Here is a 55,310-nt window from a genome sequence, read left to right as displayed (position 1 = left end):
ATGATTGGGTTGGAATTTGGGATCCTAATAAACCTTATATAGGGCATATTAAGTATTTAGCTCAAAATATTGACGAAAAAGATCAACTTGATTTTAATTCTAAAATAGGACTTTTAGGGACTCCATGCTGTGAAATGATGGGGATTGCTTTAAATAATAGCTCTTTTATAGGCAATCGCTATTTAAAACATTTTATAAAATATAACGATGTTTATTGGGGAGATATTGGCGTTGATTTTGTTGTTCGAGAAAATAAAATTTATGTTAACAATGTAAGAAAAAATCCACAATTTTTAATCAATGATCAAGTTATAAGTGTTGATGGCTTACCCGCCAATGATTTAAGAAAACTCAATGAAAAAATTCTTTTTGCAGATCGCGGAAGCACTCTTTATTTTCAAGTGTTGCGTGATAATATGGATTTAAATATTTCTACTGAAGTTTTTGCAAAAGATTTGAGCAAATTTAACCTTCCTGATTCTAAACCAAAACCAAAAATTACAAATTTCACAAGCAATCTTGGTTTAACGGTTAATACTAGTCTTGTTGTAACCAAAATAGATCCAAAATCAAAAGCATCAAATGCAGGATTTATGGTAGGAGATAAAATTTTACGCGTTAATAATATTATTTTAAATAATTTTAAAGAATTACAAAATATTTTAAGTGCTGGTAATGACTTTAGCATCTTAATTGAACGCAAAAGTACTAAATTACCTTTATCAAATTTCAACAATGAACTAGGCGGAAATGCCAACTCAGGTGGCGATGGTAAATTTCAATTTTTCATAAGGCTTACTAAGTGAATTTAAAAGAACTTTTTATCCATCACTTAGAAAAAAATCTACCTAAAGTTGAAAGCTTTCATCCTTTTTTTAATGAAGCTTTAGCACTTATGTTAAAAGCGGGGGGAAAGCATTTTCGCGCACAATTGCTTTTAAGCGTAGTACAAAGCAATAAACCTGAACTTTTAAATCAAGCTTTAGATGTGGCTTTAGCTTTGGAGTTTATCCATACTTATTCACTCATACACGATGATTTACCCGCTATGGATAATGCGGACTTTAGACGAGGAATTCCAACCTTACACAAAAGCTACGATGAAACTACAGCCATCTTAGTGGGCGATGCTTTAAATACTGAAGCTTTTTTAGTTCTAAGTCATGCTCATTTAAAAGATGAAATCAAAATCAAACTCATCAAAACCCTTGCTTTTAATGCAGGACTTAATGGAATGGTTATAGGACAAGCTATTGATTGTTTTTTTGAAGACAAAAGACTGAGTTTAAATGAACTTGAGTTGTTGCATACACATAAAACCGCAAGATTAATCGCCGCAGCTTTAAAAATGGGTTGTGAAATTTGCGAACTTAATAACGAAGAAAGCAATCAAATTTACAAACTTGGTTTGAAATTAGGACTGATTTTTCAAATCAATGATGATATTATCGATGTAACTACAAGTCAAGAACAAAGCGGAAAGCCTGCTAATAACGATACTCATAAAAATTCTTTTGTCAATTTGCTTGGACTTGAACAAGCTATAAAAACAAAAGAAAATCTTCTTAGTGAATGCGAACAAGACTTAGAAAAACTCAATGAAAAACTCGCACAAATGATACAAAATTTAATAATTCAATACTTATAAAGGCAAAAAATGGACATTCAAATTTTACAAGAACAGGCAAATACTCTAAGATTTTTAAGTGCTGATATGGTGCAAAAAGCAAACTCAGGACACCCAGGTGCACCTTTGGGTTTAGCAGATATTTTAAGTGTTTTAAGTTATCATTTAAAACACAATCCTAAAAATCCCACTTGGCTAAACCGTGATAGACTTGTATTTTCAGGCGGACATGCAAGTGCTTTGCTTTATAGTTTTTTACATTTAAGCGGCTATGACTTAAGCTTAGAAGATCTTAAAAATTTCCGCCAACTTCATTCTAAAACCCCTGGACACCCTGAAATTTCAACTCTTGGAGTAGAAATCGCTACAGGCCCTTTAGGACAAGGCGTTGCCAATGCTGTAGGCTTTGCTATGGCAGCAAAAAAAGCACAAAATTTGCTAGGCAGTGATTTAATCGATCATAAAATTTATTGTCTTTGCGGAGATGGGGATTTACAAGAAGGCATTTCTTATGAAGCTTGTTCTTTAGCAGGACTTCACAAACTTGATAACTTCATACTCATTTATGATAGCAACAATATCTCCATAGAAGGCGATGTAGGTTTAGCCTTTAACGAAAATGTAAAAATGCGTTTTGAAGCACAAGGATTTGAAGTTTTAAGTATAAATGGACACGATTATGAAGAAATCAATAAAGCCTTAGAACAAGCTAAAAAATCCACAAAACCTTGTCTTATCATCGCAAAAACAACTATAGCAAAAGGTGCAGGAGAGCTTGAAGGCAGTCATAAAAGCCATGGCGCACCTTTGGGCGAAGAAGTGATTAAAAAAGCCAAAGAACAAGCAGGTTTTGATCCAAATATCAGTTTTCATATCCCACAAGCAAGTAAAATCCGCTTTGAAAGTGCTGTAGAACTTGGGGATTTAGAAGAAGCAAAATGGAAAGATAAGCTTGAAAAAAGTGCTAAAAAAGAACTTTTAGAAAGGTTATTAAATCCTGATTTTAACAAAATAGCTTATCCTGATTTTAAAGGAAAAGATCTTGCTACAAGAGATAGTAATGGTGAAATTTTAAATGTTTTAGCTAAAAATTTAGAAGGATTTTTAGGTGGAAGTGCGGACTTAGGCCCTTCGAATAAAACAGAACTTCACAGTATGGGAGACTTTGTAGAAGGTAAAAATATTCATTTTGGTATCAGAGAACACGCTATGGCAGCGATTAACAATGCTTTTGCAAGATATGGAATTTTCTTACCATTTTCGGCAACTTTTTTCATCTTTAGCGAGTACTTAAAACCTGCCGCAAGAATAGCAGCTCTAATGAAAATCAAACATTTTTTCATTTTCACACACGATAGCATAGGCGTGGGTGAAGATGGGCCAACACACCAACCTATAGAACAACTTAGCACTTTTAGAGCTATGCCAAATTTTTTAACCTTTAGACCTGCTGATGGGGTGGAAAATGTCAAAGCTTGGCAAATAGCCCTAAATGCTGATATTCCAAGTGCTTTTGTGCTTTCACGCCAAAAACTCAAAGCTCTAAATGAACCTATTTTTGGAGATGTAAAAAACGGAGCGTATTTACTCAAAGAAAGCAAAGAGGCTAAATTTACACTTCTAGCAAGTGGAAGTGAAGTTTGGCTTTGTCTAGAAAGTGCAAACGAACTTGAAAAACAAGGTTTTGCTTGTAATGTTGTTTCCATGCCTTGTTTTGAACTTTTTGAAAAACAAGATAAAGCTTATCAAGAAAGATTGTTAAAAGGTGAAGTTATAGGTGTTGAAGCAGCACATTCTAATGAACTTTATAAATTTTGCCATAAAGTATATGGCATAGAAAGTTTTGGAGAAAGTGGTAAAGACAAAGATGTGTTTGAATGCTTTGGATTTAGCGTTTCAAAGCTTGTAAATTTTATCCTTAGCAAATAAAATGAATACAAATTTCAAATTTCAAAATAACACTCTTTTTATCTTTGGAATTTGGGATAAAACAAGTATTTATAAGTTAAAAATAAAAGATTTTTTAGCTTTGATCCAAAGCAAGGAAGTGATTTTTGATTTTAAAGATCTAAAAGCAATCGATACCGCTGGAGTGAGATTTTTCCTTGCTTTAGAAAATGATCTTAAAGATAAAAATATTAAAATCACCAAAGAAAGCTTAAATTCACGCTTTCAAATCCTGTTTGAACTTTGTGAAAAAAACTACCAAAGACTAGGCAAAACAAAAAAATCACATAAAGATTTCAGTGAATACTTTATCGATCTTGGAAAATTAAGTTTAGAACTTTTAAAAATTTTAATAAAATTCATCAATTTCACAGGAGCTTTTTTCACAAGTCTTTTTTTATGCCTTAAAAATCCTAAAAATTTTCGCTTTATTGCTTTTTTATATCATATAGAAAATTCTGCTTTTAAAGCCTTACCTATAGTTATTTTAACCGCTCTTTTAGTAGGAGTGGTTTTAGCCTATCAGGCTGCTTACCAACTCGCACAATTTGGAGCCAATATTTTCATAGTGGATTTGATGGGAATTTCAGCCACTAGAGAACTTGCACCTTTAATCGCTGCCATAGTGATCGCAGGAAGAAGTGCAAGCTCTTATACCGCACAAATTGGGGTGATGAAAATTACTGATGAAATTGCAGCTATGAATACTATGGGTTTTCGTTCTTTTGAATTTATTGTTATTCCACGTGTCATGGCTTTGGTAGTAGCTATGCCTTTAATCGTTGCCATTAGCGATGCAATCAGTATTATAGGTGGAATGATGGTTGCAAAATTAAATCTTGATATTTCTTTTGCCGAATTTTTAAGACGCTTTAGAGAAGCTGTAGATATAAAACATATCTTTATAGGACTTGCAAAAGCACCTATTTTTGGATTTTTGATAGGACTTATTGCTTGTTTTCGTGGTTTTGAGGTAAAAAACACTACACAAAGTATAGGAATTTATACAACAAAAAGCGTTGTAAATGCTATTTTTTGGGTGATAGCCTTTGATGCTTTATTCTCCGTTATTTTAACCTCTACAGGAATTTAAATGGTTATTAAAGCGCAAAATATCATTACAAAATTTGGAGAAAAAATCGTCCATGATGGCGTAAGTTTTGAAATCAAAAAAAACGAAATTTTTGGTATTTTAGGAGGTAGTGGAAGTGGAAAATCTGTCCTTTTAAAACAAATGCTTATGCTTGAACATTTTAATGGTGGAGAATATGAAATTTTAGGCTATAAGCTTAAAAATATCAATGAAGAAGATGCGCTTGCTTTGCGTAAAAAATGGGGTGTGGTTTTTCAGTTTGCTGCACTTTTTAGCTTTTTTAATATTTATGAAAATATCGCTATTCCTTTAAAAGAATACACTCATTTAGATGAAAATAGCATACAAGAACTGGTTTTAATGAAACTAAAAATGGTAGGTTTAAACGAAAGTGTTTTAAAACAATTTCCAAGTGAACTTAGTGGCGGCATGCAAAAAAGAGTTGCAATTGCTAGAGCTTTAGCACTTGATAGTAAATTGCTTTTTTTAGATGAACCTACCTCAGGACTTGACCCTCATAGTAGTCGTGAATTTGACGATTTGGTTTTAGAGTTAAAAAAAAGTTTTGATTTAAATATCATTTTGGTTACACATGATAAAGAAAGTATGAAAAATTTACTCGATCGCTTTATCATTTTAGAAAATAAAAAAGTTGGATTTTGCGGTACTTATGAAGAATTACGCCTGCAAAATGAACGACTTTTTAAAAGATTTATGGAGTAAAAGTGGAAAATAGAGCAAATTATTTTTTTGTAGGACTTTTTGTTTTTGGAGTATTTTTTGCAAGCCTTGGTTTCATACTTTGGCTTGGTGGATACTCTAAAGAAGAAAGTTTTAAGTATTATGAAATTCACACACAAGAATCCGTTGCAGGACTTGGCGTAAAAGCACCCGTAAGGCTTTTGGGCGTGGAAGTAGGTAGTGTAGAAGAAATTGGCATTTACAATCAAGATGAACTCGGCGTTAACATACGCATCAAGGTCAAAAACAATACCCCTATAAAAGAAGATACTTTTGCTACTTTACAACTTCAAGGTATTACAGGACTTAAATTTGTCCAACTTCAAGGCGGAAGTAAAAATAGCAAAGATCTAGTATCTATCCACGGAAAACTTCCAGTCATTCCTTTTAAAGAAAGTTTTTTAGCGACCATAGACAGACAAAGTGAACATATTTTTTCTTTGGTTAAAACGGCCGATGATAAATCAAAAGAACTTTTAAGCGAAAAAAATCTTAAAAATCTAGAAATCCTTTTGCAAAATCTAGCAGAACTAAGTGCAAATTTAAACGCTAATTCTAAAAATTTAAGCCTTAATCTTTCAAACGCAAGTTTAAAAATAGGAAAAATGGCTGATAATATAAGCCTTAGTGCGCAAAATTTCAACTCCAGTCTTAAAGACATAAAAGAAAGCACAATGATTTTAAAAAATTTCATAAAAAAAGCTGATGAAAAATTAAACACTTATGATGATATTAAAGCATCTTTGATTCAAAATTTAGAGCTTTTTAAACGAGTTTTAATTGAAAGCAATATTCTAATAGAAAATTTACAAAATAGCCCTGCTGATTTGATTTTTAAAGAAACCAAACCTAAACTTGGACCAGGAGAAAAATAATGCTAAAGCAATTATTCTATATTTTGACTTTTATTTTTATATTATGCGGATGCTCTTTAAGACACGAAACCATCAACAAAAATGAAAATATCATATTAAAAGATGAAGGAATAGACTCAAATATTTTTTTTAAAAAAACTGGTAAAATTCTTAAAATTCGCAATGCAAATGCACCTTTGTATTTAAACTCAAGAGCTATTGTTTATATAGATAATGGTTTTAGCAACAAATACGCACATTATTTCTGGGGAGATTTACCAAGCAATCTTTATTCTTTTTTAATTTTGTCAAAATTTGAACAAAGCAATATTTTTACAACCTTGCTTTCTTCAACAAGCTCTTTAAGTGCGGATTATGCTCTTGAAAGCAGGATTAACTCTTTTGAGCAAATTCTTAATAACAATGAAAACTACGCTCAAATTTCTGTAAGTGTAAATTTCATAAATCTTGAAAACAATCAAATAATAGCTCATAAAATTTTCAATACTAAAGAAAAAATAGAAAAAAAAGATATCCGCTCTACCTATAATGCTTTTCAAAAAGCCTTGAATAAAATTGGCAATGAGATTATTTTTTGGGTAAATTCTAACTTATCCTAATTTAGGAACACTTTTTGCTTTTTAAATATTTAGCAATATTTTTGAAAGGTAAACAATGAAAAGTGATTTAGAAATATTTAAAAAACACTTAGGCGAAATTCAAGGTGTGAATGAATTTAAAGCAAATCAAATTTGCTCTCAAATCAATGATGCAAATGATTTTATAGGAGCACTTCAAGTGCTTGATATGTCTTTAAAAAAAATAGAAAAAAGCATTCTAGAAAGAATAGATGAAAATTCAGATGATATGCAAAAAAGAACTCTTGATGCCACAGCATCACAACTTATACAAAACTGCTCTTTCATGGGAACAGCCCTTTTTGGAAATATTTTCAATGTTTATGTTGGTAAAAAACTTTTTGAATTTGAAATTGCTAATCCGCTTTTAATTCTTCAAACAAGTAATTACGAAGGTGTATTGGCCTATATACAAGATAAAAGAGATGAAATAAAAATCATTCTATCGGAGTTAGCAACCGCAATTACCATGGGCGAAACTATGGATAATACTGGAATTTATAACTCTACAATGGATTTTAAAAATTTATTTAAATAAGAATAGTAATCGTTTGTTCTCTTTAAGCAAATATAATATATTTTAGCTTAAAGAGATTTTCCAAACTCTAAAAGAGAGTTAGGCTACGAATAAAAAGGGGGAGGGAAATAGCCTAACCCAAACGAGATCTTAAAAGATCTCTTTAAACTAAAATAAATATTTAGATAATTTAATAATTTTTATTAAATTATCTAAACCATATTTATGTTTTAGTTTAATAAGATGTGACATTTTATTCTAACAACACTTAAACTGCTATAAAAATATCATTTAGTAACTTAAATTATTAAAGAATATTACTACAATATTATTTAAAAAATTTTAAATTTTTAGGATTTTAAGAAAAAAATATTATTTTTATAATTTAATATCATATCATAGAAAGAATTTCAGCACGCCCATTAATCACAGCAACACAATGTTCATAATGAGCCGCATTAAGTCCATCAATACTTCCAGCATCCCATTTTCCATTATAATGCTTTGGTGTTCCATCTTTTTGGCATATCATAGGCTCTATGCAAAACACCATTCCATTTTTAATTTTAGGGCCACTTTTTGCACTCGCACCTTTTTCTAAATAGTTTAAAATTTCAGGCTCTCCATGGGGCTTTCGTCCTATACCATGCCCGCAATATCCACGAAGCGGGACAAAACCTCTTGCATGGATAAATTCGCCTAAAGCAGCTGAAAGTTCCTTAAAACGCATTCCATCATGAATAATATCTATAGCATGGTATAACGCATCTTTAGCACAAGAGATTAAAGCTTTATCAGTGGGTGAAACTTCTCCTATAGCAATAGTTATTGCTGCATCCCCATAATACCCGTCAATCAAACTTCCCACATCAAGACCTAAAATATCACCCTCTTTGATAATTTTATCATCTGGAATTCCATGGATGCAAACTTGATTTAAAGATGTACAAATGGCACCCGGAAAACCATAAAGTCCCTTAAATGATGGCTTGGCGCCAAGGCTTAAAATATAATCTTCTGCCATTTTATCAATTTGTTTTAAGCTCATTCCTATTTTAATTTCATTCTCTAAAAAATTTAAAGTTTTTGCTACAATTTGATTTGCTATTCTTAATTTTTCTATTTCATCTGGTTTTTTCAATTCTATCATTTTATTTCCTTATAAATTTAGCCAAATTTTAGCAGTATTTTTTAAAGATTCAACATCGCTTGAAGCATAAAAATGTAATTTTACTTTATGATTTTTCAAATCTATATTTTCTCTTTCTTTAAGAAATTCAACTATAGCATCTCCTGAATGAATTAATTTTGTTTTATCACCAAAATACTTACTTAAAGAACGTCCTAGTAAAGGGAAATGAGTGCAAGCGAGTATCAAAGCATCTGGAGTTGTGATATTTTTAAAATAATATTCCATAGCACTTTGCAAAAAATCTCCTTCAAAAATACCTTCTTCAACCATAGGCACAAAAAGCCCTGTAGCTAAAGCATTTATATTTGTATATCCTTGAGATAATAAACGCTTTTGGTATTCTTCTGATTTAATGGTTGCTTTTGTCGCAATGACTAAAATTTCTTTATTTTTATCATGCAAAGCTTTTATCGTTGCTTCAACCCCTGCATCAATTACGCCATATACTGGAAAATGTGCTTTTGCTCTTAAAGCATCTAAAGCATAAGCACTAGCAGTATTACATGCAATGATAAGCATATCAATTTGAAATTGTTCAAAAAAATCCAATGCTTCAAGACAGAACTTTATAATAGTATCTTTATCTTTCACTCCATAAGGAACTCTTGCGGTATCTCCATAATAGATAATTTCATCAAAAAGCCTAGCTTCATAGAGAGATTTTAAAACACTAAGCCCTCCTACTCCGCTATCAAATACACCTATTTTCACTTTAATACCTTCTTGCTCCTATATAACGAGCCTTCCAATAAGAACTATTTAGCTCGACTTCTTTTACTCCACCTTTAGTAGATAAATGTATAAATTTTCCCTTGCTCATATAAATACCAACATGCATACCATTTGGCCCTCTACCTGTCTTAAAAAACACCAAATCTCCTGTTTGCAATTTTGATTTAGAAACTTTTCTTCCAGAACCTAATTGAGTTTTTGTAGTGCGAGGTATGCGTATATTAAGCTGAGCTAATGCGCTCTGTGTAAATCCTGAACAATCAGCACCTTTTTTACTAGTTCCACCTAAAACATAAGGGGTTTTTTTCCATTCATTTGCAATAACCTTGAGCCTTGCTTCTTTATTTGTGTTGTAACTAGGACGATAGTTTAGATTCTGATAAAAACTACATCCACTTATAAAAAATATAATCGTAATAATAAAAAAAATATGCCTCATCAATCCCCTTAAGATCGAGTAGTAAAGAATTTAAGATAAATAAAACCCCAAATCCCAGAACAAAATGAGGCTATAAGAATAGCTAAGTTATCTGCATAATTAAAAATATCACTAACTTCATACGCCAATCCATCAATAAACAAACTCATTGTAAAACCAATTCCTGTAAGTATGCAAACCCCATAAAGTTGTTTCAAATTTGAACCTTGGGGCAAAGCTGCAAATTTAAAGCGGATTGCCAAATAAGAAAATAAAAATACACCCACTTGTTTACCCACAAAAAGCCCTAAGAAAATACCTATACTTACACCTGAAAAAATTGCTCCTATATCGATATTGGATAAATTTACTCCAGCGTTAGCAAAAGCAAATAAAGGTAAAATAATAAAAGCAATCCAAAATTTTAAGCTTTCATAAATTTCTTCTAAAAATGCTTCCCCATTTTTAGTTTGCATCGGTATAAAAAATGCTGTTACAATTCCAGCTAAAGTTGCATGTACTCCACTTTTTAAAACACTAATCCAAAGAATAACTGAGCAAATAAAATAAAAAGACTTTCTTGTTATCCCTAAAAGATTTAAAATAAGCATTACCAAAATAGCAAGTCCTGCAATTACAAAAGCAGCTATTGATAATTTTGTCGTATAAAAAATAGCTATAATTAAAATAGCACCCACATCATCAAAAATAGCCAAAGAAAGTAAGAAAATTTTTAAACTTGATGGAATGTGCTTGCCACACATCATTAAAATCGCTAAGGCAAACGCTGTATCTGTAGCTGTAGGTATTGCCCAACCTTTTAAAATATAAGCATCTCCTATATTCACCAAAGCAAACAACATTGCTGGTATAAGTATACCTCCTAAAGCAGCCATAAAAGGCAAAACAATATTTTTAGGATTTTTAAAATCTCCGTGCAAAAATTCCTTCTTAAGCTCAAGCCCTATAGCAAAGAAAAATATAGATATAAGCCCATCATTTATCCAAAGTAAAAAAGGCTTGTTAAGCTCAAATTCACCTACACTAAATCCGACTTTTAAATTTAGAAATTCTCGATAATGTTCGCTAAAAGACCCGTTTTGCACAAGCAAAGCAAGCAAAGTGCAAACTATAAGTAAAACGCCGCCAAAAGCCTCATTTAAAACTAAAGTTTTTAATTTATGTACTATATTATTCATTTAATAATCTTAAGATAAATAAAACCAACAATGGCACTTAAAAAACTAGCTACTAAAATAGCAAGTTTATCCGCATATTCAAAAATATCACTATTTTTATAAGCCAAACCATCAATAAACAAGCTCATCGTAAAACCGATGCCTGTTAAAATACATATACCATAAAATTTTCCATATTTAATATTTTCAGGTAATTTTGCAAGTTTAAGTTTGATAGCAATAAAACAAAAAGTGAAAACACCTAATTGTTTTCCTAAAAATAGTCCTAAAATAATCCCAAGACTTACAGGAGAAAATACTGAACCAAGATGCATATCTCTAATATCAATTCCAGCATTGGCAAAAGCAAATAAAGGTAAAATAAAATAAACTACCCAAGGATTTAAATCCTTAAGAACTTCATGTAAATAAGGTTTTTTATTTTTTGTATCAAGAGGTATAAACAAAGAAATGATCACACCAGCCAAAGTTGCATGCACTCCACTTTTAAGCATAGCTATCCACAACACAACACCTACCAACACGTACAAAGAAAGATGGGTGATGTGATAATAATTTAACAAAAGCAGAGCAAATATACAAAACAAACAAATAATAATTGCTAAAGCTGAAAGCTGATCTGTATAAAACAAAGCAATAATAACAATAGCACCCAAATCATCAAAAATAGCTAAAGAGAGTAAAAAAAGTTTTAAACTTGTAGGAATTTTATTTCCCAAAAGCATTAAAATACCCACTGCAAAAGCTATATCAGTTGCTGTAGGTATTGCCCAACCTTTCATAGCAAAATCATGGGAATAATTAATAGCAATAAAAATTAAAGCCGGAGTAATCATACCCCCTAAAGCTCCAAATATAGGTAAAGATACAGCTCTTATATTTTTAAGTTGCCCACGTAAAATTTCATATTTTAACTCAAGCCCTATACATAGAAAAAATATAGCTATCAAACCATCATTTATCCATAAATCCAACGACTTTGAAATTTGAAAATGATCAAATCCTACTGTAAAATTAGCATGAAAAAAATCTGTATAAATAACACTTAAAGAAGAATTTTTACATAATAAAGCTAAAAATGTAAAAAATATAAGCAAAATACCAGGGAAAGTTTCACTTAAAACCATCTTCTTTATCATTTGCATCATTGCTCCTAAGTAAATATTTGTAAAAATTTAATACGATAAATAAAATGGCAAAATTATAACGAAAAAATACTAAAGAAATAATTATTTAAAAAAACAAGCCCAAGATACCAAGAAGCTCTTAAGCTTGTTCTTAAGATATTTAAGCGTAAATATCCAAACCACTAGAGCTAGAAGCTTGTGGAGCGGAGGCTTGAGAGACACCTTCCATACCTTCGATGAGTTCATTCATCAATGCCTCGTTTGTGTCCATAGATTTTTTCAAAACTGAAGTATTAACAGCAGTCATTAAATTAGCATTACCCATAGAAACATCTGAAACCATACATCCTCCTTTTAGATTGAGTCTTAAGACTTTATTTAAATCGGATGATATTTTTAAAACTTAATATTTTTTACTAAACTTTTTAAAATTTTTCAAGGGAACCAATATCTGAAATTAAAAATCATAAATTTTTTAAGATAAAATCCTATTTTAAAAATTTTTACACTATGAAACAATAAGTAAAATATAAATGATTGATGCTTTTAAAAGCGAATTAAATGGATAAAATTTTATTTCAATAAATTTAAGTTTTATCTTATTTTATACAATTTATAATATAATCTAAAATTATAATTTTAAATGAGAAACTAGGAGCTTGCTAATGTTACTTAACACGCCTTGTAGGGGGATAGTAGATACAAATTTTGAAAGCAAAAGAATTAGCATAACTTCAACTTTAAAATTTCAAGAAAAAAAAGAAAAAGTAGAAGCTAAGGCTGAGAAAGAAGAAGCAAATAAAGACAATAGCGATTCTACGAACACAAATACCAATAAAAAAGATAAACTTTTGGATATATCTGCTTAATCTAAAATATACTATAGCTATATCTCCTTAAAGAAAAATGATTTTTGATTTTATTAAGCTTTTAAAACATCGAAAAAAGGAAAAATTAAAAAATACAAAAACAATATCCCAAAGTCCATAGCTTAGAAGAAGACCTTGCGATACTTAAAAACAACCCATATTAAATCACAAAAATAAAATACATTTAAATATTTATTAAAATACATTTTATAATTTAATAAAAAATATTATCAACATAAAAGCTTATTTTTTAGTTCTATTTAAGATTTTTAGTATTATACTAGCCATTATTTATTTTGATAATAAATATTATTTTTATCAAAAATCAAGGGTAATGATAATGAAAATTTTTAAAATTATATTTTTAATTATAAGTATTTTTTTATCAAGCTCAGCTTTTGCTAGGGTAGATGATTATATTAATGAAGCAAATCTTATCAAAGATATGCTAAAACAAAGCATAGAAACTTATAAAAAGGGCGATAATCTAGGTGCCAAAAAGCTTAGCGAAGATGCGTATTTTCAACATTTTGAAAATATGGAAGGCCCAATAGGAAGAAACATAGGAAGAAAAGCTATCACTATGGAACGTAAATTTGTAAATTTGCGTCGCATGTATAAAGATGAAGCTCCTTTGACACAAATTAATGCTTTAATTGATAGTCTTTATTATGATCTTGATGAAGTAGCTCCGATTTTACAAAATGGATATCGTTTAAAAGCAGAAGCAAGCGATATAAACTATGATAAGGCTAAAGCTGAAAAATCAAGCCTAGAAGCCAATGCCAAACGCGAAGCTGATGCAGAAGCTTTAATCGCACAAATGATGGGTGTGGATAAAAAAGATTTAGTACAAAGCTCTTTAACCACCCAAGCTCCTATACCTATAAATAATGATACAAGCAAACTTACAGATAATAATGCAAGCGCTGATTTACAAGCTGCCGCTGCAATGGACGCAAGATTGCAATTTATACTAGATAATATCTCTACCAAATTTTCACAGGCAGCTAATGCTTTTAAAGAAAAAAACTACCAAACTAGTAAAGATTTTTTAAATGATGCCTTATTTAGTGATTATCGCAATACCAAAGTAGAAATTTTAGTAAATAAATTTACCAAAGCAGGAAACGATCAAAAAATTCAACAAGCCATACGCACCCTTATACGCCAAATCAACGATGCAAAAATAGATGAAAAAGGCTTAAGAGATGGCTTAGATAACATAGAAGAACAAATTTTTGATGTTTTCTTACAAATTCCAAATTCAGAACTTTCAAGTTTGCAAATTTCAGGCTTTAATGATGAAACAAAAGGCAAAGATTATGCCAAAGTTTCTAATGATATCAAACTTGCTTTAGATGAAATTTTAAAAAATTATGATGGCTTTAGCACTTCTATGGTAGATGATTTACAAGGAATTTATCTAGATATTTTTGAAGCAAGCGGTATGGAAAATAAAATCGGTGCTGTAGATAGTGGCTTAAAACTTAAAATAGAAAGTTTATTTTCCAAAGGCGTGGCACTGATTAAAGCAAGTGCAGATAAAAAAGAGCTTGAAGCTACTTTTAATGACTTAGAACAACTCATAGCCAGCAGCGTGGATAAAATTCAAGATTCTACTCCTTATTCGCTGTTTATATGGGCTTTAGGTATTATTTTGCGTGAAGGCTTGGAAGCTTTGATTATCATTGTAGCCATTGTTTCTTATCTTGTGCAAAGTGGCAACAAAAATCGTCTAAATATCGCCTATAGTGCTCTTTTCACAGGAGTGATTTTAAGTTTCATTACCGCTTTTGGAGTTTCTTGGCTATTTAAAGAAAATGCAGGTCAAAGTAGAGAGCTTATAGAAGGTATTACCATGCTTATAGCCGTATTACTACTCTTTTATGTGGGCTTTTGGCTACTTTCAAACGCACAAAATAAAAAATGGACAAGCTTTATCAAACAAGGTGCTATAGATGCTATATCAAATAATAGCGCAAAAACCCTTTGGATCACCGTATTTTTAGCTGTTTATAGAGAAGGTGCAGAAACTGTGCTTTTTTATCAAGCCTTGCTTTTTGATGCTAAAACAAGCACTGATTTTGGTGCTGTTTTTGGCGGACTTGGACTTGGAATTTTAATACTTATTGTTTTATATTTTCTTTTAAAAGCAGGAGCCATTCGCATACCTGTAAAACAATTTTTCTATATCACTTCTTGCATTATTTTTTACATGGTTTTTGTTTTTACAGGCAAAGGCATAGCCGAACTCATAGAAGGAAAAGTCATCATTCCTAGTCTTATACCTATGAATTTTGAACCGATTTTATGGCTTGGAATTTATCCTTACTATGAAACTTTAATCCCTCAATTTATAGTTTTAATTATGCTAATTATTGGCATTTTAATAACAAAACAAATTTCAAAAAAAGGAGTAAAATCATGATAAAAAAAGTTTTATCAGTAGTTGCTGCAGCTGCGGTTATTAGTACAAATTTATTTGCAGGCGAAGTGCCAATCGGCGATCCAAAAGAACTTAATGGCATGGAAATAGCCGCTGTTTATTTACAACCTATTGAAATGGAGCCAAGAGGTATTGATTTAGCTGCATCTTTAGCAGATATTCACCTAGAAGCTGACATTCACGCACTTAAAAACAATCCAAATGGTTTTCCAGAAGGTTTTTGGATGCCTTATTTAACTATAGCTTATGAACTTAAAAATACCGATACAGGTGCAATTAAACGTGGAACTTTGATGCCTATGGTGGCTGATGATGGTCCTCACTATGGTGCAAATATTGCTATGGAAAAAGATAAAAAAGGTGGCTTTGGCGTAGGAAATTATGAACTTACTTTTTATATCTCAAATCCAGAAAAACAAGGTTTTGGACGCCATGTTGATGAAGAAACAGGTGTGGGTAAGTGGTTTGAACCTTTTAAAGTAGATTATAAATTCAAATACACAGGCACGCCAAAATAATTTTACGCTCGGATTTTCCGAGTGTTTAAATATTTTTATTTTTATTTGAAAAATTAAAATAACAATGTTTAAAGAGTAAATTATGAGTATATATTTTGTGCATTTTCTTATCAGTGTTTTACCGCTAAGTATTTTAATGGCCTTTATCACTCCTGATAAAAAATATATTTTTAAAAGTTTTTTAGTAGTTTTTTTGGGCTTTTTATTTGGATATTTTGCTTTTTTTATCGCAGCACAATTTTTAAAAACCGAAAATTTAATCTTTAATTTTGATTTTGTTTTTATAGGTTTATTGCTAGCAAGCTTTATATTTTATTTTTGGAAAAAAATTGAAATTTTAAATTTTATTTTATTGGGAATTTTAAGTTTTTGCACCGCTTTGCATTATTATTTTTTAAGTCAAGATTTCCCTATTTTTACTAGCTCTTTAATCGATAGCGAAGGTATAAGTTCTTTAGGTTTTATTGCTTTAGCCTTGCTTGTTTGTATTTTGATTTTCTTCTTTTTAAAATGGCAAAAAAATTTTAATCAAAAAACAAGCTTTATGCTGTTTTTACTGCTTATCCTTATAGAAAGCGATAAAGCTCTAGCCAATATCTTGCTTACTTTAATGCGAAATTCCATCATAGAAACTCATACTTTTTTGGTGAGTTTTGTAGGAAAAAGTAATTATTTTGGTGTTTTTGGAATTTATGTTTATTTAATTTTCATCACTTTTTTGGCATTCTTAAGCTTAAAAATTCGCAAAAAAAATATAAGCAAAAAACAAATTTTAGATATAAATTATCGCAAAAACGAAGCTAAAAAAAGTCTTATTAATCGCTATTTTTCCAGTGTTTTTATCTCCTGTGTTATAAGTTTTTGCATTGTTTTATACTTTTTTATGGTAAGCTCTAAGCCTTTAACCATAGATGAGCCTAAAGAAATTTTACCCGATAAGAATGGCAAATTTATCTTTGATATAGCTCTTTTAAGGGACAACAAACTCCACCGCTTTGCTTATATCAGTGCTGAAGGCAAAGTGATAAGGTTTTTTCTTATCAACAAAAGAGAAGATAAGGATTCTCCTGTAGCTGTTTTTGATGCTTGTATGATTTGTGGAGATATGGGCTATATCAAAAAAGATGGACAACTCATTTGCATTTCTTGCAATGTGCGTATTTTCTTGCCAAGTGTAGGTAAAAGCGGGGGTTGCAATCCTATCCCACTCAAATACGAATACGATGGTAAAAAAATCACCATAGATGTTAAAGATGTAATAGCAGGATCTAATTATTTTAGTCAAATCAAAGAAATTGAAGTGCAAGATCCTGTATCAAAAACAAAGGTTATAAACACCCAAGCTCCTTTTTCTTATAGCTATAAAGGGATTACTTATTATTTTTCAAATCAAAACAACTATGAAGAATTTAAAAAAGATCCTACAAAATATGTAGAAGAAAACGAAGCCCAATTTTTAATCCAAAGGAGAAATGATGTTGGCTAAAATGATTTTTAACTCTATATTTAAAAACAAAATTCAAAAATTTTTAGCCTTTCTTACTTGTTTTTTAGCCACGCTTTTGCTCTCTACTATGCTAAATATTACCCTAAGTATAGGTGATGAAGTAACTAAACAACTCAAAAGCTATGGCTCTAATATCCTTGTTTTACCCAAAGGCTCAAGCCTTAGTATAGAAATAGGTAATGAACTTTATGAACCCTTAAAAAACAAAAACTACCTAGAAGAAAAAAATTTATATATGATTAAAGATATTTATTGGCGTAACAACATCACCGCACTTGCTCCTTTTTTGGAAGGTAAAATCACAATTGAAAACTCCCAACAAAAAGCACTTATTTATAGTACTTATTTTCAAAAAGCCATAAAAATTAAAGATGATGATGATTTTATCACAGGTATAAAAAGTCTTTATCCTTATTTAGCAGTGCAAGGAGAATGGGCAAAAGATGATAGCAATGAAATCATGCTAGGCGAAGACTTTGCTAAAAACAATAAATTAAAATTAGGAGATACTATCAAACTCATAGGAGAAAACAATCAAAGCAAAGAAGCAAAAATCGTAGGCATTTTACTTCATACCAATCCTAAAATGTCAAATAAAATCATCGCTCCTTTAAATTTAGCTCAAGATTTACTCAACAAACAAGGGCTTTACTCAAGTGCAGAAGTAAGAGCTTTTACCATACCTGAATCAGCCCTTTCTGAAAAAGTACGTCGCATGGGAGAAGAAAAATTAGATCAGTTAGAATATGACAAATGGTATTGCTCAGCCTATGTAGGCTCAATCGCTAGTCAAATTAGCGATGGCTTACCAGGTGCTGATGCAAAAGCTCTAAATGCTATAAGCGATGCTCAAAGCTTGGTGGTTAAAAAGATCCAATCCTTGATGGGCGTTACTTGCATTATTTGTCTTATTGTTGCAAGTATTGCAATTTCAAGTCTAATGAGTTCTGAAATTCATCGCAGAAAGAAAGAAATAGGACTTTTAAAAGTACTTGGTGCTAATACTTTTCAAATTTATCTCATCTTTGCTAGTGAAAATTTAATCGTAGCTTTATTTGCTGCTTTATTTGGCTTTATTTTTGGCACAGCACTTTCTCAAATCATCAGTCTTAGTATTTTTGGATATTTTATTGATATAGCCTTTATAGCTTTACCTTTAAGCTTTATTTTTGCAGGACTTATTGCCTTACTAGGTTGCTTGCTTCCTATCAAAAATATCACACAACTTTCAGCTGCAGGAGTGCTTTATGGTAGATAAGTTTTTCCTTAATGAGCTTTTTAAAAGCATTAGCTTTTCTTATCAAAGACTTTTTATAATAGTTTTAAGTGTTTTTATAGGAGCACTTACTTGCTCAGCTTTTTTAAATATTTATTTTGATATTGACACCAAACTTTCTAAAGAATTAAAAGCTTATGGAGCAAATGTAATGATAAGTCCTAAGCAGGATGAAAATTTTATCTCCAATGCTGAGTATGAAAAAATAAAAGAAAATTTAAAGGCTAGGGCTTTAACTCCTTTTTTGTATGATTTTTTAAATTTAGGCAGTACAAGCGGAGTGGTTTTAGGCACTGATTTTAGGGCTTTAAAAATCACCAAACCTTTTTTAGAAGTTAAAGAAGGAAGCTTTTCCCTAAATGATTTTGATGAAAATTCAGCCTTTTTAGGGGTTAATTTAGCCAAGCAACTGGGCCTAAAAACAGGCAATGAACTTCAAATTTACAATCCAAACAATGGAAAAAGCATAAAACTTACCATAAAAGGCATACTTTCAAGCAATGATGAATTTGATAGCATTGTTTTAGCTCCTTTAAGCGTGGTGCAAAATTTAAGCGATAGAGCCGGTATTAACTATGCTAATGCTGTAGTTTATGGAAATTTTGATGAAGTTAAAGCCAAAACACAAGCAATCAGCAATGAATTCATCGATGCAAAACCTATATCTTCAGTATCCTTAAGTGAAGGTTTAGTGCTTGGAAAAATCAAAGCTTTAATGTTTTTAATCATACTTGTAGTATTGATCATAGTCACTACTAGCGTTAATACGACCTTAAGCTCTATTATATTTTCTCGCAAAAAAGAAATCGCACTGCGTTTAGCCTTGGGTGCGAAAAAAAGTGAAATTTTTAAACTTTTTGCTAGTGAATGCTTTATAGTAAGTTTTTTTGCTAGTTTAATCGGAGCTTTTTGTGGGATATTTTTAGCCAATGTCTTTGGTTATTTGATTTTTAATTCTAGTATTGATTTTAGATTTATAGCTGTTTTTATAGCCTTAATCATTTCTTTGATTTTTGCCTTTTTGGCTGCATTTTTTCCTATAAAAAGAGCATTAAAAATCAATGTGTGTGAAAATTTGAAAGGTGAATAATGAAAAAAGAACTTATTAAAATAAACAACTTAAATAAAGAATTTGGCAAAGTTAAAGCCTTAAACAATATCAACTTAAGCGTCTATGAAGGAGAATGGCTTGCCATCATGGGTCCATCAGGAAGTGGAAAATCAACGCTTTTAAACATACTATCACTCATGGACACTCCAAGCTCTGGGGAGTATATCTTAGACAATGAAAACCTAGAGCAAATGGATGAGGAGCAAAAAATCACCTTACGTCGTGAAAAAATAGGGCTTGTCTTTCAACAATTTCATCTTATCCCCTATCTTAACGCCTTAGAAAATGTTATGCTCTCTCAGTATTATCACTCAAGCGTAGATGAAGAAGATGCTAAAATGGTTCTTGAAAAAGTAGGACTTTCGCACAGACTCACTCATTTACCTAGCCAATTAAGTGGTGGAGAACAACAAAGAGTTTGCATAGCAAGAGCTTTGATCAACAACCCAGAGCTTTTACTCGCAGATGAACCCACAGGGAATTTAGATGAAGCCAATGAACAAATCGTTCTTCAAACCTTGCAAAAATTAAAAAATGAAGGCAAAACCATAGTTTTAATCACACACAATCCTGATTTAGCCAAATTCGCAGATCGAACCCTTATCTTACAACATGGGGTGTTAAAATGAAAAAAAGCCTTTTAATCTTAAGCATTTTGTTCTTGCTCAATGCTTGTTCTTTTGAAAATTCAAAAGATACTGGAAAAGTTGGAGAAAAAAGCGCTGAAATTTCAGCTAAAGATACCTTAGGAAAAGCTGTAAAACTTGCTGATGATAATACAAGTTTAAAAGTTTTGGTCTTTTTTCAAAATGGCTGCCCTTCTTGCTTAAAAGAACTCCCTTCTTTAGATGAATTCATACAAAATCACCCCAATAAAATCAGTGTTTATGCTATAAATTCCATCGATAATGCCAATGTGGTTAAGGTTTTAGCCGAACAATTTGACTTTAAAAATGTAAAAGTTTTAAAAGACGATCTTAAAATCACCAATGATCGTTATGCTGTGTTTGCAACCCCTACTACCATCATCATTAAAGATGGGATGATAAAAGATAGAATTTTAGGAGAAAAACCATGGGAATTTTTCGAATCCAAGCTTATTTCTTTGCTTTAATTATAGCTTTATTTTTTGTAGCTTGTGATAGTGGAGAAAATTTTAAAGCTTTAAATAGTGATAAAACCTATAATTTTGCCTACAATGGTTTTGAAAAAAGCCTAAAACTAAATGATAAAGCACAAAATTTTGCCTTAGTATTTTTCACAAAAGATTGCGGAGTTTGCAAAGAACAAATTCCTATTTTACAGAATTTGGCTAAAAATTATGATTTTAATATCTTTGTGGTTTTAGGCGATGCAAATGATGCAAATGATGCAAAAGCTTGGGCTGATGAAAAAGGTTTATCTAATTTAGCAATGTTTTATGAAAAAAGAGCAGCTAAATACCTTTCAAGTGCCATTGGGGAAATATATGGAGTACCTGTGCTTAGTTTTTTCAAAGAAGGAAAAATGGATGAAAAATTCATAGGCTTAACTCCTTATAGCATACTTGAAAAAGAAATCAAAAAAGTAAAAAGCTAAAAATTTACTTTAAAGCTTTTTATCCCCTATAAAATATCCATAAAGCTCATAGCTTCCATCTTTTTTCATTAAAATTACAGGATATTTTTCACTATAACCTTGTTCCATTCCTGGGCTTCCTTGTGGCATGCCAGGAGCTGAAATTCCTATAACATCTTTAGGTTTGTTTTCAAGCAACCATGCTATAGCACTTTCAGGAACATGCCCTTCAATAGCATAGCCTTCGATCACACCTGTATGGCAACTTTGATACTCATCTTTTATACCCATTTTTTCTTTAATCTTAAGAAAATCATTAGTTTTATGAACGCTAACCTCATAACCCTTAGCTTTCATATAATCAGCCCAAAGATCACAACAGCCACAAGTAGGACTTTCATAAACTTGTATTTCCTTAGCCTGCGTAAGAGTGAGTAAAAAAAGAATGGTTAAAATTGTTTTTTTCATAATCGCTATCCTAAGTAAAAAATATATAATAATACTTTTATAAAGTTAATATCATCACATTTTTAACACTAAAAATGAATTTACAAAAATTTAATCAAGAAAAGATTTTAATGAGTGTTGATTTTGTCTTTGCAGTAAAGATATAAAAGATAAAACGATTTAAAAAACTAGAAATTTTTAACTTAAAAAGCTTAAAATTTAGATATATTTTATACTTACTATGTTTTTTATAGTTAAAACCTTTATGGTGTGAAAGCTCTATTATTTTAGAGCTTTCAAGTATTATTTGAAATTATAGCGCTTTGAAGAGATACCAGAACGACAATTAACATTATTGCTTAATTTTATAGGTCTATCAAGATGATCACATTCAATATCCCATTCAGAAGCCCAATTTGTTTTTCTATCTACAACTAAGAATCTATTATAATAAACAGTCTTTCCTTTTGCTATTTCTTGTTTCATTACTTTAAAACTTCCCCTTTGAATAACATCATATTCATGCGGATCATCTTTTTTGATACTTTCTATAGCATAAATTTCTAAGTTATCAGTATTGAATTCATCTTTCATTTCTTCTTTAGCGTTATCTAAAGCTATTTTTGCATAGGCATCATCTCCTCCTGATACTTTAACTAAATTAGAATCATGTATAGTGATAACCCCTGCAAATGCTGACACATTTAAAGCAACTAAAGCTGCTAAAGCTAAACCTAATTTTTTCATTTTAATCTCCTTGAATTGAATTTTGTATATTTTAATTATTTTTCAAATCTTTTGCAAGATAATTTTTGAATTTATCTAAATTAAATTTGCATTTTATCTAACAATCATAAGAAATTTTAAAATGAAATAAAAATTTATGAGAAATCAACTCTTATTTGAAAATGATAAAAGTAAGTGGTGCGGATGAAAGGACTTGAACCTTCACGCATTGCTGCACCAGATCCTAAGTCTGGCGTGTCTGCCAATTTCACCACATCCGCAAAGTGGTACGCCCAAGAGGATTCGAACCTCTGACCTACGGCTTAGAAGGCCGTTGCTCTATCCAGCTGAGCTATGAACGCATATAAAATCTTGGTGGTGCGCCCGATAGGAATCGAACCCATAACCTACAGATCCGAAGTCTGTCGCTCTATCCAGTTGAGCTACGAGCGCTAGTGGGGTGAGTGATGGGAATTGAACCCACGACCCTCAGGACCACAATCTGATGCTCTAACCGACTGAGCTACACTCACCATTTTGTATAAATTTATAAAAAATGGTCGGGGTGAAAGGATTCGAACCTTCGGCCCCTTGGTCCCAAACCAAGTGCGCTAACCAGACTGCGCTACACCCCGAATAAATAAAAGGAAATATTTTATCACAAAATAATTTTAAAGTCAAGGATTTTCATCTCTTATTCTTAAAAACACCGGAAAGCGAGGTAAGAAATTTTTGGTCAATCCATTAAATTTATAAGTCACAATACTACCAATTTTTGGAGGATTTTTTCTATCTTCATCTTTTAAACCACTGCCTATTTTAATGATTTGTCCATTAGGCATTTTACAAAGTAAGGCACCTACTTGATTTTCAAATTTACCCTTGCCCTTGCGAAATCCTACTAACTCACACTCTGCATCATCATAGGGTTTTAATTTCATAGCATTTTTACTTCTGCCTTTTTCATAAGGACTTAAATTTTTGCGTATGACAATACCTTCACCTCGATTTTTTATAATGCTTTCGTAAAATTGATTTAAATTATTTTGATTTTCAACTGGAATTTGAGGAATAATTTTTATATAGGCACTAGGATATTTTTGCAAATACTCTTCTAAAACAGCCAAACGATTTTTAAGAGTGCAAGTAGAAATTTGAAATTCTTCGCAAGCATTTGGCACATCAAAAATATTATAAGTTACTTCCTTCCATAAAGTCAAATTACTATCGCCACTACGAATTAAAGCTGAAATTTCATCAAATTTATTTCTTGCTATCCAAAGCTCACCATCAACAGCAAAAGGAGGGAAATTTTTTGTAAAAAAGTCAGGAGTTTTTATTTTGTAATTTTGGCGAGTTTTTAGATATTTCCCATCCCAAATTCCACGCACTCCATCAAGTTTTTCGCTCATCAAATAAGCATTAAAATCTTTAGAGTTAAAATCTTGCTTATCGAATTTGCTAAGAAGTAAAATTTCATTAGCAAAAACTAAACAAGCACAACATATTAAAAAAACAAATCTCATCAAAGCAGATTAATCATATATCCAGTTGCATCTTTTTGAATACTATAATTATAAGTTCCATCAAGATATATTACAAGTCGATAATATCCTTTATGAGATCCAAAGTCTATGCGTTTAAAAATAGAATTGCTAAGGCGTATGTTTTTTGTAGGGCTAATCATTTTAGATCTAAAATCTATAACGATTTTACTTGGATTCCCTACTGAAAAATCTGTAATCATTTCATCACTAGTGTTAAGTTTTATTTTATTTTTATAAACCGCATAAGAAATAAAATCATAAATCTTTGCAACCTGTAAAGGTATTTCAACATTGGCTGTTGAGTTTGATTCTTGTTTAGAACTATTTTTTTCAGGTATAGTAACTGAAACATCAAGTACTTTTGAAGGATCAGGGCTTTTAAATCTTGATATAGTATAAGTATCGTGCCAATCAATACTTTTATTGACATCTAAATCGATCTTATCTTCACTTCCGTCTAAATTGATATAATTAAAAGTGATGCTTTTTAAAATTCTTGCACTAGAATTAAATTTAACTTCCTCTTTTTGAAATTCAGGTGGAGCAACCAAGGTTATATTTTGATCTGTCTTAAAAGGATTTTCATCAGCATATAAAAGAGAGGTAAAAATAAAAAATATTGCCAAAATTCTAGTTTTCATTTGGGTATAATCCTTTTAATTCAAAATAATCTTTTTGTGCTTTAGCATTTTGTTCTTTGAGCAAAATAATCTTTTTATTAAGCTCTTCTTTGGTATTTTCTAAGCTTAATAAAGTATCTAAAGAATACTGCCCAAAAAACATATTGCCAAAATAAATCGCTCCAATTACAACAAGAAAAGCCCAAAAAATCATTTTTATAACATGGGTATAAAAACTTTTTTTTCTTGTGCTTTCGTCGTATTCTTTAAGTAAATCGCTCAGAGCTTTTCTCCTAAATATTCATCGCTTTCAAGTTCAATTTCAAGCAAGCGATTGTATTTTGCAGTTCTTTCACCTCTTGCTAGAGCTCCTGTTTTGATTTGTCCTGTATTTAAAGCTACAGCAAAATCCGCTATAAAAGCATCTTCGCTTTCGCCGCTTCTATGACTCATCACGCATTTATAGTTATTTCTTTGCGCTAAACGCACAGTTCTCATAGTTTGGGTAATAGTTCCGATTTGATTTGGTTTAATAAGCACAGCATTTGCCATTTTTTTGATGATACCTTCTCTTAAAATATCTTCATTGGTTACAAACAAATCATCGCCTACAAGCTGAATTTTATTGCCCAATTTTTCAGTAAGCTTAATCCAACCTTCAAAGTCATTTTCAGCTAAGCCATCTTCAATACTGCAAATTGGATATTTTGCACAAAGTTCTACATAGCGTTCGATCAAATCTTCACTTGAAAAAGCCTTGCCTTCCATGTGGTATTTGCCATCTTTGAAAAATTCTGTACTTGCTACATCAAGAGCGATTTTTACACGATTTTCATAACCTGCTTTTTTGATACAAGTCATTAAAAGATCGATAGGTTCTGTGTTGTTAGCTAAATTTGGAGCAAAACCGCCTTCATCACCTAAAGCCGTAGAATGTCCGGAATTTGCGAGTTCTTTTTTTAATATCGCATAAATTTCACAAACTGAACGCAAAGCCTCTTTAAAGCTAGTAAAACCAAAAGGCATGATCATAAATTCTTGAAAATCTACATTGTTGTTTGCATGAGCACCGCCATTTATGATATTACACATTGGTACGGGCAAAATGCTCGCATTTGCACCACCTAAGTAGCGATACAAAGGCATTCCCAAAGCAGCCGCAGCCGCACGAGCTGTTGCCATAGATACGCCTAAAGTCGCATTTGCACCTAAATTTGAGTAATTATTTGTTCCATCAAGCTCACGCAAAGTATCATCAAGTTGAGTTTGATTAAAAGCATCTAGTCCTAAAATTTCATCTGCAATGGTTTCATTGACATTTGCAACAGCTTTTAAAACACCTTTTCCGCCAAATCTTTCATCATTATCACGCAATTCTAAAGCTTCTTTTGAACCTGTACTCGCACCACTTGGAACTATAGCTGCACCTACACTTCCATCGCTTAGCGTAACTTCGGCTTTTACGGTTGGATTTCCTCTACTATCAAGAACTTCATAGGCTCTAACATCTTCAATTACTAACATTATTCTTCTCCTTCGTCATCTTCGCTACCGCTGATCATGCCTTCTATTCCCATAGAATTTTGAATCGCTTTTGTGATTTCATCTGCAATTTCAGGGTTTTCTTTTAAGAAAGCCTTTGAGTTTTCTCTACCTTGTCCAAGTTTTTTATCTTTATAAGAAAACCACGCACCACTTTTATCTATGATATCAAGTTTTACACCATAATCAATCAATTCACCTTCACGGCTTAAACCCTCTCCAAACATCACATCAAATTCAGCTTGTCTAAATGGAGGAGCAACTTTATTTTTAACTACTTTTACTTTAACGCGGTTTCCTATAGGTTCTTCGTTTTGTTTTAAGGTTGCTACTTTTCTAACATCTAAACGCACAGAAGCATAGAATTTTAATGCATTTCCACCTGTTGTAGTTTCAGGAGTGCCATAACCCATAGCACCAATTTTCATACGAATTTGGTTGATGAAAATTACTGTGGTATTCATTTTATGAACTATACCTGTAAGTTTTCTTAGAGCTTGAGACATAAGTCTTGCTTGAAGTCCTACATGTTGATCGCCCATATCGCCTTCAATTTCTGCTTTTGGAGTAAGTGCTGCAACGCTATCTACTACGATAAGATCTACTGCGCCACTTCTTGCTATAGTTTCTACAATTTCTAAGGCTTGTTCTCCAAAATCAGGCTGAGAAACATACAAATCATCTGTATTTACACCCAAATTTTTAGCATATTTTACATCAAGCGCATGTTCTGCATCGATAAAAGCACAAACTCCACCTGCTTTTTGGCATTCTGCGATAATATGTAAAGTTAGAGTGGTTTTACCTGAACTTTCAGGTCCATAAATTTCTATAATTCTTCCTTTTGGAACACCGCCTATACCTAAAGCAAGATCAAGCCCAACTGAACCTGTGCCTATGCTATCGATTTGCTCGACTTCTTTATCCCCTAGTCTTAAAATAGTGCCTTTTCCAAAGGTTTTATCTAAACTTTTTAGGGCAGCGTCTAGAGATTTTCTTTTATTATCATCCATAACTTTCCTTAAAAATTCTAAATTTTTAGTTAGAATTCTAACAAAATAAAATTAAATAATGATTTATTTTGCTAGAATTAAAGCAAAGATTTACAAGGAAGCATAGATGAAAAAAATTACTATTGCACATTCTCCTGATGCTGATGATATTTTTATGTATATGGCAATTAAATTTGGGTGGATAGGGAATGATTTTGCTTATGAAAATACAGCTTTAGATATACAAACTTTAAATGAATTTGCCTTGAAAAATGAATTTGATGCTACGGCTATTTCTTTTGGGCTTTATCCTTTAATCGCTTCTGAGTATGCACTTTTACGCACAGCAGTGAGTTTTGGTGAAGGTTATGGGCCAAAACTCATCAAGAAAAAAGACACGCATTTAAAAAGAAATTTTAAAGTCGCTTTGAGTGGAGCAAATACCACCAATGCTTTGATTTTTCGCATGAAATATCCTGAAGCAAGAATTATTTATAAGAATTTTTTAGACATTGAAAATGCGGTTTTAAGTGGCGAAGTAGATGCGGGAGTTTTGATCCATGAAAGCATTTTAGATTTTGATCAAAGTCTTTACGTGGAAGCAGAACTTTGGGATATATGGCTTGAATTTGCTAAAGAAAATTTGCCTTTGCCTTTAGGTGGAATGGCTTTGCGTCGTTCTTTACCTTTAAGCGACGCGATTAAGATCGAAAGAGATTTAACCAATGCTGTAAAAATTGCCGATGCAAATCGTAAAATTTTAGCCCCTATGCTTATGGAAAGAAAACTTATCCGTGTTGATGAAGAAAAACTTGATACTTATCTTAATTTATATGCCAATAAAAACTCTATTAGCATGAATCAAACTCAACTTTTAGCTGTAGATACGCTTTTTAAACTAGGATATGATTATAAATTTTATGATAAAATCATACATGTAAATGATTTTCTTATCCCTAGCGAATACGAAGAAGCTAGAAATTCTTAAAAAGGATAAAAATGGATGAAAGTACCTTAGTTGCTCTTGGAGTGCAAACCTTTAAAATCACACTTTTACTTTCCTTGCCTATGCTTTTAGCAGGGCTTATTGCAGGGCTTGTGATCAGTATTTTTCAAGCAACTACACAGATTAACGAAATGACACTTTCTTTTGTTCCTAAAATCATCTTGGTTGTAGTTATTTTAATCTTTTTAATGCCTTGGATGACTACAACTATGATTGATTTTACTGAGAATATACTAAATCAAATTCCAACTTTTATCAAATGATCATTGATTTTAAAAAATACTCTTCTGTGCGTATAGGAAATGAATTTGAAGTTTTAGTTTTGGATCAAATTTGTGATTTTGATGGTTTTTTAATAGGTGGTGCAAACAACCTTTTAGTTAGCCCAAAACCTAAAAATATAGGAATTTTAGGAGATGGTTTTGATTTTATACAAATTTTAGATCGAAATAAAGATTTTATACATCTTCGCATAGGCTGCAAAACAAAATCAAGTAAAATATATCGCTTTGCTAAAGAAAATAATCTTAAGGGTTTTGAGTATTTAAGCAAAATTCCTGGCACACTTGGTGGTCTTTTGAAAATGAATGCAGGGCTTAAAGGAGAGTGTATCAGTCAAAATTTAATCAAAATTGCTACTTCTCAAGGCGAAATTCCAAGAGAAAATATAAATTTTGATTATCGTTTTTGTCCTTTAAATATGCCTTTTTTTTGGGCTGAATTTAAACTAAATTTTGGCTTTGATACCCTTAAAGATGAAGCTTTAAAAAATGCAAGAAGCAACCAACCTAATGGAGCAAGCTTTGGCTCTATCTTTAAAAATCCAAAAAACGACTTTGCAGGACGTTTAATCGAAGCTGTAGGACTTAAAGGATTTAACAAGGGAGATGCTATGTTAAGCGATAAACACGCAAATTTTTTAATCAATAAAAAAAATGCAAGTTTTGAAGATGCGTTTTTTCTTATCGAATTGGCTAGAAAAAAAGTCTTTGAAGAATTTGGCATAAACTTAGAAAATGAAGTGATTATTATCTAAAAATTTTTCAATATATCTTTAAATTAATTGATAGTTAATTTTAATTTTTTTATTTCATTATCTATAACACTAGCTAACATTTTTGGCATTTGATTTACAATATCTTGATAATTTTGTTTTGTATCTTGATCTTTTAATATCAAATTTAATTTTGCATTTTTTGCTGCAAGAATTTTTCCATTGCTTGTAGAAATAATTTTAAAATTAACACTAGCCACACCCTCTTTACTAGTTGTGATAAAATAATTTGTAATATTTACATAAAAATCTTGCAAATTTACCACCACAACATAATCTGTAAATTTGGCATACATTTTAGCCTTATCTTTTTCTTGTGTTAAAAAAGGACTTACATTTATAAGTTTTGCATCCTTAGGGCTAAAATATGACAAAGTTTTAGGATTTTGATAAATACCATTTGCAGCAGAATTAACCCAATCAAGCCTTAAACTTTGAATCAAATTTTTAGCAAATAATGTAGAAAATTCCTTATCACTCACCCTAAAACCATCTAAAAAATAACCAAAATTTTTCGTAGAAGTTAATACAATGGCAAAATCAATATCTTTATCTTTGGTGATTTGCGATTTTTTTTCAATCAAGGTAGAACTATCAAACAATGCTTTTTGTTGATTTAGATTTGGATTTGCAACATTTTGATTTAGATCTATTACTTCAAAACTATCTGCGCTTTTTTCAATTTTAATAACTTTTTTCTGAGAAAAATTATTCGCTAAAAGATTAGAACTTAAAACTAAACTTAAAAACAAAATGAAACAATACCTCATCTTCATCCTTATAAACTATTTAAATATAAAATTATACTCTTTATTTTATAAAAAATCTTGTAAAAAATTCCTAGATGAAACACAAATAAAAGGACTGGATTTATAATTTAAAGGGCTATATAAAATGTATTTTTTAGAAAAATCTCCCATAAATCCTCCATTTTGATTAATCAAAAAATCTCCTGCTACAATATCCCAAATATTAAGCTTTTCAAATCTTTTATAAACTCCTGCCCTAGCCTCTAAAATAGCACAAAATTTCAATCCAGAGCCTATATTAATAGCTTCTAATTGATGCTCTTTTGCAAAGTCTTCATCTTCTTTGCTAAGATGATTAACACTCAATAAGGCTTTATATTTATTTTTCTCGTATTCTTGCTGGTCAATTTGTAAAGGTTTATCGTTTTTATAAACCTTGGTTTTTGCATGAGCATAGAATATATCACCTTTTGATGGATTTTGTATGAGTGATAAAACAGGGCGATTGTCATGAACCAAACTTATCATAACGCAAAATTCATCACTGCCTTTTAAAAAACCACTTGTTCCATCAAGAGGATCGATAAGCCAAAAAGTTTTTAATTCTTCACACTCTTCTTTGCTGAGTAATTTTTCTTCTGATAGAATTTTAATATCCGTAGAACCCAAAATATCATTTAGAATTTTATTAGAAGCAAGATCTGCTGATGTAAGCGGGCTTTTATCTTCTTTTTCCCAAGTTTTGAAATTTTTTCTCTCTTCTAAAATAGCTTTAGAAGCTTGATTGCTAGCATTTATAGCAATTTCTAAAAATTTATCAAGATTAAGCATGATTATAAACTTTCTATAAGATTTTTTAAAATTATACAAGAAGATTTTGTGGAATTTTTAATTTCCACAAAAATTTTAATTATATTTTACTAGTTTCACCCAAATAAAGTTGTCTTGGACGGACTATTTTAAGATTTTCTTGCTCTTTTTGTTCTATCCACTGAGCTATCCATCCTGGGGTGCGTCCTATAACAAATAAAGTAGCAAACATTTCATTTGGAATACCTAAGGCTTTTAAAATAAGTCCACTATGAAAATCAACATTCGGATATAGCCCTCTTTGAACAAAATAATCATCACTTAAAGCAATCTCTTCTATACGCGTTGCTACTTTAATAAGATTGGTATCAATACCCAACTCATCAATAAGTTGATCACGAAGTTTTTTAAGTACTTTTGCTCTAGGATCAAAATTTTTATAAACCCTATGCCCAAAGCCCATCAAGCGGAAAGGATCGTTTTTATCCTTAGCTCTTTTGATGAATTCATCTACCCTATCAACACTACCTATTTGCTCAAGCATTCTAATAACACCTTCATTAGCTCCACCATGTGCATGACCCCAAAGCGCACCAATACCTGCTGCTATACAGGCATAAGGATGAGCGTGAGTTGAACCCACAGCACGAACTGTTGAAGTTGAAGCATTTTGCTCATGATCTGCATGAAGCATAAAAACTGTATCAAGTGCTTTTACTTCTATAGGTTTAAGCTCTACATGATCGTAAGGATAGGTTCTTAACATATATAAGAAATTTTCTGTAAAACCACGATCTAAATTTGGATAAGCCATAGGAAAGCCGTGTTTATATCTATAAGCAGTAGCCACTATAGTAGGGATTTTAGCTACTATTCTAGCTGCCATTTCCATATATTCTTCTTTTACATTCATGTTTAAATGATCAGGATAAAAAGCACTAAGCGATGAAACAGCACCTTGTAAAACTGCCATAGGATGAGCATTATCAGGGAAAGAATCAAAAAGACGATGCATACCTTCATGGATAAAAGAACGCTTTTTCATTTCATAACGAAATGCTTCAAGACGCGTAGCATCAGGTAATTCTTTATAAAGTAAAAGATGAACCACATCTAAATAAAGTTTGTTTTCAGCAAGCCACTCTATAGGATAGCCACGGTGCATTAAAATTCCGTTTTCTCCATCAATATAAGTGATTTTTGATTTACAAGTAGCTGTAGAAGTCAAGCCCTCATCATAAGAAAACATTCCTGTTTGTTTATAAAAACTTGACATATCTACAACGCTTGGCCCAGTTGTACCGTCATATATAGGAAATTCATAACTTTTTCCATTTCTATTATCGGTTATAGTAACGGAATTTGACATTTTCGCTCCTTTTATTGTTACTTTTATTAATTCTAACAAAAAAGGACGATTATGAGTTTTTTTATTATTAAATTTTTAAGATTTTGTTTGCTTTTTTGAGTAAAAAAGTAACTTTCATTTTTTAGAATTAGAAAGAAATTTAATCATACTCATAACAATAACAGCCTCAAATAACGCTGTTAAAATAAGTGCTGAATAAAGTTTCTCATCAATAACCTTGCCCGAATAACCCAGAGTAGCTGTTGCTATAAGCAAGGTTAAAGGCATAGAATGACTAAGACCAAATAAAATCATATTTTTAAAACCAATTCTTTTTAAAAAAACACTTGCACATAAAATTCTTAAACCCACCATAACAAACATAAGTAAAAATGCTTGTAAAACGATTTTATAATCTAAAATCATTTTAAGATCAAAGGTTGAACCTATATGGATAAAAAAAATAGGGATCAAAAACCCGTGTCCAAAAGTAGAAAGCTTGTGCTCAAGATCTTTTTTATGATCAAAAAAAGTAGCTATAAATGAACCTGCTATAAAAGAACCAAGAACGATTTCAAGTTTTGTAATAACCATAGCAACAATGATCAGTATAAAAATGGCCATACAAAATCTTATATCTTTTTCATTTTTATCTTCCCATGGCATAAGCACAACTTTAAGCTGAGGATACCACCAAAAAAGCACACCAAGCATTTTAAATCCAAGCAAACAAAGCCCCAAAAAGATATTAAGATATAAAATACTTTGCGCTACATCAATAATACCTGTTCCTTCGCGCAAAAAAGCTCCCGCTATAGTCAAAAGCACAATAGAAATCACCTCAGCTAAAGTAGCTACTATCATAGCAATATTTAGCCAATAACACTCTTTTCCAAAATCCTTAAAAAGTAAAGATAAAAGCCCTACACTCATCACAGGTATAATGATAACAAATACTAAAGAAAGTCCAAAAATCCATACTATAAAAGAAGATAAAGTATAAAGTAAAAAAATATAAAAAAAACTTTTTTTGGCGACTTCTTTATCCATATTAAAAAAGGCTCTTAAATTTACCTCCATACCCGCTATAAACATTAGATAATAAAAACCTACATTGGCTAAAAGTGCAAAATTTTCACTTTTTCCTATGAAACCAAAATACGCTATTATTGCCCCTAAAATAATTTCAGTAGCTGAAAGAGGCAAGCGTAAAATTCTCGCAATATGCGGAGAAAAAAGCAAACACAAGGCTATAACAATGAGAATTTTTAAATCGATTAAAGCCTGTGTATCAATGACACTCTGATGCAAAAGTAAATCCCATTTCTTTTAATTTTATTATATCTTGACTTGGTTCTTCACCTTTAGTGGTTAAATAATCCCCTATAACAATAGCCCCGGCACCTGCTTGAAAAATTTCATACTGCCTTTCTTGCAATACCACTTCACGTCCACCTGCAACCATGATTACAGTTTGAGGCAAAGCCTCTTTGGTGTCACGCACGATTTTTAAAGCTTCATCAGCACTAAGTCTTGGAACTTGTAGTTTTAAATTTTCATTTGCTATAAAAAAATTAATAGGCGTTGAAAAAGGTTGTAATTCTTGCAAAGATTTTCTAAAACTTAGCCTATCTTCTTCGCTCTCACCCATACCATAAATTCCACCACAACAAAGCATAAGCCCTGCTTCTTTAGCGTTTAAATTGGTTTGAAATCTACTTTCCCAAGTATGTGTGGTGCAAATTTGTGGAAAAAATTCCTTAGAACTTTCAAGATTGTGATTATAAGAAAAAATTCCTGCTTTTTTAAGTTCTTTGAGTTGTTCCACGCTTGCCATACCATTACAGGCAATTAAAAGCAAATTGGGCACTTCTTTTTGCACAGCCTTGGCAGCTTCGCAAACATACTCAAGCTTTTCATCATCAAGCCCAAGTCCTGCCGTAACCAAACAAAAACCCAAGGCTTCATTTTTCTTTGCCATTTTTGCTTCTAAAACGATTTGTGAAAGTTCTTTACGACGATATTTTTGAATATCTGTTTTTACATGAGCGCTTTGGGTGCAGTATTTACAGTCTTCTGAACAATTTCCACTCGCTATATTTGAAATAGCACAAAGCATGATTTGCATTCTAATCCTTCATTTCTTTTTTGATTTTACACTTTAAACATTCTAAGAATGTACCTTTTTTAAGCTCTTTTATCACTAAAGTTTCGCCACACTCTTCGCATTTTTCTTCACTTGGTTTGTATTTGCTTATAAAATTGCATTTTGGATAAGCACTACAGCCATAAAATTTACCACGTTTTGAAAAGCGTTCTACAATTTCACCTTTTTGACAACTTGGACAAGTAATGCCTGTACCATTAGCTTTAGCTTTTGTGGCTGTATTTTCGCTTTCGTTTTTGCTTTCACTTTTTAAATTTCTTGAATACTTGCATTTTGGGAAATTTAAACACGCTACAAATTCTCCAAAACGCCCTTTTCTAATAGCAAGCTCTCCGCCACAATCAGGACAACTTTCGCCTAGTTTTGTGACAGTTTTTTGACTAGCTATTTTTGTTTTTCCTTCTTCGATTTTTCTCATAAAAGGATAGTAAAATTCTTTTAAAGTTTCTTGCCAATCTGCCTTATCTTCTGCGATTTCATCTAGCGTATTTTCAAGGTTTGAAGTAAATTTACTATCTACTATATCGCTAAAATTTTTCTCAAGCACTTCGGTTACATTAAAAGCAACATCGCTAGGAATGAGTTGTTTTTTATCTATTGTTACATAATCACGGCTTGTAAGTATAGAAATGGTTGGTGCATAAGTAGAAGGGCGACCTATGCCTAAACTTTCAAGTTTTTTTACAAGTCCTGCTTCTGAATACCTTGAAGGTGGTTCGGTAAAATGTGAGTTCATTTCTAAATTTTGCACTTTTAAATTTTGGCCTATTTTAAAATTTGGCAAAATTTTATCCTTATCCATATCACCATAAACTTTATAATATCCATCAAAAAGGATTTTTCTACCGCTTATTTTAAAAACTGCTCTATCATTTTTTACAAATACATTTTGAGTTTGAGAGATAGCAGGACTCATCTGACAAGCTAAAAAGCGATTGTAAATAAGTGTGTAAAGTTTTAACTCATCTTTGTCTAAAAATTTAGCCGAAATTTCTGGAGTAAAACTTAAATTTGTAGGGCGTATAGCTTCATGAGCTTCTTGAGCGCCTTTAGTCTTTGTAGTATATACATTTGCTTTGCTTGGAAGATAGTCTTTGCCAAAATTTGCTTGTATGAATTTTCTTGCATTTTCTACTGCTTCTTTGGCTAAATTTAAACTATCGGTTCTCATATAAGTAATAACCCCCATCACGCCTTCATGGGTATTTACTCCTTCATAGAGCTTTTGAGCTATCATCATGGTTTTTTTAGGGTTAAAACCAAGGCGATTGCTGGCACTTTGTTGTAAAGTTGAAGTCATAAAAGGAGGCGGCGGAGCGATTTTTCTTTCTTTGCTTTCAATGTCACTTATACTATAAACTTCATTTTTACAAGCTTCTAGTATAAGTTTAGCACGATCTTTGTTGGTAATGGTAAGTTTTTCTATCTTGGCTTTATCAAACTCAACTAGTTCTGCATCTAAATCTTTTTGAAAAATCATATCAATACTAAAGTATTCTAGGGGTACAAAGGCACGAATTTCTTTTTCACGATCGACTATGATCTTTAAAGCCGCACTTTGAACACGCCCAGCACTAAGTCCTCTTTGAATTTTTTGTCCTAATAAAGGGCTGAGCTTATACCCTACAATGCGATCTAAAAGGCGTCTGGTTTGCTGAGCATTTACAGAATGCATGTTTAATTTTCTTGGATTTTTTAAAGCATTTTCTATAGCGCTTTTAGTGATTTCATGAAAAACAATGCGTGGTAAGGTGTTTTCATCTTTTCCTATAGCTTTTGCAATATGATAGGCTATAGCCTCTCCTTCTCTATCTTCATCCGTTGCAAGATAGACTTCTTTGGCATCTTTGGCTTTGCTTCTAAGTTCTTTAACTAAGGCGCTATGATCACTTGTGATTCTATACTCAGGGATAAATTCATCATCTTCTATTTTAATCCCAAAGCTTGATTTAGGCAAATCTCTAATATGTCCTTTAGAAGCGATAACTTCATAATCTTTTCCCAAAAAATTTCCTATGGTTTTAGCTTTTGCAGGAGATTCTACTATGATTAAATTTTTCTTCATTTTGCACCCTTGTTAAATAAAAAGCTGAATTTAGCTAAAAATATTTAAAATTCTACTTATAAAATATATTTTAATCAAGCTAAAATATTTTAAAAACAAAACTATCATAACAAAATAAATAAAATATAATTTTAAGTAATTTTAAATACAAACCATAATTTTTGGAGTATAATAAAATAAAAAAGGTAAAAATTATGAATGACAAAACTTATAAATTTCATCCAAATGACACAAAAATGGATAAAAAAATAATTCAAATTACTGAAAAGTCCGGATTTAAAGCAGCTGTGTTTTCTATGGCTGCTATGACTATGCTAGGAAGCGTGGTCATTTCATCTGCTCTGCCTGCTATCAACAGACATTTTGAAGAACTTTTAACCCAAAGTGGCGCTACTCTTGCTTCAAGTTTCACATTAGCTCATCTTGATATACTTGTTCGCTTAGTTTTAACCATCCCTGCTATTTTTGTTGTCATTTTATCTCCATTTGCTGGTATTTTAATGGATAAATTTGGCAAATTAAAATTTATTCTTCCAGCTATGGTGGTTTGGACTATTTCTGGGATAAGTGGCTTTTTCTTAAATGATATTTATACTATACTGACTTCAAGAGCTATTTTTGGTATGGCAACTGCTTTTATAATGACAGGCGCTTCGGCTTTGCTTGGGGATTATTATAGTCGTGGTGGCTTTAATCGCAGAGAAAATGCTTTAAGTCTTCAAGGATTTTTTTGTGCAGTAGGGGGTGCTGTTTTTATTTCTATTGCGGGATTTGTTTCAAATTATTCTTGGCGTTATCCTTTTTTGGTATATGGACTTGGAATTTTAATTACCTTAATGGCTATCATTTATCTTTTTGAACCTAGAAAATTTAAATTCTATAATCATACAAAAATAGAAACAAAAACAAATTATTGGCAATTTTTCCCTATCTATTTTATAGGTTTTTTTATCATGGTAGTTTATTATATTTCGCCAACTCAACTTCCTTACTATATAGAAGAACATTTGGGATTGGATCCTAAATATATAGGTATTTCGATGTCTGTATCTGCGCTATGTTATGGTTTTTTCTCTCTAAGCTATAGATATATTATAAAATTCTTAAGTATTAAAACTATCTATGTTTTAACTCTTTTTATCGTATCTTGTTCTTTTTTACTGCTTTTTTTAGTAGATAGCTTTTTCACAGTTTTAATCGCCTTAGCTTTGCTTGGAATGGGTGGAGGTATTATGCTTGTAAATAATACGGCTTATCTTTTTTTAATCTGTCCTGAAAATGCTCGCTCTAGGGCTTATGGAATTTTAGCAAGTTGTATATTTTTAGGACAATTTTTAAGTCCTATTATCTCTCAACCTATCGTTAGACAAATGGGTCTTGTAGATGCTTTTTTAATATGGTCAATAGTAATTTTTATAGTGTGCATTGTGTTTTTATTTTTAAAGCAAAAACCTAGAATAAATTAGCAAGAAAAATCTTGCTAATTTTATTTATTACAAACCTACCGCACTTAAAGTTTGGTATTTACTCATATAAATTTGAGCTTCAATTTTTCTCATCGTATCAAGTGCTACTTGAACTACAATAAGTACAGAAGTGCCGCCAAAATGAAAAGGCACACCCATAAATTTCACCAAAACCCAAGGTAAGGTTGCAACAAGCCCTAAATAAATAGAACCTGATAAAGTTAAACGAGAAGCTACTTCGTTAAGATAACTTGAAGTTCCTTCACCTGGACGAATTCCAGGGATAAAACCGCCTTGTTTTTTCAAATTTTCTGCTATGTCTTTAGCGTTAAATACAATAGAAGCATAAAAATAAGCAAAGAAAATTACAAACAAGAAAGTTAGAACATGAAACAAATAACCATTTGGATTTAAAAAGTCATTAATGGCTTGTAGATAAGGATTTGTACTAGTTTGTAAAATTGTTGTTGGAAACATCAAAATCGCACTAGCAAAAATCGGTGGAATAACCCCACTAAGATTGAGTTTAATAGGAATATAATTCATAATGCGTTTATTTTGATTTTGCATTACAACTTTACGAGAATAAGAAATAGGAATTCTTCTTTCTCCAAGTTCTATATAAATAATCACCCCTATGGTGATTAAAATCAAAGCAAAAATTGCAAAAGCGGTTAAGAAATTCATCTCGCCTGAATTAATTTGTCCTACAGTTCCTGAAATCGCTCTTGGGATACCTGAAACAATACCTGCAAAAATGATTAAAGAAATACCATTTCCTATACCTCTTTGTGTGATTTGTTCGCCAAGCCACATTAAAAGCATAGTTCCTGCAAGCATAGAAATAGCACAAAGTGCGATAAACATATTTAAATCTTCTACCATTATGGCCCCTGCACCACCACGACCATGTAAGCTTTGCAAACCTATAGCAACGCCTATACTTTGAACTAAAGTAATCACAATAGTCGCATAACGGATAATTTGCATATATTTTTGCATACTATCACGCTCTTTTTTCATTTTACCAATATTTGGAAAAGTTGCTGCAAGAAGCTCCATAATAATAGAAGCAGTAATATAAGGCATAATACCTAAAGAAATGATAGAAAAGCGTTCAGCCGCTCCACCACTAAAAACATTAAATAAACCCAAAGCATTGTTTTGATTGTTATTAAAAAATTCCGCAATCACATCAGCATTGACGCCAGGAACTGGTACATAAGCCAGAACCCTATAAGCAAATAAAAATGCTAAGGTGATTAAAATCTTATTCGTCAATGCTCTATTCATTATTTTGATCCGGTGACGCTAATATTCTCGTCTTTGATTTTTGATACTAAGTCTTTTGCACTTGCACCAATTAATTTAATTTTATTCACAGATTTTGAAATTTTGTGAACACTTTTAATACTCTCAAATGTAATTTCACTAAGCTTTTTTACAGCTGTGATTTTTTCAACATTGATCACATAAGGTTTTTGAATTTTAGAAGTAAAACCTACTTTTGGTAGTCTTCTTTGAAGTGGTTGTTGACCCCCTTCAAAACCTCTTTTTTCATTATAACCTTTTCTAGCAGTTTGACCTTTACCCCCTTTAGTAGCAGTCTTACCCATGCCAGAACCTTGACCACGGCCAATTCTTTTAGTTTTATGCGTTGAACCCGCTGCTTTTGTTAAATTCATCTTCTTATCCTTTTAACATTGTTAAAGCTTTGATTGTAGCACGAACCACATTAGCTGAATTATTTGAACCCAAAGACTTGGTTAAGATGTCTTTAATACCTGCAAGTTCCACGATAGGGCGTGTAGAACCACCTGCGATAACTCCCGTACCTTCGCTAGCTGGTTTAAGTAAAATTCTACTTGCGTTGTATTTCACCTCTACATCGTGAGCGATAGTTGAGCCTTTAGTTTTAACTTCAACAATATTTTTAAACGCATCATCAACAGCTTTACGGATAGCATCTGGAACTTCCTTAGCCTTACCATAACCAACACCTACTAAACCTTTGCGGTTTCCAACGATAACTAAAGCAGTAAATCTAAATCTTCTACCACCTTTAACAACCTTAGTAACTCTGCCGATATCGACGATTACTTCTTCAAATTCTTCTCTATTATATTTTTCCATCGATTTATACCCCTTATAGCCTAATGCCATTTTCTCTTAAAGATTCAGCTAAAACTGCAATAACACCATGATATACATAACCATTTCTATCAAAAACAGCTTGTTCTATCTTTTTAGCTTTTAAAGTTTTAGCAAATTCAGCAGCGATTTTTTTAGCACCTTCTTTATTTGCTTTAACGCCAAGTTTGCGTCCATCAACTGCTGCTAAAGTTACAGCTTTTATATCATCAATCGCTTGGATATATAGAGTTCTGTTTGATTTAAATACAGAAATTCTTGGAAAATTTTCACAACCTGAAATTTTCGCTCTAATTCTCTTTTTTCTTTTGATTCTTAAAGTTAGTTTTCTTTTTAATACATTTGCTCTCATATTCTACCCTTACTTCTTAGATGTCTTACCAGCTTTGCGGATAATGCGTTCATCAGAATACTTAACGCCTTTTCCTTTATATGGCTCTGGTGGTCTAAATTCACGAATTTGAGCAGCAACTTGACCTACAACTTGTTTATCACTTCCTTTAACCGCAATAGTATTTTTATCCACTACAATTTCAATTCCTTCTGGAATATCATAATTAATAGGATGAGAAAAACCAAGACTTAGTTCTAAAACTTTACCTTTTAAGGCTGCTTTATAACCAACTCCGTTGATTTCAAGAGTTTTTGAAAAACCTTGAGTTAAACCTACAACGATATTGTAAGCTAAAGCTCTATAAGTTCCCCAATAAGCTCTACTTTGTCTGTCTTCACCTTTTGGAGAAAAAAGAATATTATTATCTTTAATCTCAACATTTACATTTGCTTTAGTATCAAGTTCTTTTGCCAAATTTCCTTTTTTAAATTTAAGCAAATTTCCTTCTAATTTTACTTCTACTCCTGCTGGAATAGCAATCGGTTGTTTACCTATACGAGACATATTTTTCCTTTTTACTTGTCTAGGATATTTCTACTTTTTTAAAAGAATGGATACCCAATGCCATAAAAAGCAGATTTTTTACCAAATGGTACATAAAATTTCGCCGCCAACACCTGCTTTATAAGCTTCATCATTAGCTAAAACGCCATGACTTGTGCTAACTACGATAGTACCATAACCATTTTTAAAACGCTTGATTTCATCTTTACCTTTATAAACACGACGACCAGGCTTAGAAATTCTTTTAAGCTCATTGATAACACTCTTACCTTTTTCATCGTATTTTAAAACTACATTGATAAATTTCTTTTTATCTTCTTCAATAACATTAAAACTCTCAATATAGCCCTTAGCTTGAAAAATTCCAACTAAAGCTTCTACAACTTTAGAATGTAAAAGCTTGGTTGTTTCAAGCTTTCTCATTCCTGCATTTCTGATACGAGTGAGTGAATCTGAAATAATATCATTTATCATATTTTATCCTTACCAACTTGCTTTCTTAAGACCTGGAATCAAACCTTCATTGCCCATTTTTCTTAAGCAAACTCTGCAAATTCCAAAATCTCTATAAACCGAATGCGGACGCCCACAAATTTGGCATCTTGTATAACCTCTAACCTTAAATTTAGGCTTGCGTGCCGCTTTTGCAATCATTGATTTTTTAGCCATCTTACTTTCCTTTTGTAAATGGCACACCGATAAGTTCTAATAACTTTTGTGCCTGTTTGTCATTTTGTGCTGTTGTAACTATAGAAATGTTCATACCATGAGTTCTTAAAATTTTATCATACTCCACTTCTGGGAACATCAACTGCTCATCAAGACCGAAGTTATAGTTTCCGCGTCCATCAAAACCATCTCTACTTAAACCTCTAAAGTCTTTCACCCTTGGCAAAGCAATAGAAATTAATTTATCAAGAAAAGCATACATATTTTCTTTTCTTAAAGTTACCATTACACCTACAGGAAAACCTTCGCGAACTTTAAATCCTGCAACTGATTTTTTAGCTTTAGTAATCACAGCCTTTTGTCCTGCAATTAAAGAAATAGTATCTGCAACATTTTGCAATACTTTTTGATCTTTAGCCAACTCACCAGCACCTACGCTAATAACTACTTTTTCGATCACAGGGATAAGCATAGAATTTTTAATATCAAATTCTTTAACCAATGCAGGTTTAATGCTTTGATTATATTTTTCTTTTAATCTCATCATTGCTTACTCCTGAACTTTTGCCACATTGGAAATATCCATTGGCATTTCTTTATTGATAAAACCACCATTTGGGTTTTTCTCACTCGGCTTAATAGCTTTTTTAGCGATTTTACATCCTTCAACTACCACTTTAAGTGTTTTTGGATATACCGCTAAAACTTTACCTGTTTTACCTTTATCATCGCCTGTGATAACCTTAACGCTATCACCTTTTTTGATTTTTAATTTAACCGCCATTATAATACCTCCGGTGCTAGTGAAACGATTTTCATAAAGCCACCATATCTAACTTCTCTGCCCACTGGCCCAAAGATACGAGTTCCGATAGGCTCTCTTTTGTTATCAAGAATAACCGCAGCATTTTCATCAAAACGAATCAAAGAACCATTATCTCTATGAATTTCTTTTTTAGTTCTAACGATAACCGCTTTTACCACTTGACCTTTTTTAACTTTTCCATTTGGTAAAGCTTTTTTAACAGATGCAACGATTACATCACCTACGGTAGCGTATCTTCTTTTGCTACCCCCTAAAACCTTGATACACATTAATTCTTTTGCACCGCTATTATCAGCAACTGCAAGTCTTGTAAAACTTTGAATCATTACTCAACTCCTGTAGCTAATACAGATTTTAAGCGAAATGATTTTCTTTTTGAAAGTGGTCTGCATTCTACTGCAACAACAGTATCACCCACTTTAACTTCATTTCTCTCATCATGAATTAGATATTTTTTAAAGCGTTTAACAATTTTTCTATATCTTGGATGAACCACTTTTCTTTCAACCAAAACACTTGCGGTTTTTTCACCAGCGATTTTAACAACAACGCCTTGAATTTCTCTTTTAAATGCCATTTTCTATCCTTATCTTAAAGCGTTAATTGCTGTATTTATTCTAGCAATGTCTTTTTTTACTTGGCTAATCTCTTTTGGATTAGTAAGTTGCATTGTTTTTAGCTTTTGTTTTAAAGTGAATAAAAGCACCTTTTTTTCTTTTAGCATTGTTGCAAGCTCAGCTGCTGTTTTATCTTTAATCTCAGTATATTTCATTTTGGCTCTCTCTTGTAACAAACTTAGTTTTAAATGGAAGTTTATGCATAGCTAAAGTCAATGCTTCTCTTGCCATTTCTTCGCTTACTCCTGCCATTTCATAAATGATACGACCTGGCTTGATATTCATTACCCATTCCTCAACAGCACCTTTACCTTTACCCATACGAGTTTCTAAAGGTTTTTTTGTCAAAGGCTTATCTGGAAAAACTCTAATCCAAGTTTTTCCTTGTCTTTTAACAAAACGAGTTAAAGCGATACGCGCTGCTTCGATTTGGCGTGAGTTAATGCGTCCTGCTTCAGTTGCTTTTAATGCAAATTCACCAAAAGTAAATTCTGTTCCACGATTAGCATAACCTCTGTTACGCCCTTTCATCATTTTGCGATATTTAGTTCTTTTTGGCATTAACATGATTATTTACCCCTTCTTGTGCGTCTTGGCTTTTTAGCTGGAGCACTTTCTTCAGTTTTTTCAGGTTGCATACCTTTGTGCAATACTTCACCTTTAAAGATCCATACTTTAACTCCTATGTTTCCATAAGTAGTTCTAGCTTCTGCAAAACCATAATCGATTTTTGCTCTTAAAGTATGAAGTGGAACGCGTCCTTCAAGATACCATTCTGTTCTTGCCATTTCAGCACCGCCTAAACGACCGGAAACTGAAACTTTAATTCCTTTAGCACCTGCTTTTTGCGCACCTTGGATTACTTTTTTCATTGCTCTTCTAAAAGCAATTCTTTTTTCAAGTTGAGTTGCAACACTTTCAGCAGCAAGTTGAGCTGAAGCTCCTGCTTTTCTTTCTTCTTTGATATTGATATTTACATCTTTACCGATTAAATCTTGCAATTCTTTTCTTAAATTATCAACATCACTACCTTTTTTACCGATGATGATACCTGGTCTTGCAGCAATTACAGTAACGCGAAGTTTTTTAGCGGTTCTTTCTACTAAAATTTGGCTAATTCCTGCGTAATAAAGTTTTCTTTTTAAGAAAGCTCTGATTTTGTAATCTTCACCGATATTTTCTACTAAATTTGCTTTAGTTGGAAACCATCTTGATTCCCAGTTTCTATTGATTCCTAGTCTTAGACCAATTGGATTAACTTTTTGTCCCATTAGCTTTCCTTTTTCGCTGTTGCTTTTTTAGTGCTTGTTGTTTTTTTAGCTGGAGCTTTTGTTGTAGTAGTTTTTTTAGCTACTGGAGCTTTTTTAGCTACTGTTTTTTTCTCTTCAGATTTCACTTCCGCTTTTGCCACTTCTACTAAAATATGTGAAGTTGGTTTTCTAATACGACTTGCACTTCCTCTAGCTCTTGGTCTAAATCTTTTTAATACTGCAGCTGCGTCAACACGACAACTTTTTACAATCACTTCGTTTGCTTCAAAGCCACCATTTGCTACTGCGCTTGAAATTGCGTTTGCAATGTATTTTGCACCTTTATTTGGCATAAATTTTAAACTAGCCATAGCTAATTCTGCATTCATCCCCTGAACTTCTCTAGCAATCAATCTTGCTTTAGTTGGAGATAATCTTATGAATTTAATTAATGCTTTACTCATATCTTATCCCTTACTTACCAATTTTCTTTTGCACAGAGCCTTTATGCCCTTTAAATGTGCGTGTTGGAGCAAATTCACCAAGTTTATAACCGATGTGATTTTCAGTAATATAAACCGGAATGAAGCTTTTACCATTATGAACATTAAATGTAAGTCCTATCATATCAGGAGTAATTGTGCTTCTTCTTGACCAAGTTTTAATTGGTTTATTATCATTAGCCTTTTTAGCAGCGATGACTTTTTTCATTACATGATCATCAACAAAAGGACCTTTTTTTAGTGATCTAGCCATCTTACTTTCCTTTTCTTCTTGAAATTATTAGCTTATCGCTAGCCTTTTTACGACGAGTTTTCGCACCTTTGGTTGGTTTACCCCACGGAGTTACTGGATGACGGCCTGAATTTTTCTTACCTTCACCCCCACCGTGCGGGTGATCTACTGGGTTCATTGCAGAGCCACGAGTTTGTGGGCGGATACCTCTATGGCGATTTCTACCTGCTTTACCGATAGTTACATTAGCCCATTCTTCATTTCCAACTTCGCCGATACTTGCCATACATTCAGCTAAAACTTGTCTCATTTCGCCACTTGCAAGTCTTAAAATAACATATTTTTCTTCTTTACCCATAAGTTGTGCATAAGCACCTGCAGAACGGATCATTTGACCGCCTTTACCTGGTTTTAACTCAACATTATGAACAATAGTACCCACAGGAATGTTTTTAAGTTTCATTGCATTGCCTGGTTTAATATCAAGTCCGCTTTCAGCAGCTGAAACTATATCACCAACGCTTAATCCACGTGGTTGAAGAATATATCTTTTTTCCCCATCTTTATAAGCAATCAAAGCAATTCTACAATTTCTATATGGATCATACTCGATTGCTTCTACTTTGCCTTCTATACCGAATTTACGACGTTTAAAATCAATAATTCTGTAAAGTTTTTTAGCACCCGCTTCTTTATGACGACTTGTAATTCTTCCATAGCTGTTACGACCCGCGTGTGCTGGAAGTTTAACAAGTAGTGAGCGTACACTTGGTTTAGCTGTAATATCTTCAGAACTTAAACCTGTGATATATCTTCTACTTGGAGTATATGGTTTATAAGTTTTAATTGCCATCTTAAGCCTCCGTATTTTCTAAGCTAACACCTTCGGGTAGCTTAACATAGAATTTTTTGTAATCGTTTCTTTGACCTAAACGACCTCTAAAACGCTTAATTTTTCCATCCATTCTTAAGGAATTGATGCTTTTTGGAGTTACACCAAAATACTCTTTTAAAACCGCTTTTAAGCCTGTTTTAGTCATTTTTGGCGAAGTTTGAATAACTACGACACCTTGCTCTTGCAAATTCAAACTTTTTTCTGTGTAAAGTATAGTCTTTATATCAGTAATATCTGCCATAATTATCCCTCTTTTGTAATAGATTCTAACGCTGATTTTTCCATAATAACAGCATTAAATACAGATACTAAATAAGCATTTACTTCAGTTACATCAACTACATAGCAATTTGCTAAATTTCTGTAAGCTAAAAGTGTTTTTTCATCTAGTAAATCTTTAACGATTAAAGCATCTTTGACGCCAAGTTTTTTAATCACAGCGTTTGCATCTTTTGTTTTACCACTTTCAATAGCCAAAGAATCAGCAGTAAATAACACACCTTTAGCTGCTTTATCTGCTAAAGCTCTTTCAAGCGCCAATCTTTTTTGTTTTTTATTTACTTTTTGGAAGTAGTTTCTTTCATTTGTTGGACCAAAAGCAACCGCACCGCCTACCCAAACGTTAGTTCTTGTTGAACCCGCTCTAGCACCGCCACGACCTTTTTGTCTCCAAGGTTTTTTACCACCACCACTTACATCACTTCTACCTTTAGTATGAGCTGTATTTGCTCTTAAACTTGCAAGGTAAGATTTTACATACAAGTAAAGATTGTGTGGATTTACTTCCGCATATTTTGAAGGTAAATCAAGTTCACCTGCTTTTTCTAATTTATCATTTAAAACAACTACTTTACTCATTTTGCAATCCTTATTTTACCCATAGCACCATTATAACCTGGTACTGCACCTTTAACTACTAAAATTTTATTTTCAGCATCATAAGATACAACTTCGTTTTTAACGGTCACTTTAGTATTTCCATAGTGTCCTGCCATTTTCATACCTGGTTGAACACGACCTGGCCATTCTCTATTACCAATAGATCCATGGCGTCTGTGAAATCTAGAACCGTGACTTGCTGGACCCCCTGCAAAGTTATGTCTCTTCATAACACCGCTATAACCTCTACCTTTAGTGTTAAAGCTTACTTTTAAAATTTTTGCTTCATTTAATGGAGTTTCATCTAAATCTCCTGCTTCAGTATTTGCTACTTCTAAAGTCGCAAATCTATTGTATTCTGCAGAAAGATTGTATTTTTTTTGTTGTCCTGCGACACATTTATTACTTGCTTTACCTTTTGGATATGCTACTAAAGCCTTTCCGCCTTCAACTTCACATACTTTTGCATTTACAACTCTTAGTAAAGTTACAGCGATACTTGGATTAGTAATTGTTCTGCTCATTCCAATTTTTTCTACAATATATTCCATATCTTATCCTTACTTACCCATAGCTCTTACTTCAACGCTTACTTCTGGCGCTAAATCAAGCTTAGTTAAAGAATCAACTGTATCTGGAGTCGCTGCTACTATATCTAGCATACGCGCGTGAATTCTTATTTCAAACTGCTCACGAGAATCTTTGTTAATGTGTGGAGATTTTAAAACTGTATAGCGTTTGATTTTGGTAGGCATTGGTATCGGACCTCTAATATCCGCACCTGTTCTTTTAACAGCTTCTACGATTGCTGCAACTGTTCTGTCTAGTACTCGATGGTCATAAGCTTTTAGCTTAAGCCTAATTCTTTCCATAATATTTCCTTTAAAAAGAACTCGTTAGTTAAAAACTAACCAATTTATAAAAATTGAAATGAGAGTATATAAAATCTTGTTTTTAAAGTCAAGAAATTCAATGAAAATTTTATATTATTTTCCTTTTTAAAAGGACGAAATTGAAATATTTTATTTTTTGGTGAAAATTTTAACAATCAATGAATTATATTTATTTTAAGGAATAAAATATATAATTATCCAAAAAAAATTAAATTATCAAAACATAACGTCAAAATGTTTTGTAAAATAATTTTTTTATATTTACTTAAGGAAAAAGCATAAAATTCATCTTTTACATTTTAACGTTTTGCACTTTTGCCTTTGGCGTAAACCTTGAAAATTCACTAACCTGCATCAATAAAGGATTAAATTCTCTTAAAGATCCTTATAGTAGAGATAAAGAACTTATTTTTATGCCTATTTATGCCTATTTATGATATTTTGCAATTTTATGGAATACGTGGTGCTAGAGTAGGTGCTGCAGATTATCAATGTAACATTAAAGACAAAAAGATAGTTTGCGATATTAAAAATTTTTTTGTAGGCGACGAAATTTTTATTCTTGCTTATACTGAAAATCTTAGAATTATTTATAGTGATTTCAAAGAAGATTTTGGAAAAATAAATGTCTATGCAAAAGATATTCAAATTGGCAACATTTTAAAAAGCACTCTTAACAAACATCAAAAAAATAATAATTTTATTAAACTTGCTTTACAAAAATATTCTTTAAATTATGAAGGAAAAATACAAGGAGCTAAATTCAACTCACAACTTAATATCGTAAGCAAAGATTTAGAATTCAATGCAAATTTAAACAATATTTCACAAAAAGAATTTGAAAATGTTTTTAAGTATGTCAAAGAATGTGGTTGTGGCATTTTTATCTCAAGTACTTTTGAAATTTTGAAAAAATATAAAAAAGAATTACATTGTAAAAGTCAAATTTGCAGAGAAAATAGAAAAAGATTTTTATTTTATGTAAAAAATAATTTAAGTTAAATTTGTCCATCTTCACATAAATTACAAAAATTTTAAAATAATTTAAAGTCTTTTACTTTAATCTCCCTTCAAATTAAAATAACCTATAAAAAATTAATAATATATATTATTCATTTTCAAAAAATCTCTTAGTTTTTCATATTCTCCATTTTCTAAATAGCGATGTTTTCCAGCCTTTAACATGCCAAGATCTAAAGCTCCAAATGCCACTCTTTTAAGATCCATCACTTCTAAATCAAAATGCCCAAAAAAACGTCTTAGCTCTCTATTTTTACCTTCATTAATGATTACTTTTAGCTTCGTATAGCCACCACTTGAGCCAAAAATTTCAAAGTCTATAAAAGGAGCAAAACTCATAGAGGTAATTTTAGTTTTTGAGTGAGCTCCTTTTTTTTCATTTTGAATTTCTAGGCCATTTTGCATTGCTTCAATGGTTTGTTTATTTATTACGCCTTTAACTTTAAGATAATATTCTCTTTCTAAATCACTATGCATTAAAGCATCAGCAATCACAGGAGAATCTGTAAGCAAAAGCAAGCCCTCGCTTGCATAATCCAGCCTACCTACGCTAAGCCAAGTACTAAATTGTCTTGGCAAGGTATCGTATATAGTTTTTCTTCCACGATCATCTTTTTTACTGACAATTTCACCTTTTTGTTTATGGTAGATTATCACGCTAAATTGCGTTCTTTTTTGCACTCTTTTGCCCTTAACAAAGACTTTATCATCAAATTTAACTTCATCGCTTAAAAGGGCAATTTTATTGTTTATTTTTACTAAGTCTTGTTTGATAAGTTCATCAGCTTCACGGCGTGAATAACGAGTGTTATGGGATATAAATTTATTAATTCTCATTTGATCTTCCTTAAAAGGGCGTTTTTGCCTTTTTTACATTACAAAAATAGTTGGAACTATGGTTGGGTATTTTTTAATCTTTCTAAAGATATGTTTTCTTAAAACTTGGCGGATTTGATTTTCTAAAAATCTTGGATCATTGAGTACTTCATCTTTAACATTGATGAAAAATTGTCCTAAAACTTCAGCCATATCTTTGCTAAAAGCATGATCGTGTTTGTCAGCTACTAACCCATAACTAAATACTCTTGGTTTATTGATCAGTGTTTTTGTGGCTTTGTCAATTTGTGCGATAATAACCACTATGCCACTATCTGCAAGTTTTTGGCGATCTATAACTACATCATCGGCGATTTGTTTGTTGATTTGATTATCTACAAAAACTTTACCTGTTTTTACGGTTTTTATGCGTTTGACATATTTTTGGCAAAGTTCTACTTGATCGCCATCACTCATAAGATAAATATTTCTTTCAGGGATACCGCACTTCATCGCTGTTTCTTTGTGTTTGGTGATGTGATTGTATTCTCCATGAACTGGTAGGAAAAATTTAGGCTTAGTAAGGGTTAGCATAAGCTTTTGCTCTTCTATACTAGCGTGTCCGCTTACATGAATTTCACTAAATTCTTGATACGCTACTTTAGCTCCTGCTTTTAAAAGATAGTCAAGCACCGCAGAAACACTTGCTTCATTTCCTGGTATGGCTTTAGCTGAAATAATCACTTGATCTGTAGGTTTGATTTTTATAAATTTATGCTCATCAGTTGCCATTCTATAAAGTGCACTCATGGTTTCGCCTTGACTTCCTGTAGTTACGATAAGCACTTCATTGTCTTTATATTTGCTTACTTCATCAGCATCGATGAAAATTTTTCTATCAAGTTTGATGTAGCCTAATTCCATAGTGGTATAAAGATTTCTTTCCATAGAACGACCGATCACACAAACTTTTCTACCGTATTTTAAACCATAAGTGATAGCTTGATAAACGCGGTGGATATTAGAACTAAAAGTACTCATGATCACCCTGCCTTTGGTACGTGCAAAGATTTGATCAAAAGTTGGCCCTACGGAGCTTTCACTTTTTGTATAACCTTCTTTGTACGAATTTGTACTATCGCTTAAAAGACATAAAACCCCTTCTTCTCCATAATGTGCCAAACGTCCTAAGTCTGTTGGATAGCCATCGATTGGAGTTTGATCAATTTTAAAATCACCTGTGTGGATAATCGTTCCTGCTTTTGTTTTGATCGCAAGTGCTGAAGCATCAATGATAGAATGCGTGATGTGGATCCACTCTATATCAAATTCGCCTATCTCATAAACACGGCGTTTTTCTACAGGGCGAAACCATTTGCGTTCTGCTTTTAAGCCATGTTCTTCAAATTTGTTTGAAATCATTCCTAAAGCCAAAGGTGTAGCGTAGATAGGAAATTGGAATTCTTTAAAGAAATAAGGCACTGCACCGATATGATCTTCGTGTGCATGAGTGATCACTATACCACGAATTTTATCTTTAATTTTTCTTACATAGTCAAAATCAGGGATGATAATATCTACCCCATGCATAGTTCCATCAGGAAAACTCATACCTATATCTACTATAATTGCATCTTTATTGGTTTCAAAAACACTGATATTTCCACCAATTTCTCCTAAACCTCCTAAAGGAGTAATGCGGATTTTATGCTCGCTAGAATTATTATATTTTAAAGGGTGTAAGCGGTTTTCATGTGAAACACGGTTAGCTTCTATACATTCTGCAAGAGCGATTTGCCAATCTTCATTACCTGTGAGTTTTGAAGGAAGATTGCGATTTTTCTTCTTTTTTTTCTCAGTTTTATTTTCTGAGTTTTCAGAATTTTCCTTGTTGGAATTTTGATCAATTTTTGGAGTATCATTTTCATTTTGCAAAGAATCAGCTAATTTTTTTCTACGATTTTTATATTTATAGCGTTTATTGTTTTTTGAATTTGAGTTCGGATTTTGTTCGTTTTTATTTATCTCTTTGTTTTCGTCCATATTCATCCTTTAATTTGTCATAAATTTTAAGGTATAAATCAACGCAAATTTCATGCGGTCTGATGTTTTCTTTTAAGCCAAGAGTGCTTAAAACTTCTAAAACTTTTGCTTTATATGTTTTTAAATTTCCTAAGAGTTGTTTTCTAGGAGCTTTAAAACAATCTTTTAGAAAATTTTTGAAATTTTCTATTTCGCAAAGTTCATCAAAATCCTTAGTTTTAATCAAACTCATCACCGCTGACATAACTTTTGGTGGAGGATTAAAACATTGTGGATCAACATCAAAAAGTATTTTTCTTTCGCAAATCATTGCACTTAAAACACCTAAGGAAGAAAACTCACTATTTCCTTCTTTAGCGCAGAATTTTTCAGCCATTTCCCTTTGTACCATTACAATAATCCCTAGACAATTTTTATCTTCTAAAGCTTTTAATATAATGTGACTTGCAACATAATAAGGCAAATTTGCAACCAAAAAATATGGTTTTTCATCAAGACTAGGATTAAAAGCTTCGCTTGCGTCTTGATGGATCAAGTTAAATTTTCCACATTCAAGTTCTTTTTGAAATTTCTTTTTTAAAATAGGTATGAGATCATTATCGATTTCATAAGCTTTTACTTGAGAAATTTTTAAAAGTTCTTGCGTTAAATCACCTAAGCCAGGCCCAATCTCAATGATATTGTTCATCTCTTTGGGTATGGCTTGGATGATTTTTGCTAATACGCTTTTATCGATTAAAAAATTTTGTCCGTATTGTTTTTTTGCTTTAACCATAAGAAATAATTTTATCTAAAAATTCTTAATTAAGTCTTTTTAGGTAGAATTATTTTTTTGTAAAATTTCATAAGGATCAAAATGATTGTTTGTGCGGGTGGAAATGAAAATTTTTCTTTTGCAAAAGTTATAGGTATAGGTTTGGTTGAATCAGCTTTTCATTTGAGTCAACTTTGCTTCAAAGAAAAACCATCAAAACTTATATTTATAGGAACTTGTGGGCTTTATGATAAGGGAGAAATTTTAAAAATTTATAGAAGTTCACATGCTTTTAATGTAGAATTTTCTAAAATTTCACATGCTTTTTATACTCCTGCAAAATATCAAATTTGCTTAGAAAAAGAAAATGTTTCTCGTGAAACAATCAAGATCAATTCTTCAAATTATATTTGTCAAAATTCAAAAGCAGCAAAAGAATTTTCAAAATTAGGTTTTTTTGCAGAAAATATGGAAGCCTTTTCTGTTTTGAGCGTAGCTAAAAATTTAAATATTGATGCAGAGTGTATTTTGTGTGCAACAAATTTTTGCAATGAAAACGCTCACGAAGATTTTATAAAAAATCATCAAAAGGCAAAAGAAAAATTAGAAGAATACTTAAAAAAATATCATTATATTTAAAAATTCAAAAAAGGAAAATAATTTTGAAAGAGCTTGTTAATATTTTAGATTTTTTACCTGAAGAATTAGGAGAAAAAATCAAACCGATGTTTCGCGTGAAACAAATTTATCAATGGATTTATCAAAAATACGCCAATAATTTTTCCGATATGTCAAGTTTACCAAAATATCTACGTTTAGAACTTGCGCAAAATTTTCATTTCTCTCCTGTAAAATGTGTTAAAAATGAGCAAAGTAAAGATGGAAGTATAAAATATCTTTTTGAACTCGTTGATGGTTTAAGGGTAGAAAGTGTGCTTTTGCCTATGAAAGAAGAAAAAATAGACGCAGAAGGCAAAAGAATTTCTCATGCAAGATACACTATCTGTGTTTCTTCTCAAGTGGGTTGTAAAAGTGGATGTAGTTTTTGTCTTACTGCCAAGGGTGGTTTGAAAAGAAATTTAAGTGCAGGGGAGATAGTCGGACAAATTTTATGGATCAAAAAACAAAATAATATCCCTTATGAACGCCGTGTAAATATAGTATATATGGGTATGGGCGAGCCTTTAGATAATCTTAAAAATGTTTCTAAAGCGGTAAAAATTTTAGCACAAAATGATGGGCTTGCCATAAGTCCTCGCCGTCAAACCATCAGTACTAGCGGTTTGGCAAAACAAATCAAAGAATTAGGTCAAATGAATTTAGGTGTTTTACTTGCTATATCATTACATGCGGTTAATGATGAGCTTCGAACCGAACTTATGCCTATTAATAAAGCTTATAATATCGCTGCGATTATGGATGCGGTGCGTGAATTTCCTATAGATCAAAGAAAAAGAGTGATGTTTGAATATCTTTTAATTGATGGTATCAATGATAAGCTTGAACACGCTAAAGAATTAGTCAAGCTTTTAAATGGTATTAAAGCCAAAGTGAATTTAATACTCTTTAATCCACATGAAGGAGGTTTATATAAACGCCCTAGTTTAGAAAACGCGATTAAATTTCAAGATTTACTCAGCAATAAAGGTGTAACTTGTACTATAAGAGAAAGTAAAGGGCTTGATATCTCAGCTGCTTGTGGACAGCTTAAAGAAAGGGCAAAAGAACAATGACAATGCTAGATATTTTTGAAATCATTTTTATAACAGCTGTTGTAATTATAGGTTTTAGTGGAATTGTTTTTGTAGTAACAAAAGAAAAAAAATAATTATTACACTTAATGGTGTCAAGGGGGAGACTTGAACTCCCGACCTCCGGCTTATGAGACCAGCGCTCTAACCAGCTGAGCTACCCTGACTAAAAATAAAAATATAATTATACTACTTTTTACTAAAAATTTTCTGATTTTTAAAAAAAATAATTTTATTTTCAATATTTAAAAAATTTCTTTATTTTTAAAGCTTTTATAGATATAATAAACGCTTTATTTCATAGACAGGTGTCCGAGCGGTTGAAGGAGCACGCCTGGAACGCGTGTAAAGTGCAAGCTTTCGAGGGTTCAAATCCCTTCCTGTCTGCCATTCTTATTTTTAATATTTAAAATACTGTTGTTTTGTCAAAAGTTATTTTATTGTTTATAAATTCTTAAATTTTTGATAAAATATTAAAAATTTTATTTATTAGGTTTTTTATAATGCTACAATCAAGACTTTTGATGAATTTAAGAGGAATAGGAATATCTTTTATACCAAGATATTTTTTCAAATAAATTTAGATAAAATTTTTAATGATATTTTAAAATACAATATTAAAGACTTAGAAGAAATACAAACTCGAGTTAAATATTATAATCAAATAAATGAATTTTTTATACCTACAGCAAAGGAAAAAATAGGAAAATTTCCTTTTAAAAGCACCTCTTATGCTTTTGATGCTTATGAAGTCAGTAAATACTTCAAAGATGAATTTTTATGGAATAAAGAATTTGGCGATGTAAGACATACTTTTAAAGAAGCAACTATTTGCAAATCGAGATCTTTGGAAAATAATATAAATAATATTTTATTAAAACTTGATAAAAATAGGCACTTTTGCTTTTTAAAAGATAACATAAACTATGAAAATAAAAAGGATATAGCAATATTTAGAGGAGCAGTATATCAAAATCATCGAAAAGAATTTTTTGATTCTTATTTTGGTAGAACTTTTTGCGATATAGGAGATACTTCAAAACAACCTAGCCAATGGAAAAAAAACTTTTTAAACAAAAAAGAACAAATGAAATATAAATTTATAATTTCTTTAGAGGGTAACGATGTAGCAAGCAACTTAAAATGGGCTATGAATTCTAATTCTTTAGTTTTAGCTCCAAAAATAACTTGCGAAACTTGGT

General features: G+C 31.7%; 69 protein-coding genes and 7 tRNA genes (2 of these 76 cut by a window edge). 27 read left to right on the top strand and 49 right to left on the bottom strand.

Annotation, left to right across the window (positions count from 1 at the left end):
• The 8 genes in view from BGS40_RS08535 to BGS40_RS08500 are tightly spaced (at most 55 nt apart) and all read left to right on the top strand, a layout consistent with a single transcriptional unit that may run on beyond the window.
• Positions 1-806, top strand: the 3' portion of a protein-coding gene (locus tag BGS40_RS08535; protein ID WP_002874465.1) for a PDZ domain-containing protein. The gene continues 289 nt to the left of window position 1, outside the view; only the last 806 of its 1,095 coding nucleotides appear in the window; its start codon lies beyond the left edge, outside the window; it ends in the stop codon at positions 804-806.
• Entirely contained in the window at positions 803-1,648 is an 846-nt protein-coding gene (locus BGS40_RS08530; protein WP_002826398.1) for a polyprenyl synthetase family protein, read from the top strand. The genes BGS40_RS08535 and BGS40_RS08530 overlap by 4 nt, the downstream gene beginning before the upstream one ends.
• Before the next feature lie 9 nt (positions 1,649-1,657).
• On the top strand, positions 1,658-3,556 hold the full coding sequence (gene tkt, locus BGS40_RS08525) for a transketolase (RefSeq protein WP_096738620.1): 1,899 nt from the start codon (positions 1,658-1,660) through the stop codon (positions 3,554-3,556).
• 1 nt (position 3,557) lies between these two features.
• Positions 3,558-4,667 carry an ABC transporter permease gene (locus BGS40_RS08520; protein ID WP_096738619.1) on the top strand — a complete coding sequence of 370 codons (1,110 nt, stop codon included), beginning with the start codon at positions 3,558-3,560 and terminating at the stop codon, positions 4,665-4,667.
• Positions 4,668-5,390: an ABC transporter ATP-binding protein gene (locus BGS40_RS08515; RefSeq protein ID WP_096738618.1), complete on the top strand. Its 723-nt coding sequence runs from the start codon at positions 4,668-4,670 to the stop codon at positions 5,388-5,390. It abuts the gene before it with no gap.
• 2 nt (positions 5,391-5,392) lie between these two features.
• The gene (locus BGS40_RS08510; RefSeq protein ID WP_002860094.1) at positions 5,393-6,283 is read left to right on the top strand and encodes an MlaD family protein; all 891 of its coding nucleotides are present in this window, start codon (positions 5,393-5,395) and stop codon (positions 6,281-6,283) included.
• The gene (locus tag BGS40_RS08505) at positions 6,283-6,882 is read left to right on the top strand and encodes an ABC-type transport auxiliary lipoprotein family protein (RefSeq protein ID WP_057095833.1); all 600 of its coding nucleotides are present in this window, start codon (positions 6,283-6,285) and stop codon (positions 6,880-6,882) included. Before BGS40_RS08510 ends, BGS40_RS08505 begins: the two co-directional genes overlap by 1 nt.
• 55 nt (positions 6,883-6,937) lie before the next feature.
• Entirely contained in the window at positions 6,938-7,438 is a 501-nt protein-coding gene (locus tag BGS40_RS08500; protein ID WP_002892084.1) for a flagellar FLiS export co-chaperone, read from the top strand.
• 370 nt (positions 7,439-7,808) lie between these two features.
• On the opposite strand, the gene map is transcribed toward BGS40_RS08500, so the two are convergent.
• The 6 genes from map to BGS40_RS08470 form a co-directional block, all read right to left on the bottom strand.
• Positions 7,809-8,567, bottom strand: coding sequence for a type I methionyl aminopeptidase (gene map / locus BGS40_RS08495; RefSeq protein WP_002892082.1), 759 nt, complete (start codon positions 8,565-8,567; stop codon positions 7,809-7,811).
• 9 nt (positions 8,568-8,576) lie between these two features.
• A complete protein-coding gene (gene murI / locus BGS40_RS08490; RefSeq protein WP_053869816.1) occupies positions 8,577-9,320 on the bottom strand; it encodes a glutamate racemase in 744 nt (247 codons plus the stop codon).
• A 1-nt stretch (position 9,321) separates the two neighbouring features.
• Positions 9,322-9,780 carry a C40 family peptidase gene (locus tag BGS40_RS08485; RefSeq protein ID WP_002826385.1) on the bottom strand — a complete coding sequence of 153 codons (459 nt, stop codon included), beginning with the start codon at positions 9,778-9,780 and terminating at the stop codon, positions 9,322-9,324.
• Positions 9,781-9,788: 8 nt separating this feature from the next.
• Positions 9,789-10,958 carry a Na+/H+ antiporter NhaA gene (gene nhaA, locus BGS40_RS08480; RefSeq protein WP_096738617.1) on the bottom strand — a complete coding sequence of 390 codons (1,170 nt, stop codon included), beginning with the start codon at positions 10,956-10,958 and terminating at the stop codon, positions 9,789-9,791.
• On the bottom strand, positions 10,955-12,103 hold the full coding sequence (gene nhaA / locus BGS40_RS08475; RefSeq protein ID WP_032580608.1) for a Na+/H+ antiporter NhaA: 1,149 nt from the start codon (positions 12,101-12,103) through the stop codon (positions 10,955-10,957). Before nhaA (BGS40_RS08475) ends, nhaA (BGS40_RS08480) begins: the two co-directional genes overlap by 4 nt.
• Positions 12,104-12,245: 142 nt before the next feature.
• Positions 12,246-12,428 carry a YjfB family protein gene (locus BGS40_RS08470; protein WP_002858984.1) on the bottom strand — a complete coding sequence of 61 codons (183 nt, stop codon included), beginning with the start codon at positions 12,426-12,428 and terminating at the stop codon, positions 12,246-12,248.
• Positions 12,429-12,750: 322 nt separating this feature from the next.
• Here BGS40_RS08470 and BGS40_RS08465 point away from each other — a divergent pair, with 322 nt between their 5' ends.
• The 9 genes from BGS40_RS08465 to BGS40_RS08425 all read left to right on the top strand — a co-directional run bounded on the left by BGS40_RS08465 (position 12,751) and on the right by BGS40_RS08425 (position 21,393).
• Positions 12,751-12,954 (top strand): hypothetical protein, encoded by a 204-nt coding sequence (locus BGS40_RS08465; RefSeq protein ID WP_004305811.1) that lies wholly within the window; start codon positions 12,751-12,753, stop codon positions 12,952-12,954.
• 340 nt (positions 12,955-13,294) lie between these two features.
• Entirely contained in the window at positions 13,295-15,385 is a 2,091-nt protein-coding gene (locus BGS40_RS08460; protein ID WP_096738616.1) for an FTR1 family iron permease, read from the top strand.
• A complete protein-coding gene (locus BGS40_RS08455; protein ID WP_002778842.1) occupies positions 15,382-15,921 on the top strand; it encodes an iron transporter in 540 nt (179 codons plus the stop codon). The genes BGS40_RS08460 and BGS40_RS08455 overlap by 4 nt, the downstream gene beginning before the upstream one ends.
• 82 nt (positions 15,922-16,003) lie before the next feature.
• Positions 16,004-17,407, top strand: coding sequence for a Fe-S-containing protein (locus BGS40_RS08450; RefSeq protein ID WP_096738615.1), 1,404 nt, complete (start codon positions 16,004-16,006; stop codon positions 17,405-17,407).
• Positions 17,394-18,686, top strand: coding sequence for an ABC transporter permease (locus BGS40_RS08445; protein ID WP_096738614.1), 1,293 nt, complete (start codon positions 17,394-17,396; stop codon positions 18,684-18,686). Before BGS40_RS08450 ends, BGS40_RS08445 begins: the two co-directional genes overlap by 14 nt.
• Positions 18,676-19,794 carry an ABC transporter permease gene (locus BGS40_RS08440; RefSeq protein WP_002877031.1) on the top strand — a complete coding sequence of 373 codons (1,119 nt, stop codon included), beginning with the start codon at positions 18,676-18,678 and terminating at the stop codon, positions 19,792-19,794. Before BGS40_RS08445 ends, BGS40_RS08440 begins: the two co-directional genes overlap by 11 nt.
• The gene (locus BGS40_RS08435; RefSeq protein ID WP_002860103.1) at positions 19,791-20,444 is read left to right on the top strand and encodes an ABC transporter ATP-binding protein; all 654 of its coding nucleotides are present in this window, start codon (positions 19,791-19,793) and stop codon (positions 20,442-20,444) included. Before BGS40_RS08440 ends, BGS40_RS08435 begins: the two co-directional genes overlap by 4 nt.
• Positions 20,441-20,929: a TlpA family protein disulfide reductase gene (locus BGS40_RS08430; protein ID WP_002851267.1), complete on the top strand. Its 489-nt coding sequence runs from the start codon at positions 20,441-20,443 to the stop codon at positions 20,927-20,929. The genes BGS40_RS08435 and BGS40_RS08430 overlap by 4 nt, the downstream gene beginning before the upstream one ends.
• Complete coding sequence (locus BGS40_RS08425; RefSeq protein ID WP_002851157.1) at positions 20,890-21,393, top strand: TlpA family protein disulfide reductase; 504 nt, start codon at positions 20,890-20,892, stop codon at positions 21,391-21,393. Before BGS40_RS08430 ends, BGS40_RS08425 begins: the two co-directional genes overlap by 40 nt.
• 9 nt (positions 21,394-21,402) lie before the next feature.
• Here BGS40_RS08425 and BGS40_RS08420 read toward each other — a convergent pair whose 3' ends face one another.
• From BGS40_RS08420 to recA, 12 genes are all read right to left on the bottom strand, one after another.
• Positions 21,403-21,840 carry a DUF411 domain-containing protein gene (locus BGS40_RS08420; RefSeq protein ID WP_002858990.1) on the bottom strand — a complete coding sequence of 146 codons (438 nt, stop codon included), beginning with the start codon at positions 21,838-21,840 and terminating at the stop codon, positions 21,403-21,405.
• 282 nt (positions 21,841-22,122) lie between these two features.
• Positions 22,123-22,566 carry a hypothetical protein gene (locus BGS40_RS08415; RefSeq protein ID WP_074469157.1) on the bottom strand — a complete coding sequence of 148 codons (444 nt, stop codon included), beginning with the start codon at positions 22,564-22,566 and terminating at the stop codon, positions 22,123-22,125.
• A 175-nt stretch (positions 22,567-22,741) separates the two neighbouring features.
• Positions 22,742-22,826: transfer RNA gene (locus BGS40_RS08410), tRNA-Leu, on the bottom strand.
• A gap of 4 nt (positions 22,827-22,830) precedes the next feature.
• A tRNA-Arg gene (locus tag BGS40_RS08405) sits at positions 22,831-22,907 on the bottom strand.
• Positions 22,908-22,921: 14 nt separating this feature from the next.
• Positions 22,922-22,998 (bottom strand) — tRNA-Arg (locus BGS40_RS08400).
• Between the two features lie 3 nt (positions 22,999-23,001).
• Positions 23,002-23,078, bottom strand: a tRNA-His gene (locus BGS40_RS08395).
• Between the two features lie 24 nt (positions 23,079-23,102).
• Positions 23,103-23,180, bottom strand: a tRNA-Pro gene (locus BGS40_RS08390).
• A 42-nt stretch (positions 23,181-23,222) separates the two neighbouring features.
• On the bottom strand, positions 23,223-24,071 hold the full coding sequence (locus BGS40_RS08385; protein WP_096738613.1) for a DNA ligase: 849 nt from the start codon (positions 24,069-24,071) through the stop codon (positions 23,223-23,225).
• A complete protein-coding gene (gene cgpA, locus BGS40_RS08380) occupies positions 24,071-24,733 on the bottom strand; it encodes a glycoprotein CgpA (RefSeq protein WP_002867529.1) in 663 nt (220 codons plus the stop codon). The genes BGS40_RS08385 and cgpA overlap by 1 nt, the downstream gene beginning before the upstream one ends.
• A complete protein-coding gene (locus tag BGS40_RS08375) occupies positions 24,723-24,926 on the bottom strand; it encodes a hypothetical protein (RefSeq protein ID WP_002839177.1) in 204 nt (67 codons plus the stop codon). The genes cgpA and BGS40_RS08375 overlap by 11 nt, the downstream gene beginning before the upstream one ends.
• A gap of 65 nt (positions 24,927-24,991) precedes the next feature.
• A complete protein-coding gene (eno, locus tag BGS40_RS08370; RefSeq protein ID WP_002856489.1) occupies positions 24,992-26,236 on the bottom strand; it encodes a phosphopyruvate hydratase in 1,245 nt (414 codons plus the stop codon).
• Positions 26,236-27,267 (bottom strand): recombinase RecA, encoded by a 1,032-nt coding sequence (gene recA / locus BGS40_RS08365; protein ID WP_052817457.1) that lies wholly within the window; start codon positions 27,265-27,267, stop codon positions 26,236-26,238. The genes eno and recA overlap by 1 nt, the downstream gene beginning before the upstream one ends.
• Before the next feature lie 106 nt (positions 27,268-27,373).
• On the opposite strand from recA, the gene BGS40_RS08360 reads away from it, so the two are divergent.
• From BGS40_RS08360 to BGS40_RS08350, 3 genes are read left to right on the top strand one after another with little or no spacing between them, the layout of a single operon-like run.
• Complete coding sequence (locus tag BGS40_RS08360; protein WP_002858996.1) at positions 27,374-28,234, top strand: menaquinone biosynthesis family protein; 861 nt, start codon at positions 27,374-27,376, stop codon at positions 28,232-28,234.
• Positions 28,235-28,245: 11 nt separating this feature from the next.
• Positions 28,246-28,515 carry a flagellar biosynthesis protein FliQ gene (gene fliQ, locus BGS40_RS08355; protein ID WP_002851290.1) on the top strand — a complete coding sequence of 90 codons (270 nt, stop codon included), beginning with the start codon at positions 28,246-28,248 and terminating at the stop codon, positions 28,513-28,515.
• Positions 28,512-29,288: a UDP-N-acetylmuramate dehydrogenase gene (locus tag BGS40_RS08350; protein ID WP_044261762.1), complete on the top strand. Its 777-nt coding sequence runs from the start codon at positions 28,512-28,514 to the stop codon at positions 29,286-29,288. The genes fliQ and BGS40_RS08350 overlap by 4 nt, the downstream gene beginning before the upstream one ends.
• 23 nt (positions 29,289-29,311) lie before the next feature.
• Here the strand turns inward: BGS40_RS08350 and BGS40_RS08345 are convergent, their stop codons facing one another.
• From BGS40_RS08345 to topA, 6 genes are all read right to left on the bottom strand, one after another.
• A complete protein-coding gene (locus tag BGS40_RS08345) occupies positions 29,312-30,082 on the bottom strand; it encodes a hypothetical protein (protein WP_087704516.1) in 771 nt (256 codons plus the stop codon).
• Positions 30,083-30,121: 39 nt separating this feature from the next.
• Complete coding sequence (locus BGS40_RS08340) at positions 30,122-30,886, bottom strand: 3'(2'),5'-bisphosphate nucleotidase CysQ (RefSeq protein ID WP_002851337.1); 765 nt, start codon at positions 30,884-30,886, stop codon at positions 30,122-30,124.
• Between the two features lie 79 nt (positions 30,887-30,965).
• The gene (locus tag BGS40_RS08335) at positions 30,966-32,234 is read right to left on the bottom strand and encodes a citrate synthase (protein ID WP_057032735.1); all 1,269 of its coding nucleotides are present in this window, start codon (positions 32,232-32,234) and stop codon (positions 30,966-30,968) included.
• 114 nt (positions 32,235-32,348) lie between these two features.
• The gene (locus tag BGS40_RS08330) at positions 32,349-33,524 is read right to left on the bottom strand and encodes a cation:proton antiporter (RefSeq protein WP_002888822.1); all 1,176 of its coding nucleotides are present in this window, start codon (positions 33,522-33,524) and stop codon (positions 32,349-32,351) included.
• Complete coding sequence (locus tag BGS40_RS08325; RefSeq protein WP_002884213.1) at positions 33,505-34,341, bottom strand: biotin synthase; 837 nt, start codon at positions 34,339-34,341, stop codon at positions 33,505-33,507. The genes BGS40_RS08330 and BGS40_RS08325 overlap by 20 nt, the downstream gene beginning before the upstream one ends.
• A gap of 1 nt (position 34,342) precedes the next feature.
• On the bottom strand, positions 34,343-36,445 hold the full coding sequence (gene topA / locus BGS40_RS08320) for a type I DNA topoisomerase (RefSeq protein WP_096738612.1): 2,103 nt from the start codon (positions 36,443-36,445) through the stop codon (positions 34,343-34,345).
• 194 nt (positions 36,446-36,639) lie between these two features.
• On the opposite strand from topA, the gene BGS40_RS08315 reads away from it, so the two are divergent.
• Positions 36,640-37,911 (top strand): MFS transporter, encoded by a 1,272-nt coding sequence (locus tag BGS40_RS08315; RefSeq protein ID WP_096738611.1) that lies wholly within the window; start codon positions 36,640-36,642, stop codon positions 37,909-37,911.
• Between the two features lie 27 nt (positions 37,912-37,938).
• Here BGS40_RS08315 and secY read toward each other — a convergent pair whose 3' ends face one another.
• The 21 genes from secY to rpsJ form a co-directional block, all read right to left on the bottom strand.
• Positions 37,939-39,204 carry a preprotein translocase subunit SecY gene (secY, locus tag BGS40_RS08310; protein ID WP_002864789.1) on the bottom strand — a complete coding sequence of 422 codons (1,266 nt, stop codon included), beginning with the start codon at positions 39,202-39,204 and terminating at the stop codon, positions 37,939-37,941.
• Positions 39,204-39,596: a 50S ribosomal protein L15 gene (gene rplO / locus BGS40_RS08305; RefSeq protein ID WP_096738610.1), complete on the bottom strand. Its 393-nt coding sequence runs from the start codon at positions 39,594-39,596 to the stop codon at positions 39,204-39,206. Before rplO ends, secY begins: the two co-directional genes overlap by 1 nt.
• Before the next feature lie 4 nt (positions 39,597-39,600).
• Positions 39,601-40,044: a 30S ribosomal protein S5 gene (gene rpsE, locus BGS40_RS08300; protein WP_002779428.1), complete on the bottom strand. Its 444-nt coding sequence runs from the start codon at positions 40,042-40,044 to the stop codon at positions 39,601-39,603.
• A gap of 13 nt (positions 40,045-40,057) precedes the next feature.
• Positions 40,058-40,414, bottom strand: coding sequence for a 50S ribosomal protein L18 (gene rplR / locus BGS40_RS08295; RefSeq protein ID WP_052801219.1), 357 nt, complete (start codon positions 40,412-40,414; stop codon positions 40,058-40,060).
• Between the two features lie 9 nt (positions 40,415-40,423).
• Positions 40,424-40,960, bottom strand: coding sequence for a 50S ribosomal protein L6 (gene rplF / locus BGS40_RS08290; RefSeq protein WP_002851302.1), 537 nt, complete (start codon positions 40,958-40,960; stop codon positions 40,424-40,426).
• 78 nt (positions 40,961-41,038) lie between these two features.
• A complete protein-coding gene (gene rpsH, locus BGS40_RS08285; RefSeq protein WP_002851353.1) occupies positions 41,039-41,434 on the bottom strand; it encodes a 30S ribosomal protein S8 in 396 nt (131 codons plus the stop codon).
• Between the two features lie 9 nt (positions 41,435-41,443).
• Positions 41,444-41,629 carry a type Z 30S ribosomal protein S14 gene (locus BGS40_RS08280; RefSeq protein WP_002779433.1) on the bottom strand — a complete coding sequence of 62 codons (186 nt, stop codon included), beginning with the start codon at positions 41,627-41,629 and terminating at the stop codon, positions 41,444-41,446.
• 1 nt (position 41,630) lies between these two features.
• On the bottom strand, positions 41,631-42,176 hold the full coding sequence (rplE, locus tag BGS40_RS08275) for a 50S ribosomal protein L5 (RefSeq protein WP_087695623.1): 546 nt from the start codon (positions 42,174-42,176) through the stop codon (positions 41,631-41,633).
• A 3-nt stretch (positions 42,177-42,179) separates the two neighbouring features.
• On the bottom strand, positions 42,180-42,413 hold the full coding sequence (rplX, locus tag BGS40_RS08270) for a 50S ribosomal protein L24 (RefSeq protein ID WP_002779437.1): 234 nt from the start codon (positions 42,411-42,413) through the stop codon (positions 42,180-42,182).
• Entirely contained in the window at positions 42,413-42,781 is a 369-nt protein-coding gene (gene rplN / locus BGS40_RS08265; protein ID WP_002779438.1) for a 50S ribosomal protein L14, read from the bottom strand. Before rplN ends, rplX begins: the two co-directional genes overlap by 1 nt.
• Positions 42,781-43,032, bottom strand: coding sequence for a 30S ribosomal protein S17 (gene rpsQ, locus BGS40_RS08260; protein ID WP_002851549.1), 252 nt, complete (start codon positions 43,030-43,032; stop codon positions 42,781-42,783). Before rpsQ ends, rplN begins: the two co-directional genes overlap by 1 nt.
• Before the next feature lie 9 nt (positions 43,033-43,041).
• Positions 43,042-43,227: a 50S ribosomal protein L29 gene (rpmC, locus tag BGS40_RS08255; protein WP_002851566.1), complete on the bottom strand. Its 186-nt coding sequence runs from the start codon at positions 43,225-43,227 to the stop codon at positions 43,042-43,044.
• Positions 43,214-43,639, bottom strand: coding sequence for a 50S ribosomal protein L16 (rplP, locus tag BGS40_RS08250; RefSeq protein WP_002779441.1), 426 nt, complete (start codon positions 43,637-43,639; stop codon positions 43,214-43,216). Before rplP ends, rpmC begins: the two co-directional genes overlap by 14 nt.
• Positions 43,640-43,641: 2 nt before the next feature.
• Complete coding sequence (gene rpsC / locus BGS40_RS08245) at positions 43,642-44,343, bottom strand: 30S ribosomal protein S3 (RefSeq protein ID WP_038813760.1); 702 nt, start codon at positions 44,341-44,343, stop codon at positions 43,642-43,644.
• Entirely contained in the window at positions 44,343-44,786 is a 444-nt protein-coding gene (gene rplV / locus BGS40_RS08240) for a 50S ribosomal protein L22 (protein WP_052794019.1), read from the bottom strand. The genes rpsC and rplV overlap by 1 nt, the downstream gene beginning before the upstream one ends.
• 10 nt (positions 44,787-44,796) lie before the next feature.
• Entirely contained in the window at positions 44,797-45,078 is a 282-nt protein-coding gene (gene rpsS / locus BGS40_RS08235) for a 30S ribosomal protein S19 (RefSeq protein ID WP_002851509.1), read from the bottom strand.
• 1 nt (position 45,079) lies between these two features.
• On the bottom strand, positions 45,080-45,910 hold the full coding sequence (rplB, locus tag BGS40_RS08230) for a 50S ribosomal protein L2 (RefSeq protein WP_002860131.1): 831 nt from the start codon (positions 45,908-45,910) through the stop codon (positions 45,080-45,082).
• 1 nt (position 45,911) lies between these two features.
• The gene (locus BGS40_RS08225; protein ID WP_052802682.1) at positions 45,912-46,193 is read right to left on the bottom strand and encodes a 50S ribosomal protein L23; all 282 of its coding nucleotides are present in this window, start codon (positions 46,191-46,193) and stop codon (positions 45,912-45,914) included.
• A 2-nt stretch (positions 46,194-46,195) separates the two neighbouring features.
• Positions 46,196-46,810 carry a 50S ribosomal protein L4 gene (rplD, locus tag BGS40_RS08220; protein ID WP_002783544.1) on the bottom strand — a complete coding sequence of 205 codons (615 nt, stop codon included), beginning with the start codon at positions 46,808-46,810 and terminating at the stop codon, positions 46,196-46,198.
• Entirely contained in the window at positions 46,807-47,382 is a 576-nt protein-coding gene (gene rplC / locus BGS40_RS08215) for a 50S ribosomal protein L3 (RefSeq protein ID WP_002779987.1), read from the bottom strand. Before rplC ends, rplD begins: the two co-directional genes overlap by 4 nt.
• Before the next feature lie 9 nt (positions 47,383-47,391).
• Entirely contained in the window at positions 47,392-47,703 is a 312-nt protein-coding gene (gene rpsJ / locus BGS40_RS08210) for a 30S ribosomal protein S10 (RefSeq protein WP_002779353.1), read from the bottom strand.
• Between the two features lie 444 nt (positions 47,704-48,147).
• Here rpsJ and BGS40_RS08205 point away from each other — a divergent pair, with 444 nt between their 5' ends.
• Positions 48,148-48,726 carry a hypothetical protein gene (locus tag BGS40_RS08205; protein WP_096738609.1) on the top strand — a complete coding sequence of 193 codons (579 nt, stop codon included), beginning with the start codon at positions 48,148-48,150 and terminating at the stop codon, positions 48,724-48,726.
• Between the two features lie 93 nt (positions 48,727-48,819).
• Here the strand turns inward: BGS40_RS08205 and BGS40_RS08200 are convergent, their stop codons facing one another.
• From BGS40_RS08200 to rsmA, 3 genes are read right to left on the bottom strand one after another with little or no spacing between them, the layout of a single operon-like run.
• A complete protein-coding gene (locus BGS40_RS08200; RefSeq protein WP_096738608.1) occupies positions 48,820-49,581 on the bottom strand; it encodes a pseudouridine synthase in 762 nt (253 codons plus the stop codon).
• A gap of 33 nt (positions 49,582-49,614) precedes the next feature.
• A complete protein-coding gene (locus BGS40_RS08195; RefSeq protein ID WP_002860132.1) occupies positions 49,615-51,609 on the bottom strand; it encodes a ribonuclease J in 1,995 nt (664 codons plus the stop codon).
• The gene (rsmA, locus tag BGS40_RS08190; protein WP_096738607.1) at positions 51,578-52,378 is read right to left on the bottom strand and encodes a 16S rRNA (adenine(1518)-N(6)/adenine(1519)-N(6))-dimethyltransferase RsmA; all 801 of its coding nucleotides are present in this window, start codon (positions 52,376-52,378) and stop codon (positions 51,578-51,580) included. The genes BGS40_RS08195 and rsmA overlap by 32 nt, the downstream gene beginning before the upstream one ends.
• A gap of 81 nt (positions 52,379-52,459) precedes the next feature.
• Here rsmA and BGS40_RS08185 point away from each other — a divergent pair, with 81 nt between their 5' ends.
• Genes BGS40_RS08185 through BGS40_RS08175 form a run of 3 tightly spaced genes read left to right on the top strand, consistent with a single transcriptional unit; the run spans position 52,460 to position 54,185 of the window.
• Positions 52,460-52,996, top strand: coding sequence for a phosphorylase family protein (locus BGS40_RS08185; RefSeq protein WP_044261774.1), 537 nt, complete (start codon positions 52,460-52,462; stop codon positions 52,994-52,996).
• 23 nt (positions 52,997-53,019) lie between these two features.
• The gene (gene rlmN, locus BGS40_RS08180) at positions 53,020-54,090 is read left to right on the top strand and encodes a 23S rRNA (adenine(2503)-C(2))-methyltransferase RlmN (RefSeq protein WP_096738606.1); all 1,071 of its coding nucleotides are present in this window, start codon (positions 53,020-53,022) and stop codon (positions 54,088-54,090) included.
• Entirely contained in the window at positions 54,087-54,185 is a 99-nt protein-coding gene (locus BGS40_RS08175; RefSeq protein ID WP_087691698.1) for a hypothetical protein, read from the top strand. Before rlmN ends, BGS40_RS08175 begins: the two co-directional genes overlap by 4 nt.
• Positions 54,186-54,198: 13 nt before the next feature.
• On the opposite strand, the gene BGS40_RS08170 is transcribed toward BGS40_RS08175, so the two are convergent.
• Positions 54,199-54,275, bottom strand: a tRNA-Met gene (locus BGS40_RS08170).
• Positions 54,276-54,410: 135 nt separating this feature from the next.
• On the opposite strand from BGS40_RS08170, the gene BGS40_RS08165 reads away from it, so the two are divergent.
• Positions 54,411-54,498 (top strand) — tRNA-Ser (locus BGS40_RS08165).
• A gap of 457 nt (positions 54,499-54,955) precedes the next feature.
• On the top strand, positions 54,956-55,310 hold the 5' portion of the coding sequence (locus BGS40_RS09845) for a glycosyl transferase family 90 (RefSeq protein WP_096738605.1). The gene runs 257 nt beyond the window's last position; only the first 355 of its 612 coding nucleotides appear in the window; its start codon is at positions 54,956-54,958; the stop codon falls past the right edge of the window.

This window comes from Campylobacter sp. 107 (genome assembly GCF_002383835.1).
Lineage (GTDB): Bacteria > Campylobacterota > Campylobacteria > Campylobacterales > Campylobacteraceae > Campylobacter_D > Campylobacter_D jejuni.
This window is presented reverse-complemented; position numbering and strand designations above follow the sequence as displayed.

Excerpts from the sequence above, each read along its gene's own strand:
- tkt (WP_096738620.1), top strand. The coding sequence starts at position 1,658 with ATGGACATTCAAATTTTACAAGAACAGGCAAATACTCTAAGATTTTTA.
- BGS40_RS08520 (WP_096738619.1), top strand. The coding sequence starts at position 3,558 with ATGAATACAAATTTCAAATTTCAAAATAACACTCTTTTTATCTTTGGA.
- BGS40_RS08515 (WP_096738618.1), top strand. The coding sequence starts at position 4,668 with ATGGTTATTAAAGCGCAAAATATCATTACAAAATTTGGAGAAAAAATC.
- BGS40_RS08505 (WP_057095833.1), top strand. The coding sequence starts at position 6,283 with ATGCTAAAGCAATTATTCTATATTTTGACTTTTATTTTTATATTATGC.
- BGS40_RS08500 (WP_002892084.1), top strand. The coding sequence starts at position 6,938 with ATGAAAAGTGATTTAGAAATATTTAAAAAACACTTAGGCGAAATTCAA.
- map (WP_002892082.1), bottom strand. The coding sequence starts at position 8,567 with ATGATAGAATTGAAAAAACCAGATGAAATAGAAAAATTAAGAATAGCA.
- BGS40_RS08485 (WP_002826385.1), bottom strand. The coding sequence starts at position 9,780 with ATGAGGCATATTTTTTTTATTATTACGATTATATTTTTTATAAGTGGA.
- nhaA (WP_096738617.1), bottom strand. The coding sequence starts at position 10,958 with ATGAATAATATAGTACATAAATTAAAAACTTTAGTTTTAAATGAGGCT.
- nhaA (WP_032580608.1), bottom strand. The coding sequence starts at position 12,103 with ATGCAAATGATAAAGAAGATGGTTTTAAGTGAAACTTTCCCTGGTATT.
- BGS40_RS08470 (WP_002858984.1), bottom strand. The coding sequence starts at position 12,428 with ATGGTTTCAGATGTTTCTATGGGTAATGCTAATTTAATGACTGCTGTT.
- BGS40_RS08465 (WP_004305811.1), top strand. The coding sequence starts at position 12,751 with ATGTTACTTAACACGCCTTGTAGGGGGATAGTAGATACAAATTTTGAA.
- BGS40_RS08460 (WP_096738616.1), top strand. The coding sequence starts at position 13,295 with ATGAAAATTTTTAAAATTATATTTTTAATTATAAGTATTTTTTTATCA.
- BGS40_RS08455 (WP_002778842.1), top strand. The coding sequence starts at position 15,382 with ATGATAAAAAAAGTTTTATCAGTAGTTGCTGCAGCTGCGGTTATTAGT.
- BGS40_RS08450 (WP_096738615.1), top strand. The coding sequence starts at position 16,004 with ATGAGTATATATTTTGTGCATTTTCTTATCAGTGTTTTACCGCTAAGT.
- BGS40_RS08445 (WP_096738614.1), top strand. The coding sequence starts at position 17,394 with ATGATGTTGGCTAAAATGATTTTTAACTCTATATTTAAAAACAAAATT.
- BGS40_RS08440 (WP_002877031.1), top strand. The coding sequence starts at position 18,676 with ATGGTAGATAAGTTTTTCCTTAATGAGCTTTTTAAAAGCATTAGCTTT.
- BGS40_RS08430 (WP_002851267.1), top strand. The coding sequence starts at position 20,441 with ATGAAAAAAAGCCTTTTAATCTTAAGCATTTTGTTCTTGCTCAATGCT.
- BGS40_RS08425 (WP_002851157.1), top strand. The coding sequence starts at position 20,890 with ATGGGAATTTTTCGAATCCAAGCTTATTTCTTTGCTTTAATTATAGCT.
- BGS40_RS08420 (WP_002858990.1), bottom strand. The coding sequence starts at position 21,840 with ATGAAAAAAACAATTTTAACCATTCTTTTTTTACTCACTCTTACGCAG.
- BGS40_RS08415 (WP_074469157.1), bottom strand. The coding sequence starts at position 22,566 with ATGAAAAAATTAGGTTTAGCTTTAGCAGCTTTAGTTGCTTTAAATGTG.
- BGS40_RS08385 (WP_096738613.1), bottom strand. The coding sequence starts at position 24,071 with ATGAGATTTGTTTTTTTAATATGTTGTGCTTGTTTAGTTTTTGCTAAT.
- cgpA (WP_002867529.1), bottom strand. The coding sequence starts at position 24,733 with ATGAAAACTAGAATTTTGGCAATATTTTTTATTTTTACCTCTCTTTTA.
- BGS40_RS08375 (WP_002839177.1), bottom strand. The coding sequence starts at position 24,926 with ATGATTTTTTGGGCTTTTCTTGTTGTAATTGGAGCGATTTATTTTGGC.
- eno (WP_002856489.1), bottom strand. The coding sequence starts at position 26,236 with ATGTTAGTAATTGAAGATGTTAGAGCCTATGAAGTTCTTGATAGTAGA.
- recA (WP_052817457.1), bottom strand. The coding sequence starts at position 27,267 with ATGGATGATAATAAAAGAAAATCTCTAGACGCTGCCCTAAAAAGTTTA.
- BGS40_RS08360 (WP_002858996.1), top strand. The coding sequence starts at position 27,374 with ATGAAAAAAATTACTATTGCACATTCTCCTGATGCTGATGATATTTTT.
- fliQ (WP_002851290.1), top strand. The coding sequence starts at position 28,246 with ATGGATGAAAGTACCTTAGTTGCTCTTGGAGTGCAAACCTTTAAAATC.
- BGS40_RS08350 (WP_044261762.1), top strand. The coding sequence starts at position 28,512 with ATGATCATTGATTTTAAAAAATACTCTTCTGTGCGTATAGGAAATGAA.
- BGS40_RS08345 (WP_087704516.1), bottom strand. The coding sequence starts at position 30,082 with ATGAAGATGAGGTATTGTTTCATTTTGTTTTTAAGTTTAGTTTTAAGT.
- BGS40_RS08340 (WP_002851337.1), bottom strand. The coding sequence starts at position 30,886 with ATGCTTAATCTTGATAAATTTTTAGAAATTGCTATAAATGCTAGCAAT.
- BGS40_RS08335 (WP_057032735.1), bottom strand. The coding sequence starts at position 32,234 with ATGTCAAATTCCGTTACTATAACCGATAATAGAAATGGAAAAAGTTAT.
- BGS40_RS08325 (WP_002884213.1), bottom strand. The coding sequence starts at position 34,341 with ATGCAAATCATGCTTTGTGCTATTTCAAATATAGCGAGTGGAAATTGT.
- topA (WP_096738612.1), bottom strand. The coding sequence starts at position 36,445 with ATGAAGAAAAATTTAATCATAGTAGAATCTCCTGCAAAAGCTAAAACC.
- BGS40_RS08315 (WP_096738611.1), top strand. The coding sequence starts at position 36,640 with ATGAATGACAAAACTTATAAATTTCATCCAAATGACACAAAAATGGAT.
- secY (WP_002864789.1), bottom strand. The coding sequence starts at position 39,204 with ATGAATAGAGCATTGACGAATAAGATTTTAATCACCTTAGCATTTTTA.
- rplO (WP_096738610.1), bottom strand. The coding sequence starts at position 39,596 with ATGAATTTAACAAAAGCAGCGGGTTCAACGCATAAAACTAAAAGAATT.
- rpsE (WP_002779428.1), bottom strand. The coding sequence starts at position 40,044 with ATGGAAAAATATAATAGAGAAGAATTTGAAGAAGTAATCGTCGATATC.
- rplR (WP_052801219.1), bottom strand. The coding sequence starts at position 40,414 with ATGAGAGCAAATGTATTAAAAAGAAAACTAACTTTAAGAATCAAAAGA.
- rplF (WP_002851302.1), bottom strand. The coding sequence starts at position 40,960 with ATGTCTCGTATAGGTAAACAACCGATTGCTATTCCAGCAGGAGTAGAA.
- rpsH (WP_002851353.1), bottom strand. The coding sequence starts at position 41,434 with ATGATAAATGATATTATTTCAGATTCACTCACTCGTATCAGAAATGCA.
- BGS40_RS08280 (WP_002779433.1), bottom strand. The coding sequence starts at position 41,629 with ATGGCTAAAAAATCAATGATTGCAAAAGCGGCACGCAAGCCTAAATTT.
- rplE (WP_087695623.1), bottom strand. The coding sequence starts at position 42,176 with ATGATGAGATTAAAAGAAAAATATAATCAAAGCATTAAACCTGCATTG.
- rplX (WP_002779437.1), bottom strand. The coding sequence starts at position 42,413 with ATGGCGGTTAAATTAAAAATCAAAAAAGGTGATAGCGTTAAGGTTATC.
- rplN (WP_002779438.1), bottom strand. The coding sequence starts at position 42,781 with ATGATTCAAAGTTTTACAAGACTTGCAGTTGCTGATAATAGCGGTGCA.
- rpsQ (WP_002851549.1), bottom strand. The coding sequence starts at position 43,032 with ATGGCATTTAAAAGAGAAATTCAAGGCGTTGTTGTTAAAATCGCTGGT.
- rpmC (WP_002851566.1), bottom strand. The coding sequence starts at position 43,227 with ATGAAATATACTGAGATTAAAGATAAAACAGCAGCTGAGCTTGCAACA.
- rplP (WP_002779441.1), bottom strand. The coding sequence starts at position 43,639 with ATGTTAATGCCAAAAAGAACTAAATATCGCAAAATGATGAAAGGGCGT.
- rpsC (WP_038813760.1), bottom strand. The coding sequence starts at position 44,343 with ATGGGACAAAAAGTTAATCCAATTGGTCTAAGACTAGGAATCAATAGA.
- rplV (WP_052794019.1), bottom strand. The coding sequence starts at position 44,786 with ATGAGTAAAGCATTAATTAAATTCATAAGATTATCTCCAACTAAAGCA.
- rpsS (WP_002851509.1), bottom strand. The coding sequence starts at position 45,078 with ATGGCTAGATCACTAAAAAAAGGTCCTTTTGTTGATGATCATGTAATG.
- rplB (WP_002860131.1), bottom strand. The coding sequence starts at position 45,910 with ATGGCAATTAAAACTTATAAACCATATACTCCAAGTAGAAGATATATC.
- BGS40_RS08225 (WP_052802682.1), bottom strand. The coding sequence starts at position 46,193 with ATGGCAGATATTACTGATATAAAGACTATACTTTACACAGAAAAAAGT.
- rplD (WP_002783544.1), bottom strand. The coding sequence starts at position 46,810 with ATGAGTAAAGTAGTTGTTTTAAATGATAAATTAGAAAAAGCAGGTGAA.
- rplC (WP_002779987.1), bottom strand. The coding sequence starts at position 47,382 with ATGGAATATATTGTAGAAAAAATTGGAATGAGCAGAACAATTACTAAT.
- rpsJ (WP_002779353.1), bottom strand. The coding sequence starts at position 47,703 with ATGGAAAGAATTAGGCTTAAGCTAAAAGCTTATGACCATCGAGTACTA.
- BGS40_RS08205 (WP_096738609.1), top strand. The coding sequence starts at position 48,148 with ATGCCTATTTATGATATTTTGCAATTTTATGGAATACGTGGTGCTAGA.
- BGS40_RS08200 (WP_096738608.1), bottom strand. The coding sequence starts at position 49,581 with ATGAGAATTAATAAATTTATATCCCATAACACTCGTTATTCACGCCGT.
- BGS40_RS08195 (WP_002860132.1), bottom strand. The coding sequence starts at position 51,609 with ATGAATATGGACGAAAACAAAGAGATAAATAAAAACGAACAAAATCCG.
- rsmA (WP_096738607.1), bottom strand. The coding sequence starts at position 52,378 with ATGGTTAAAGCAAAAAAACAATACGGACAAAATTTTTTAATCGATAAA.
- BGS40_RS08185 (WP_044261774.1), top strand. The coding sequence starts at position 52,460 with ATGATTGTTTGTGCGGGTGGAAATGAAAATTTTTCTTTTGCAAAAGTT.
- BGS40_RS08175 (WP_087691698.1), top strand. The coding sequence starts at position 54,087 with ATGACAATGCTAGATATTTTTGAAATCATTTTTATAACAGCTGTTGTA.